We start from the raw sequence: 56,660 nt of genomic DNA on the forward strand, positions 1-56,660 counted from the left end.
GTGCAGATCCAGCGAGGAGGTATCCGACACGCAGCGGACCTGCAGCCCCTGCGGCAAAATGCGTGGTTCAAAATTGATGATGGCCTCGGTGAGCTTGCGCTGAATGTCGTGCCATTCGATGTCCGACATTCTTTTCCCGGCCAGGGGCGCGACGCCGAAGTTAACCACCGAGCGGCTCACGTGCGGTAGCACGCTTAAATCGCCGGAGGCATCGTGGTTGATGGTATTAAACAGCCACTGCAAATCGCGCAGCACATTGCGGCGCAGGGCGGCGTGGGTGATCAGATTGCTGTTGGCCGACTCACGCTTTTTTTCCGGGTCGTTATCAGTGAGGCGATCGAGCAGCGAGGGCTGCATTTTGTCGCGCGCCCCCACCTTCTCCTGCTTGCTGCGGGCTTGCCAGCCGCTGCGCAGCAGATCGCCTTCGCCAGCGGGATTACTCATCGGCTCCATCCGTCGCAAACGTCACGAGGCTTAAGGACAGCAGCGGGCTTTCGCTTTGCTCGCTCAGCCAGGCCTTCTGGCCCTGGCCTTCATAGAGCGTGCCGTCAGTATCGAGCGGGTGCCAGTCGGTGGTCCGCCCGAGTTTAACCGCGTCAGAGGCATCGGCCGCAAACGGGTAACGCGCCGGGATCTGGCACACCTGCTCCGTCCCGTCCGTCAGGCGCACCAGCGCGTGACGCCAGACCAGATCGGTCACGCTGGCAGGCGCCTGGAAACGGATCTCCGCGATAGCGTTAAACGGCAGCCAGAAATAGCGGCCGTTGACGATGGTTTCGCATACCGGGCCGAGACGGGCATCGCCGTCCATCAGCCAGTCAAAGGCCTGCGTCTCCTCGTTTTCGAGGGTAATCTGGCCGGGGGTGGCCTGCGCCTGCTCAAGGGCTTCCAGACGCAGCGCCTGCGCGCGCTCGCCCTCCTCGCTCAGCGCCGCCGCAAGGGTGGTTAGCCACGGCCACTGGGTTTCAGGCATCGCCGGACGCGCCTGTCCCGCCATCACCTGCGCGCGCTGCAGCTCGCCCTGAATGGACTGCTCCAGCAGCGTGACGGTGGGTTTCGCCTGCGGCTTCAGCGCCAGCCAGCTTTTCAGCTGGGTCAGGGCACGCGTCCAGTTGCCGCTAAGGGTTAAAAACTGCACGAACGCGGCGCGGAGGTCGGCATCCGCCGGACGGGCTTTGATTTCTGCTTCCAGACGCGCGAGCGCGTCGTCGAGCGACTCACCCGCCAGGTGTTGATAGAGCGTATTCATCGCCATTCCTTAATTTGCCGCGCGCCATGCGCCAACGGCCGGATCGCGCAGCTGAGGACGCAGGGTGTCAATCAGCACGATATTCAGCGGGGTGCCGGGTGCCACCCAGGCGCTCCAGGTTTTTTTCACCGCCGCGATACGCGCCTGCAGTTTTGCATCGTCGCTGGCGGTTTCACGGGAGATCTCCACCGCGACGGTGCCGTTGCTCTTCCAGCTGTTCAGGGCGCTGTCGTAAGGCAGGATCATCCAGCTCTGGTCGCTGTTTGGGGTGCTGAATACCATGCGCTCTTTGTTGACGGAGGTGATCAGCGCGTTTTCCGGGTCGGCGCTTTGATTCAGCCCGGTGACCGGGAAGCCATGAATGTACGTTACCGCCATCTCTTTCTGCCCGCCGTTGCGGGACTGCGACACAACGGTGTGTCCGCTCAGCCAGCTGCCATTCCCGCAGCGGGTGGTGTCAGAATCCGGAATGAAGAGCGCCGGTGCAGAGGCGCCCCCTTCCCAGAAGGTGCGCAGGTGGCAGCCGTCCTGCAGGGTAAACTCCTGCCACGGCGTACGGTCGGCGGCAACGGTGCGGGAAGCCACGTTCTGATCGGGCGGCAGTAACGCGCCGCTGGCTGGGGTGGCGGTGACGGTCGCAGCAGGCGCGGCCTGCTCCTGTTTCACCACCAGCGCCCAGTCCTGCGCTTTGCCAGCCGTGCCCTGCGCCAGCGTGGTACCCGCCGGATCGTTGAGCGTCCAGCTGAGTTTATTGACTTTACTGCACTGGTGTTCCAGCAGCGCGCCAAGACGCGGCACAAAGTTCTCCAGCACGGAGACGTCTTTCTTGCCGTTCGCCACAATGCGCAGCGCCACCTCAGGCTTACACCAGCTCTGCGGCGTGTTGTCTTTGATGTTGTCGATCCAGATATCCAGCTTCTGCGCAGGAGACTGCACGATGCGGAAATTTTCAGCCTGCGCGGTAGAGGTCGCCGCCAGAAGTGCCAAACCCGATAGCCAAAGTTTCATATCGTTCCTTGTGTGTCTAATCAGTTCCGCAGGGAAGAAATTGTGCTGCGTCAGAGAGGGTGTGCAGCAAAGTGGTGTCCTGAGGGTTGCCCATCCATACCGCCAGGGCAGTATAGTTATCCTGGGCATTCCCCTCCTGTTCGCCATTCTTTTGAATGATTTGGTTCATTAAGGTCAGCCACTCCTGCGGCGTATTCACCATATGCAGCGACTGCTTCATTTGCTCTTCGCTGACGCCGTGCCAGAACCCGTCGGTGCAGAGTAAAAAGGCATCGCCGTCTTCAACCTGCACCACGTCGCTGTAGCTCGCTTCCGGCCCGCCGTTTTCAATTCCCAGCGCCAGATAGAGCAGATTGCTGTTCAGGTTGTCGGTCTGGTGCCCGGCATCTTTCATCTGCTGCACCAGGCTGTGGTCGGTGGTCACATGCCACAGCCATCCCCGGCGGAACAGGTACAGGCGGCTGTCTCCGGCATGGGCCCAGTAGGCCAGCCCGTAATCACGGTCAATGAACAGGCTAACCAGCGTCGTGCCCATCCGGCGATAGTCCTGAACGGCCTGCTGTTCGCTGAGAATAGTGCGATTCGCCGTCTGCACGTAGTCGCGAATATGCTGCGCATTAAGATGTTTGTCGCCATCAAAGCGGGAGATAATGCTGTTGCGGGCCAGCGCGGCGGCCACTTCGCCGCCCGGCAGCCCCGCGATGCCGTCGCAGACGACAAAGCAGGCTGAACGTTCCCCAATGGTTTCTCCCGTCTGATCCTGGTTGCTGGCGCGCGTCCCCTGGCGGGAGAGAGAAGCCGTTGCGATATTCATTTGTCTTCCGATCCGCTCTGTGAGTCTTTGTACTGATTGACCTCCATGTCATACGCATGAAGGAAGGCCTCGCCGAACAGGGTGTGGAAGTCGTCCTCAATCTCGCCCGCCGTCTCGCCGTAGCTGCGAACAAAGTAGTCCCACAGGGCGGCTTTGCGGCTGCCCGGCAGCGCCAGACGCGAGGTCATGCCGTTCTGCTTCGCCTGCTCTTCCAGCTGTTCCGGGTTAAAGGACTGCAGCATCGCGGCAATGATGGCGCGGATGCCGGAGATCATGCCCAGCTGGTGCGCCTGCAGGTCGATCAGCGCGTCGCGCACGGATTTGGTCGGCGGCATAAAGCCCGGCATCGGGGTGCCGAACATCTGGATTAACACGGTTTTGCCGGTCGGCAAAAGCTTGAACGGGTTGTTGGCATCGTCCAGCACCATGGTCATGTCGGCTTTTACGCCGCGCTTGAGAATGGAGCGCGAGGAGAGCAGCGCCACGGTCCCCTGGGAGAACATGCCGAGGATCTGCCCCAGCTGACGCATATTTTCACGGTCAAACTGCGGAACGGGCTGCATTTCGCTCAGCCCCATCCCCTCCAGCAGCGCCTCCAGCAGCTCGCCCTGCAGCACTTCGCCCTTCTCACCGCTGTTTGCCGTGGCGGTTGGGGCGGCGGCGTTATTCACCGGATCGATGCGCAGGCGGCCCTTCGGTGCCTGAGCGCTGCTGCGCGCAACGGCCTGTGGCGTCGGCATGGTGAAGCCAGCGTAATCCGGTCGCGCGGGTTCCTCTTCAGCACGCGGTTCTTCCTGCGGCTCAGGGGCGAACAGCGGAGAATCGGCCAGCGCGTCCTCTTCCTGCTCAGGTTCCGGCACGGGGGCTGGCTTCTCGTTAATCACGTCATCCGGATGGGTTAACGGCGCGCCGCCCATCAGCCCGAGCGGGTCGTCATTACGCGCGGCTGGCGCGCTGGACTTACCGCCAAACAGGGCCAGCGGATCGAGCTCATCCGTCCCCTCTTCGTTCGGAGCTGGCTGGGCCTCAACCGGTGGCACCAGCGTGGAAGGCGTAACGTCGTCAAAAATGCTCTCTTTTTTAAACAGCGCTTCGTCGCTGAACAGCGAGTCCGGATCGACATGCTTACGTTCGAGCGTGGGATCGCTGTCGTTGAACATCGCCAGCGGATCTTCGGCGTTACGCTCCGGGGCTGCAGGCTGGGAGAACGGATCGTGCGATGCCGCAGGCTGCGGTTTTGTACGGTTGCTGGAGATGCTGTCGGAGATGGAAAACTCCTGCATCAGGCTATCCCAGATCTCCGTTGGCACGGCGGTCGGCTCGGCTTTCCCACGGGGTGCGGCACTCGCCGGTTTCGGCTGCTGCGCAGGCGCAGGAGCCACGGTCGGACTCGCCTGCTGGTGCAGGCTGGCCGCCATGCGGCTCACGGGCTGCGTATCGTGGATCAGCTCGGTCACTTCGATACGGTAGTCATCAATACCGAGAATGTCGCCATCCTGCAGCTCAACCTGACGTCCCCGCTCCAGCGGAATGTCATTTAAAACCACGCGGGTGACGCTGCCGCGGTTGGTGACGCGGCATTCGCCCTGAGCGTCAACGTGAACAATGGCCTGCAGACGAGAGATGGTGCGGTCATTGTCCGGCAATACCAGATTGTTATCCGTACCGCGCCCAATGGTGCCGCCCGGGGCGTAAAAATCACAGCTGCTTTGCGGCGGCTGATGACCGGGTTTCGTAGAAATAATCGTGAATCGCATGGCGTATTCCTGCTGGTATGATTAGCGCTCAAACGCTGCCGCTCTCGGGGCGAGAACGGCGGCGTTTGGGGTTAACACATTCTATTCAGTCTGCGTAAGCTTAAACTGGCCTGAGGGACCTTCTTGTAAGGTGAAGCGGGCCGCATAGCGAATAGAATCGTTTTTCCCTGACACCTTCAGAGCAACATCATATTCTCCGGCTTGCCACGCAATCCCCTGCCACTGGTGACACTGTTGGGTCGTTAACGTCACTTCAGGGCTAAACGTTGACGGCGGCGATACCGCTTTCCATTCATTTCCCGCGCGTTTCATTATGGTGGGCGAATGGCTGGTGACAGGCGCGTCTAACCCGGAGTTAGCGGGAATAGCAAAGCAGGGTTCGTTGTTCTTTAGCGTAACCGAAAGCGACTGATATTGTGCAGGATGAGATACGCAGGCACTCACCGTTAATGCGATTGCTACAACACTGAGTAACTGTTTCATAACCATACCCGCCGGTCTTTAGGATTTTGAATAAACAACGATAATACCTGCAGGTATTTATCCTTCAGGTCGGGGCCGATTATTCCCTCAAACCCAGCAATGTTCCGGAAATCACCCAGGCCGTAATTTATCAAATAATAAAAATCTGAAATGATAGAAGCCTGCTGCTCCATACCAAAGTCCGATAGTTTTTTATCGGGGGGCAGAGAATAATTATAACTTGCTGCCCAACTGAATGCACCTCGGGTTCGAACATTCATTCCAATCTGATGCTGCAATACATGCACCATTTCGTGAATAAACCAGTGTTTATATCGCGGAACCTCTATTGAGAAGTCATCCCGATAATGCGGCTCGCGAAAATAGAGCTCACCATTGGGGGTCATCGCGACATCTGTCGACTGCATATTAAACGGCAAATAGCTTTTATTATGGACTTTAACTTCTGAATACTTTATTGCGTCACTAAAAACCGAGCGCGCCAGTGCTATTTCGCCAATGGTGAGAGGACGGGCGCCTCCTTCCTGCAAACTTGCCATGCTATCTTCCTTCCCGGTTGATAATGACCGGGGAAAACTCCCCGGCCACATACGCAATTACGCTTCTTTGTTTTCTTTGATGTTCCAGCCAGCGCTGCTTTCAGCACCCTTACCACCCGACGTGGTCTGCTCCCAGTACTGCTGTTTCACTTTCGCAGCCTGGAATGCATAGGTCACACCAACGGTATCGCCGTTGTCAGCACCGGTATACTGAACAGAGGTCACCAGCACATCTTCCAGCGTGATGCGGGAGTATTCCACCTGCTGGCCGCCCGCTTTACAAACGGACAGCTCAACTTTAGTCAGGTGTTTACCGCTTGCGCAGTGTTTCAGGATAGCGGTGGTGGATTTGTCGATCAGCGCGTTAACGTGCAGGTCGTTAAAGTTAACTTTACCGGCACCGCCGCCACCGCCAACGCTCATATTACCTGGCTGGGAAGCGCCCCAGGAGAAGGAGGTAATATCAGTCCAGCCGGTGTGGTTAGAATCTTTAGATTCGCCCGTAACACCCTCGACCTTCAGAAACATATCAATAGCCATAATATCTACTCTTCGTGGATGAACAATATTGCTTTCGAAAAAGCACTTATATGGCAAACAGGAAAGCATGGGGCTGAATAAAACCGTCCATATTTTACCTCTGCCTCACATCAAATGACCCGTGTCATTTGACAGTCTTACATTCCCCCGGAATAAATGGAAAGAATGTGAAGTCTTTTACTACTGCGGGTTATCCTGAATCCAGGTGCGGTCAGGATTTCCGATGATTAATTGAGGAACAAGTTTATTAAGTTCGTCACTATGATAAAGACGCAGACAATTTAACGTGACACCTTTTACGTCGGGCTTTCGCTCAGCATGAAACCCGTTAATGTGATCTTTATATTTTCCAATGAGCGCATCCATTTTCTCAGTGCCATTTTCAGCATCAAAAGGTATCCACTCAATGAATGCACTCGCAGTGCGAGCGGCGTCAGTAGAAAACTGGCTGCCTTTATCTGCCACCTGCGCAAGGCAGCGCGCAAGGACAAAATCTTTAACTACCTGCCGGTATGTTTGCTGCTGATAAAAATCAACGTATGGGTTATCGCCGCGAGCAGAAAAACATAAGCAAGCGAGCAAAAGAAATGCTGTCTTTAGCTGCCTGGATGAAATTATTTTAATTCCCAAAACCAGATTTCCTGACAGTACGGAAAGCAATCGGAGTTACATATAAACGAATTATTACTCAGAGGCTCGATAAGGTCGATATGACCACCGCCATACCCATCAATTTTATTGAAGAAAACAACGCCTTTTCGGCCCAACATCGATCGCGCACCCGCCTCACGATCGGTAAAGATTTCTGCCTTGCCAAACACATGGGATTTATAAAGTTGATCCGCAAGTAATTTTGCGCCGGGTTCGATTGTTTTTCCTTTATAGGGGCCCGACTTTATGGGTAAACGCCCTGTGAATTCAACATTACATTTTAACAATGCCAGACTCATTCTTACCGCACAGGTATTTTCGTATGCCGGTTGCTGCTTGATAATCGTTGAATAATCATAGCCAATTTCTGAGAAGACCTGTTCACCCGAGGCAAAACCCGCGCGGGTATGATTTGAAGAGTAATGCTGACGTTTTAGTTGTTCGTATAATGGTCTCATTTGTCACTCTCCTTTTTGCACGGGCGTAATTCTTTCATTCCGTCAATGATGATTTTTGAAGCGCGTTCCTCGCCTTGCTGTTTCGATAAGTTCGCAAAACGAGAATAGAGAAACTCATGTAGCGTATTTGGCAAAAAAGGCCTGCCCTTGCACCATGCAGTGCCCTCAGACGCGTCGACTACGCCGAGAAGATACATATTTGCCTTGATGCGTTCACGTTCATTCGTTTTCGACAGCCAGGCTTTAGCGAAACGCTCTGCACTCAAATTTAAATCGTATCCCGTTAACAACGTCGGATCGCGTTGGAAGTTTGATGTGTCATCCTGAGGCAATGCTTCCGCTTGAGGGTATTTATAATTTCCGGCGTCCGCGCTTGCCAGAGTAGAAACTGCCAGCAAACTGGTTGCGATCAAAAGTCTATGTTTCACCGTATATCCTTATTCACTGACAGAAATAAGTTAAGCTTTTACGCACAAATGGCCGGCCCCTGCGGGCCGGCAATTATTATCACGCGTCTTTCGTCTTCAGCGACGGCAGTTTAGAAACCAGGCGCAGGGAAACGGTCAGACCTTCCAGCTGGTAGTGTGGACGCAGGAAGAACTTCGCGGCGTAGTAGCCCGGGTTGTCCTCAATCTCCTGCACCTGCACTTCCGCAGCCGCCAGCGGTTTGCGGGACTTGGTCTCCTGGGAGGAGTTCGCCGGGTCACCGTCGACGTAGTTCATGACCCAGTCGTTCAGCCAGCGCTCCATCTCTTCGCGCTCGCGGAAGGAGCCGATTTTGTCGCGCACGATGCACTTCAGGTAGTGGGCAAAACGGCAGCAGGCGAACAGGTACGGCAGGCGAGAAGCCAGACGCGCGTTGGCGGTGGCATCCGGGTCGTGGTACTCGGCCGGTTTTTGCAGGGACTGCGCGCCGATGAAGGCAGCAAAGTCGGAGTTTTTGCGGTGAACCAGCGGCATAAAGCCGTTTTTCGCCAGCTCGGCTTCACGACGATCGCTGATAGCGATCTCGGTCGGGCACTTCATGTCCACGCCGCCGTCATCGCTCGGGAAGGTGTGGCACGGCAGGTTTTCCACCGCCCCGCCGGACTCCACGCCGCGAATCGAGGTGCACCAGCCGTACTCTTTAAAGGAGCGGTTGATGTTGGCTGCCATCGCATAGGCCGCGTTCGCCCAAGAGTAGCTGTTGTGGTTCGCGCCGTCGGTCTGCTCTTCAAAGTCAAAGCTGTCCACCGGGTTGGTGCGAATGCCGTACGGCAGGCGCGACAGGAAGCGCGGCATCACCAGCCCCAGATAGCGGGCATCTTCGGATTCACGCAGTGAACGCCAGGCGGCGTATTCGGTGTTCTGGAAGATCTTGGTCAGGTCGCGCGGGTTGGCCAGCTCCTGCCAGGACTCCATCTGCATCACGCCCGGTGCGGTACCGGTAATGAACGGACAGTGCGCCGCAGAGCCGATGCGCGCCATTTCGCCCAGCAGCTCAACGTCCTGCGGGCTGTGGTCGAAGTAGTAGTCGCCGACGATGCAGCCAAACGGCTCGCCGCCGAACTGACCGTACTCCTGCTCGTAAATTTTCTTGAAGATCGGGCTCTGGTCCCAGCCCACGCCCTTGTAGCGCTTCAGGGTGCGGCCCAGCTCCTGCTTGGAGATGCTCATAAAGCGAATCTTCAGCATCTCGTCCGTTTCAGTGTTGTTCACCAGGTAGCTCAGACCGCGCCAGGCGCTCTCCAGCTTCTGAAACTCTTCGTGGTGAATGATCTGGTTCACCTGCTGTGACAGCTGTTCGTCGATACCGGCAATCAGGTTCTGAATGGTGCGGTAGGTATCGTTCGAGAAGGTGACGGTATTTTCCAGCGCCTGCTGCGCCAGGGTTTTGACCGCGCTTTCGACGGCGGAACGCGCCTGGTCGGTTTTCGGGCGGAACTCTTTGTTCAGCAGCGCGCTGAATTCATCCTGGCTGAACGCCTGACCCGCCTGCTGCTCGTGTTGTTGAGTCTGGTTGCTCATCGATTATTCCTCGCTACCTTTCGCGCTTTCGTCATTTTTCGGCAACTGGCTCAGGGATTTGAGCAGCGTCGGATCCTGCAGAATTTTTGCGATCAGCTCTTCCGCACCGTTTTTACCGTCCATATAGGTCAGCAGGTTGGAGAGCTGGGTGCGCGCTTCCAGCAGCTTGTTCAGCGGCTCAACCTTGCGGGCCACCGCGTCCGGCAGGAAGTCGTCCATGCTGTCGAAGGTCAGATCGACGTTGAGCTTACCTTCGCCGGTCAGGGTGTTGTCCACCTGGAACGCCACGCGCGGCTTCAGCGCCTTCATGCGTTCGTCAAAGTTGTCGATGTCAATTTCGAGGAATTTACGCTCGTCGACGGCCGGCAGGTTTTCCACCGGTTTGCCGACCAGATCGGCCATAACGCCCATCACAAACGGCAGCTGAATTTTACGTTCTGCACCGTAGATCTCTACGTCATACTCGATCTGCACGCGGGGGGCACGGTTACGTGCGATGAATTTCTGCCCACTGTTACTCATTGCCATGATGTTCTCCATCAAAGATGCGCGGTGAAGTTGAAACGCCAGGCTCCATGCCTGACGTCATAATGCCTGGACGCGCTATTCGCGGCGCCCAAAGATGTTTTCCAGTTGGTTAACGCCGTCTGGCGCCAGGTCGCGAATAATGTCCATAAAGTTAAGTTCTGACAGCCGCTGCACCCGTTCAATCATCAGCGGTGCGGGGTGGCTCGGTTCGTACTGCGCAAAATACTGCTTCGCTTTTTCCAGCATCAGCTGGGCGTCGGCGCGGCTGGTGACCTGCACGCTGCGCCAGTCGGTCACCGGCTGAACGGGCTGCGTTGCCGTCGGCTGCTGTTCAGCCAGTGTCTCTGCCTGCGCTTCACGGTTCGGCAGCAGCTTGCTGATGTCGGTCACCTGACAGGCGCTGGCGACCAGCCCCACGGTTTTCAGCAGTTGCTCCATCTCAGGTACGCCGCTTTCACCGAGATGCCCGATGAGCAGCTCGCGAATGGCCAGCAGACGTTCGTTAATGACGATGACCGCGGCGGTCCCCGGCTGGTCGCCGCGAGCCAGCTCGTCAATCAGCCGCGGGCGCCCGCCGGGATAGTCCGGGCATTCGGTTTTACTGCCGTCCAGCAGCGCCTGGGCATCCCGCAGCGAAATTTCATCGCCGTTTGAACGCAGCAGCGAGGCGTTGCGTACCGCGACCGTCAGGTCGGATTTATCACTCAGCCCGGCGAGAGCGTTGATGCGGTAGAACGGGTCGGTTTCGCCATACTCTTCGAGCAGCGGATAGAGCGGCTCCCAGTAGCGGGCGATCGCCTCCTGCACCAGCAGTAATCCGTCCGCGTAGCCCGCCAGCCCGCGACGGCGGGTCCAGGCATGGGTTAACGCCAGCAGGACGCGAAGATCTTTGGTGCGGGTCAGCAGGCTGGTGGCGTATTTTTCGACCGTGTTCCAGTCAGCAGGCTCCGCCGGGATGATGGTGTCGCCAAACTGCTGTTCCGCTTTCCCAAGGCTTGCCTGGTTCATCGCCTGGAAGTCAGCGTCGTACTCCAGGTTTTCGCCGCAGGGGTTGTCAGGGCTTATGGGCGCGAGAAATTCTTCGATATTCATGAGATCCCTGCTTATTCAAACATAGGCGGATAGAGACCGTGACGGCCCGGACGGGCGCCCCCTGCCGGATCGAACAGCAGGGTGAAAAGCTGCCCGGTAAAGTTACCGCTGTGCACGTGGGTGTAGAGCGGGTATCCGTCGCAGCGGTTGGTCCACCAGTAGCTGGTCTGACGCAGCGGGTCAAAGCACTCTGCCGCCTGAGGCCAGCCCAGCGTGCTCTGGCCGTCCTCGTCGTAGCCAATCACATCCAGGATGTCGGAGCGCTTTTGCGGCTCGACCGGCTGCGGCGCCGGAATGGACATCAGCATCTCGTCGAGCTGCGAGGCGGAAAAACTGTTGCGCACCGCGTGCAGCCCCAGGCGTCCAATCTGCTGATACCAGCTTTCGGCCTGGCTGAGCAGGCTGGTCGACCACTCTGACGGGGCGAAGCTCAGCTGAATGCAAACCGGGTATTGTCGGCCGACGCTGTCGCGCCCGGGCAGCAGACAGCCCATCTGGATCATCTGGCTGCCCAGCATGGGCGGTACCACAAAATTCCAGACGGGTGCTTTCTGAAACGGGCGCTCGCCGCTGCGCTGCTCTTCCTGCTGCCAGGCCAGCAGACCGACCTGGAACCAGTGCGACCACTGGCGCTGTAAGGTGTCAGGAAAGCGGCGCTGCAAAAAATCTCCGGCGCTGGGTAACTTGCCATACCAGCTGTAGCGGTTCATCGCAGGGGTATTCGTCATACGGCTGTCCTTGCGGTTATGGGCATGAGAAACGGGGAAGCTGGAACGGGTTGCGAATGCTGTTTGGCGCAAACTCCAGCGTGACCTGATGTCCGTCGACGTTGAAGGTGGCCTGACGGCTGAGGCTACCCGCCCCCGGGCTGGTGCTCGCTTTATCAAAGAAGCGGTTCAGCGCCCAGGAACCGTTGGTCACCAGCGTCGCCGTGCTGCCGTTCGCCAGACCCAGCTGCATGCGGACCTGGTTGGTGCCGCCCGGCCCCGGCCAGTTCATGATCTGCACCGCCTGCGGCCCGTGGCTGTAGCGCAGCAGCTGACCGTCCACGTCCAGGGTGAGGTTCAGAATGGTGTTATCCATTCGCACGGTGCGAACCGTCACCTTGAAGGACGGCGTGGTTGCGCCGTTAGCAAAGAAGGCGTCGCGAATCGACTGGGCCTGCTGGAACGGTCTCAGCAGCCCTTCGCTTCCCGGCAGCGTTTTCCCGCCGATGCCCGGCATAAAGCGCCAGTTGGCCTGGGTGGTGTCCACTTTGCTGGTCAGGTTATCGCGAAAGAAGGTATCCATCAGTCCGGTCCCCGGCGCAAACATGCGCGCGAGATCGTCAGGGGTGACCTCGGTGCTGGCGCTGCGCACCAGCGGGTAGCGACCGGCAATCGCCTGACGGCAGAACCCGCCCACCTCAACGTTAATGCGCTTACGCACGTTTTCCAGATCGCGACGCTGGGTATCGCTGCTGGCACCCACCGCCATGTTGCTGAACATGGTTTGCAGCCCGCCTGGCAGACGACCGGCGCTGGCCTGCAGACGGCTGATCGCCTCCCCGCCCGGCGCAGGCATGCCGCTGTTGGCCGCATCCTGCACGGCGGTCAGGTAGCGATAGAGTTCATCCAACTGCTTGAGAAAATCATCAAACACGATGGTCTTCCCGCCCTTCTCCAGCGGCTGGGCCAGCTCAATCATCGGCGCGTAATGGTCGGTCACCAGCTGCTCCGGCGCCTGGGTAACCGCGGCGGCCTGCGTTGGCGCGTTGTCATTATTGCTGAACAGCGCTTCCAGCGTGCGGGTGGCGCGGCTGCTTTGCGCCTGCGCTTTACCCGCATCTTCCGGCGCTGGCGTATCGCGGGAGAGCGTCAGGACCTGGCTCAGGTTCTGCACCAGGCGGCGCAGCGGCGAGTTGGCGCCGGAAAGCAGGCGCGCGGTATTGATGCGCTGGGAAAGGTCGGCGCTGTTATTCAGCTGAATGTCAGCGAGAAAGCGATCCCAGTTAGCGATAAAGTCGCGCATATAGAGCTGGCGCACGGCGTTATCGATCTGCTGTTTATCTTCCTGCGCCGTGGCGGCCCCCAGCACCCAGGCGTCGTCCTCGTGCAGGGCGGTGGTAACGCTGTCAATCTGGCCGTTAAAGCTTTTCCAGTAGCCGTCCGGCGTATACAGACCCGGAACGCCTTCGCTCACCGGCTTGCCGCTTTTGCGGGAAAATACCAGCTCGCTCTGCGGTCCGCCCAGGTCGGAAAGGGAGACCGGCTTCAGGTTGTCGTCATGCTCCAGCAGGCGCTTCAGGCGGCCGTAGACGCGGGTTGAAAGCGGCTGCTGGCCGATCATCGCTCTTTCGCGCGCCACCAGGGACTCGTCCTGCGCGTACGGCGAGGCCTGAATTTTCGGCTCCAGCAGCTGCGTCAGGTGCCATTCAAGCTGCTGCAGCTGTGCCTTCGTGACGTTCTGCGGCAGGTTACGCTGCAGGTTGAGCATTACCCACGAATGCAGGAATTTGCCGTCGTAGTGCTTCGGCTGATAGAGCATCTGATAGGCTTTCAGCGCCTCGTAGCTGTATTCCACATCGCTGCCGTTGTCGTTGCGAAGCCAGGTGGTGATGTGCATGGCGACGGCAGGGAGCAGCATCTGATCCAGCGCTTTCTGATACAGGGACTGAGAGGCATCGCTGACGTCATCCCCGCGATAAAGCCCCATACGGCGGGAGACCGGCGGATCGTTCACGTCAAACGCGTCGCTTTTCGGCAGATCCACCAGGCTATTCAGAAGCGGCAGCAGTTCGAACAGATCACGCTGGGTCTGGTTCTGTAAGGCCTTGCTCTGCTGGTCGAGCAGCGGAACCTTCGCATCCACTTCTTCCAGGTAGGCCTTGTTTTTGGCATAGCTGGTGAGCCACAGTCCACCCAGGATCACCAGCAGGGCCAGCAGCGCCGCATAGCCAGACCAGATCACGGCCCGGTTGCGCAGCTCCCACCAGCGGTTTTCTCCGGCGATCCCGGCTTCCTGGAAGATGACGTTTTGCAGCAGGTTCTTGATGAAGAAACTCTGGCCTTTTGCGCCCGGGATTGGCGATTCTTTGCTGACCGAATCCCAGTTATCGCTCTCTGCCCCTTCCGGCAGCGACAGCGCGCGGTTCAGTTCGCCCATCACGCGGTCGAACGGCATGCCTTCCTGCGTCCCGCTGGCGAAGTAGATCCCGCGCGGAGAGAACTCGGTTTCGAAGTTCGAGCGGGCGAAGACCGTGCTCAGGTAATCCGCCAGCAGCGGACGCAGCGCGGCGAACTCCTGCGGGAAGAGATACGCTTCGGCGCGGGTCTTCGCGTCATGCTCTTTGAGCATGGTTTCCGGCAGCCCGGCGTCGAGGCGCTGCTGCAGCAGAGAAAACTCCTGCTGGAAGTTGCCCATCAGGTCGTAATCGGCGTGTTTGGTTTGTTCCCACGGCAGCGTGAAGCCCCAAATCTGGTCGCGCTGCGCTTTATCGTAGTCGGCAAACCAGGCGCGGAAGCCTTTGAGCAGGTCGGCCTTGGTCACCATCACGTAGACCGGGAAGCGAATCCCCAGCTGTTCATGCAGCTCGGACAGACGCTGACGCAGGTTCACCGCCTGCTGGCGGGACGCCTCGGCTGACTGGGTGAGCAGGTCAGAAATGCTGATGGTGACGATCACACCGTTGATCGGCTGGCGGCGGCGATACTTGCGCAGTAACCCCATGAACTGCAGCCATTCCCCGGCGTCCTGCACCTGCTCGCTCTCCTGGGTGGTATAGCGACCCGCGGTGTCCAGCAGCACGGCCTCGTTGGTAAACCACCAGTCGCAGTTACGCGTGCCGCCAATGCCGCGCAGGGCGGTCTTACCGAAGCGGCCGGCCAGCGGGAACTGCAGCCCGGAGTTGACCAGCGCCGTGGTTTTACCGGAACCCGGCGCGCCGATAATGACGTACCACGGCAGCTGATAGAGATATTGCGTGCTGAAGCGCTGCGTCCACTGAGCGCCCTGCCCCGCCTTGCTGAAGTGCGCTTTTTTCAGCATCTGCGCGGCTTCATCAAAACGGCTGGCGAGGATCTGCTCCTCGTTGTTCAGTCGCTTCTGCGGATCCGCCGCTTCCGGGCTGGTGGTGTTCTCATTGAGCTTGTCCATCAGCTTGCGGTTCAGCCAGGCGTTATAAAGACGCGGCAGAATGTGGCCCTGCGCCCACAGCAGATAGACCACGGCGATACTGATGATGCGGTTCTGTTCAGATTCAAGCGGCCGGGTGTCCACGATGGACAACAGCGGGCCAATCATCCAGATCACCGCCGCCAGCGCCGTGACGCCGAGGAAGCTCCACAGAATGCGGTTAGTCAGTATGGAAAGAAGAGTCGTCAGCATTCCTTAGTTTCCTTGCGGCAATCCGTTCAGCTCGGCCTGGGTATTTTCAGGCGACACCAGCAGAGTAATTTCCACACGGCGGTTACGGGCGCGGTTTTCAGGCGTCGTGTTCGGCGCCACCGGGTTAATCTCGCCCCGCCCTTCCGCTTTCACGCGGCCAGGCTGAGAGAGGCTTCCCTGCAGCATTTTCTGTACCGAGCGGGCGCGTTCCAGAGAGAGTTCATAGTTAGAGGCAAAGCGCGCGCTGCGGATCGGCACGTTGTCGCTGTAGCCCACCACCAGAATTTTGCCGCTCACGTTATTCATTGCCTGCGCGATGCGGTGGATGACCGGTTCATAGCGGTCGCGCACGACGGTCGAGGCAGAGGCAAACAGCCCGTCGCCTTTCAGGATAACCACGCTGCGATCCGCTTCGTCTTTCACCGCGACGAGGCCAGCCTCGATCTCCGGTTTCAGGAAGCCTCGCAGGTTCAGCACTGCCGGAAGCTGACGCGCCGGTTGCTGAATAGTGGTTTCCGGCAGCTGGGACTGGTAAATCTTCGCCAGCACCGGGTTGGTGCTGTCGCCAAGACGCCAGTTGAGCACGATATAAAACAGACAGGCGATAAACCCGGCCAGCGCCACGCAGGCCCAGAGAGGAACCATCGGCCGCCAGAGCTTGCGCAGCACCGGGCGATCTTCCGGATGGGGAGAAAGCGGCGCCGGATAGCTGCCGCGCACGCCGCGGATCATCTGCCACAGCCGCTGCTTGATGGTCTCAAGCTGGGTGCGGCCATTGTCCAGCACCCGATAGCGTCCTTCGAAACCGAGCAGCAGACAGTAGTTGATCATCTCCAGCAGCAGAATGTGCTCGCGCGGGTTTTGCGACAGGCGCGCCAGCAGCTGAAAGAACTTCTCGCCGCCCCAGGTTTCGTTATGGAACGTCACCAGCAGGCCATTGCTTGACCAGACCCCGCTGCTGCCCCAGGGGGTGAGCGCGGCAGCCTCATCGAGCGCCGTACACAGGCAGTAGCGTGCCCCGACGATCACTTCGTAGGGCAGCCCCGCCTGCTGACAGCGGACTTCGAAACGGCGAATTTCATCGATCAGGCGCTGGCGTAACGCCACCTGATCGTCGTGCGATACCGAATGACGGATCTGCGGAATCGCATTGAGCAGCGGATTGGCGGCCGCCACCAGCTGATTGTTGCTACTGGCCCCGGTGAACGCGGCATCGCTGCCGGTATCCTGTCGTTCCTGCATATTAAGCGCTCGCTTTATTATTCTGTCGGGCTACGGATGGCCCAAAACTCCATATCCAGCCCCGGGAACTCCCCCGCAAGGTGCAGGGCGAATGCGCCGGACTTATCCATCTCGTGCCACAGCTCGCTGCCCTTCTCGAGCTCAAAGTAGCTGTAGCCGGCATGCCACGGGATCTGCGGCGGTGCAACCGGCATGGCGCGCAGCATAATGCCCGGCAGCTGAAGCTGAACCAGATCGCGGATTTTCGACACCGGTGCGACCTTCATCTGCGCCGGGAAATGGGTTTGCAGGTGTTCGCCCGGCACGTTGGCTTTGACCGCCAGCACGAAGCCGAACTCTCGCACCATGCTGGTTTCAGGCACCGTGGCGATGTTGAGGCCGTGAGAGCGCTCGTTAAGCGGCAGCTGGATAGCGTGGTCTTCCATCACCAGCGACAGCCCCTGACGCAGCATCAGCATCAGCTTGCTGAAGCAGTTCGCCAGATCGTCATGATCGTAAATCGGCAGCACGCTTTCGGCGGTCCGCTGCGACGTCCAGGTGGCGAGCTCGGTGGCAAACGGCAGCCAGCTGCGCCAGAGGGTTTCCGGGTGCAACAGCGGGAGGGTTTTTAAATGAGACACCTCGCCCAGATGACGATTAACCAGCGACAGCAGCGTAAACTCGATCATTTCAGAGGTGTTAAAGCGGCCGGGCTGGCGCAAACGGCCGCCAATCTGCTGGCTGCGCTGCACCAGTAAGCCGTGCAGATCGTTGATCATGCTGTAGATCTGCGGGCTGTTATTGGCATTGAGCATCGGCGGGATGTAGCTGTTGTCGAGCCGCACGTGGTTGTCGTTACGCTTCTCGGTCACAAACGCCACGCCGATGGCGGTCCACTCCGCCGTGAGGTCTTTTTCGAGCATCAGGGTCAGACGCAGGCGGCCAAACTGGACGGTAGCATCCCCCACCGACATGGCGTTATCGTCCTCCACCTCCTGCTCGAACGCGATAAAGCGCGCCAGCGAGGATGGCTCTTCGCTGAAAATCACCTCTTCTCTCTCGCCACGACGAACCGGCAGTGCGAGCACCACCTTTTCGTTGGTGAGATTGTCAGGAATTTTCAGCGGTACAGGACCGTTGCGCCCGTTGCGCACCTGGAAAAAGGTGCCGTCCGGCAGCAGCCCACTGCAGTAGCTCAGGGCAATGCATCCCTGACGAAGCATCGCTTCATCCAGTTCAACGTCGAGAAAGCCCCAGAGATACGATCGCTGCAGCGCGCCCCATTCACGAACATGGTTGAGCAGATAGCTTTCAGTCCGCTGAAAATGGTGTGGACGCAGGAACATGCCTTCGGTCCAGACGACCTTTTCTGCTTTCGTCATGATGATGTGTTTCCTGTTTAGAAGCGCGTTACTGGCTGATGACCCGAATGCCGTTCACGTCGAGAAAAACGTTGGCCTGAAGTTCATCGGCGGACCATTTCCAGAACTGGTAGATATGATTTTCGCCAGGCACGGGCAGAGGGAGTGAAACGCGCCATTTTTTGCCATCCAGCACCTGGTACTCCGCCATCACGCCGATGTAGCGAGCCTCCGGCGAGCTTTGCCCGCTGAGAGTTTTTGACAGCTGTCCCGGCATCAGGAAGAACACATCGCTGTTCAGCAGATTCGCGCCAAGCGTGGCTGACGCGTTGTTCTGCAGGGAGTAGAAGTCGCTGGACATGAAATCCGCATCGGATTTCAGCAACAGCACCCGAACCTTAAGCGGCGCAGATTCATTGATTTGTGGATGAGCCTGAAACTGCAGATTGTAGCGGGAGGGGTCGCTGTGTGAAGACGACGAACAACCACCGATCAGCGAGAAAATCATCGCGTAAAAGAATAACCACAGCCTATGAAAATTTTTATTATTCATAAAAATGCGCTCATGAAAGCCGTTTAGTTCAGGATCCAGGTACCGTTAGCGCTGTCTTTGCAGGCTTTGCTGTTGCCGTCGACATCGACACAGGTCGCTTTTTTACGCGTCTTATGGCGAATGGCCTGTTTACGCACGGCGGCGTCGTACTGGTCGGCCTTGATAACGGCGCGCATCGGAACGTAACCAATCAGCTGCTCGTTACCTTCATCGGCAAGCGCCATCCAGTAGTGTTCAACCTGACCCAGCACCACGTACGTTTTTCCGGTATCAAGAGTGCGGATAACTTTACCGCCGAAGTCAGGACGGCTCATCAGAGAGGCCGGATACATGGCACGATACGGCTCGTTAACCGGCGTGAACTCCGTCGGCGCCGTCACGGCGTGACGGTGGGTTAAGGTGACGCCGTTGACCTGGCTGGTCTCGATCGTATCGTCGTTAATCACAGGTTTCTGCGGTGCTTTACAGCCCGCCACCGCCATTACAAACAGAAGTGAAAACAGTACGCGCATTTTCATATGCTTTTCCGTAGCGATATTTCGATGATGGAGATAAGGGGATGAAGTTTGACTTAAGTGCTATTGTTAAGATAGCCAGGATATTTTCGGGGCGTTACTACTTTAAGGGCATAGCTACCGCACGAGCCTTTCAGAATAAGGCCCAGTGTCTTCCTGACATATTTTGACAAACGGTAAACAAGTTTACATGAGCTTCGTATCAATTCAATATTTACCGCCGCGTAACTGTTGGTAAATGAAGCAGTCGGAAAATTATAGGATTAATCCTATGATAAAAAACGTTATGGCCCACCCTTTCTTATTTCTTCGCCACAAAACGACATAACTTTATGTTTTATATATTAAAAAACACAAAGGAGAACCACTTTCATTAACGCAATCACGTTATTATCGCCACTACCATAATTAGTAGAATTCGCGTTTTTTTGATGTCAAAGGAATACATCTCTGATGAATTATTTGTTGCACTAACAGGGTATCTTTAATATTGAAGACGCTTCATCGCCTGGGTGAGAATATTTCACTTATGCAGCAAGATGTTAATTTCATGCCGCAAAAAAAGCGTATATTTTCGGCCGTAATAATTCCACTGTCAGGTATACCTTATATCTATTATTCATTAAGCCTGAGTAAACCTTCCTGCCATTCTCTCAATTGAAAAATGCCTCCAGCAGCCCACCAGCCGCGAATCGCGGCGATATCTCCAGCACATCAGCTTCATTCGAAGTTTTACTGCCGCTACATACTTTCCTGCTCACCGCCATCTATCTCACCTACCGGACGATAGATAAGATTTATTATTAAAATGATAAAAATTCGTTATAATTTCTTTAAATATTTAAACGCCAGACCAAATAAATTACTGTAATAAAAAGAGTTTGCGTTAAGGCATTCTTCCGTTCCGTATGTGCGTTGCCATCCGGCCGTCATTGCTTTCACCTATTGCTCTCGTCAGTGATTTTTTGAGCTCAGGCGTTGTGTGATCGAACAAATCAGGAGTGGGTATGAACAAGAAAAGACGCTCGGTGCCAGGCATCAGACACTATGACGGCCCTGCTGGCGGCTGGGGCGCATTGAAAGCAACGGCCATTGCGGTACGCACCCAAATGGATACCCTTGACGCCCCCGCGACGCTGCTGCGCACTAACCAACCTGACGGCTTCGACTGCCCGGGCTGCGCGTGGCCTGATAAAGAACACAAATCGACGTTCCAGTTCTGCGAAAACGGTGCCAAAGCGGTGACCTGGGAAGCAACGAGCAAACGCGTCACCCCCGCGTTTCTGGCTGAAAACAGCGTCTCCTCGCTGCTGGCAAAATCGGACTTTGAGCTGGAAGGCTACGGTCGACTCACGCACCCCCTGCGCTATGATCGGGCGAGTGACACCTTCCGCCCCGTCGACTGGGACGCGGCGTTTCAACGCATCGGCGAAGTATTGCGCGGGCTCGAGCCGGACCAGGTCGAGTTCTATACCTCCGGACGCGCCTCTAACGAAGCGGCGTATCTGTTCCAGCTGTTTGCCCGTGAATACGGCACCAACAACTTCCCCGACTGCTCGAATATGTGTCACGAGGCCACCAGCGTCGGTTTGCCCCGTTCGATCGGGATTGGGAAAGGGACCGTCTCGCTGGATGACTTTGATAAGACTGAACTGGTGATCTCTATCGGCCATAACCCCGGCACTAACCATCCGCGCATGATGGGAACCCTCCACGAGCTGGCCCGCCGCAACGTGCCGATTATCGTCTTTAACCCGCTGCGCGAGCGCGCCCTGGAACGTTTTGCCGACCCACAGAGCGTGATTGAAATGGCGACCTACAGCTCCACGGATATCGCCTCGACCTATTTCCAGGTGAAGGCCGGAGGCGATGCCGCCGCGCTGAAAGGGATTGCCAAACACCTGCTGGAAATGGAGGCCGAACGCGGGGACGTGCTCGATCGCGCGTTTATTGCCGAACACACCCAGGGCTTTGAGGACTTTGCCGACGATATCGCACAAACCCGCTGGGACGACATTGAGCGCGAGTCGGGTCTGAGCCAGGGGGCACTCAAACAGGTGGCTGAGGCCTATGCGAAATCGAATGCCACCATTATTACCTACGGGATGGGCATTACCCAGCACAATAAAGGGACGGCCAACGTCCGCCTGATTGCGGACCTGCTGCTGATGCGCGGGAATATCGGTAAACCCGGCGCGGGAATATGCCCGCTGCGCGGTCACTCCAACGTGCAGGGGAACCGTACCGTCGGGATTAGCGAGAAACCCACGCCAGCCTTCCTGAACAGTCTGAAGGATGTATTCGGCTTTGAGCCACCCTCTCACCACGGCCATGACGCGGTGCAGGCCACGCAGGCGATGATCGACGGCCGCGCGAAGGCGCTCATCTGCCTCGGCGGTAATTTTGCGGTGGCGATGCCCGACCATGAACGCGGGTTCCCGGCCATGGGATCCCTGGATTTGAGCGTCCACATCGGCACCAAGCTCAACCGTACCCATCTGCTGGTGGGCAAAGAGACCTTTATTCTCCCGTGTCTTGGCCGTACCGAGCTGGATGTTCAGGCCACCGGCCGCCAGTCCATTACCGTTGAAGACTCGATGTCGATGGTGCATGCCTCATCCGGCAAGCTCAAACCCGCCTCTCCGTTGCTTTGGTCAGAACCCGCTATCGTCGCGGGCATGGCGAAAGCCACCCTGCCGGATACCCGCGTGGACTGGATGACGCTGGTTGAGGATTACGACCGCATCCGCGATCTGATCGAGCAGACCATTCCGGGGTTTGAGAACTATAACGCGCGGATCCGCGTTCCCGGCGGCTTCCGTATGCCGCTGCCGCCAACGCAACGTCTCTGGCCAACGGCGACGGGAAAAGCGATGTTCTCGGTCTTCGACGGTGTTCACGAGAACGCCAGCGGTGAAGGTGAGCACGTCCTGCGCCTGATCACGCTGCGCAGCCACGACCAGTACAACACCACCATTTACGCGCTGGATGACCGTTACCGCGGCGTGTTTGGCCGCCGCGACGTGCTGTTTATGAACGAAGACGATATGGCGCAGTCAGGGCTGGAACACGGCGACCGCGTGGATATCGAAACCGCCCTGCCCGGCAACGGACAGCGTCTGGAAGACATTACCGTGGTGGCGTACAACATCGCGCCGGGGACCGTCGGGGCCTATTATCCGGAGGCCAACGTGCTGGTCCCGCTTGATTATCTGGATAAGGACAGCGGCACGCCGTCGTATAAATCCGTTCCGGTTCGCATCACCCTGCGCTCAAAAGAGATCCGCATGCTGTAAGCCGATCGCGCAGAGAAAACGATGGATATTAAACAGTTAAAATATTTAATCGCGCTCGACGAGACCCGCCATTTTGGCAAGGCGGCCTCGCAGTGCAACATCACTCAGCCGACCCTTTCCATGCGCATCCGCAGCCTGGAAGAGGAGCTCGGGCTGGTACTGATTGTGCGCGGGCAGCGCTTTGAAGGGTTTACGCCGGAGGGTGAACGCATCCTCGCGTGGGCCCGCGCGCTGCTGGCTGCACATGACGGGCTACAGGCAGAAGCCGCGCTGTGCAAAGGTCAGGTGGTGGGCGAACTCCGTCTGGGGATGGTGCCGCTGGCGAGCGTGGATCCGATGATCTTTATTCGCCTGCTGACGGAAAAATACCCGGAGCTGACCTACAGCCTCTATTCCATGTCTTCCGCGCAGATTGCCGACGGCGTCAGCCGCAATCAGCTTGAGCTGGGGATTTGCTATCTCAACAGCATCGATACCAGCCTGTTCGATATTATCCAGCTTCCCAAAACGAAGATGGGCCTGCTGCACGACGTCCGCCATTTCCAGCTCGGCCAGGAGACATTGACCTGGCGCGATCTGACGGATTTTCCTCTGGGGTTCCTGACCAAAGGGATGCATTATCGGGCGCATATGGAGGCCAGCTTTAAGTCTGCTGGCATTGAACCGAGGTCCGTTTTCGAGAGCGACTCCACGTTCCAGATCATCCAGGCGGTGCAAAGCGGCGTGTGCTGTGCCGTGATGCCGCTGAACAACGGGCTGGAAGAGTTGAACAGCCATTTCAGGATTGTCCCCATCGCCGACGCGGATATCGAGGCCCCTGTCGGCCTGATTATGCGCCGGCAGAAACCCGTCTCCTCGCTGGCGCTGCGCTGTTTTACCGACGCGCAGGAGATCTATCACGCCAGCAATGAGGCGTAGGCCTGACGCGTCACCACGCTAAAACCGCGGATCAGCACCGCGTCGCAAACGGCCCGGTGCTCCGGCGAACTCACCAGCGCGTGGAGCGCATCGCGAAGGGCGTTCAGGGTCTCAGGCGAGGTGCGGGGCGAGGTAATGAGCGGCAGCCCTGGCGTCAGAGGGGTATGGTCAATGACCGCCAGACCCGTCAGGCTTTCCGGTTCGTGACGCTGCAGCAGTGCCCAGGTGACACAGTCGATGGCCGCGATATCCCCTGCCCCGCGTTTGACATCAATCAGCGACTGGCGATGGCTGCCGCTAAAGGACGTTTGCGCGAAAAACGGCTCCTGAGCCACCAGAGGCGCCACTTTTTTTCGCAGCGCATTGTAGCCGGACTGCGAGTCCGCAGAGTTACAGACCGCCCGTCGGCCGCGAAAATCCGCCAGCGTGAGGTGCCGATCCTCCTCGCGCACCGCCAGAACGCTGCGGTAGTGGATCCCTTCGCAGCCCGGCGCCGTGTAGTGAAAACAGCCGACGACCTGCACGTCCGGAAGCTGCGTGACGAGCGGATAACCGCAGGCCTGGCTGAGGATAAGCCCGGGCTGTTGCCAGTGGGTGAGCAGATCGGACTCCGGCCCGTCGGGGACATCTTCGACGGGCACACCGCGAGCGGCCAGCAGCCCCTTGACCGCCAGCCAGAGCGCGCGGGTGTCGGCGCGATCCACCGCATACATGGGAAACGCCAGCAGGTTACTCATATCCCTCCTCCTGTTGTTTTCCGGGGTGAACGGTGACGTCGACGGGCCTGGCCCAGAACTGGCGCAGCCATTCACCGTAGCCCCTGACGAGAAAACCGCGGTTTCGCTCCCGGTACGCCTCCCGGTTTTGCTGGTAGATCGCCTTCAGCCCGTACCACGGCACGCCCGGTAAATCATGGTGTACTGAATGGTAGTTGAGATTTAAAAACAGTATCCGCCAGAACAGCCCGGCCTCGTTAATGACGGAGCGTGCCAGCGGATCGTCCGCTGCGCGATGTTCGAGAAACGATCGCACCTTGGTCAGCGCCAGCGCCGGATAGCTGACCGCCAGCACGAACCAGACGGGGGAAAAACCGACGTGCGTCATCCAGGCGAAAAGCGCCACCAGCAGCGTGATGTGAACCAGCCACATCGTCATCGCCCGCAGGTGAAGATGACGAAACGCCGCCCCGGCGCTGCCCAGAGTCTGGACGATATCCAGCAGCGGCGCCAGCAGAAGCCGCCCGGCAAAGGTATTTCGGGCCCGGATCAGGCGCTTCTGCCAGGGGGAAAAGCGCGCCCAGCTCGCCTCGGTAAAATAGTACGACTCCGGGTCATCCACCGGATGGGTCAGGCTATCGTACCGATGGTGGGCCAGATGGGAATCCCGGTAGAGGCCATACGGATACCAGACCGCCAGCGGGAGCGTGCCGAACAGCTGGTTAAGCCAGGCAAAACGGGTGGGATGCCCGTGGATAAGCTCATGCTGTAGGGACATGTACCAGGCGGTAAACCCGATCAGCAGCAGCGTGGCGGGCAGCAGGCCGAGCGTTTGGCAGAACGCCAGCGTGGCAAACCAGCCCGCATAAATCGTGAACATTAACAGCCAGGTGGGCAGTTCGCTTCGCCATAAGAAACCCGACGCGAGGCGGTGAATTTGATTGCGTTGTTGCGGATGTAAATAGAGGGAGCTTCGTTTACCCATTCCTTCAGACGCCGTTTCGCCAGAGACAGAGCCCTGACGATCGGGGATTACGCCTGAAATCACAAACAACTTAAATCGCTTTGCTTTGCCAGAAACGTGAAGTACGGGCACGCTTGACTTATTCTGTATTAAAGGTACTTTTCAGGACATGAAGAAGATCCTGATTATCGTTCCCGACGGCGGCATGCTGTTTGAAGCCGCCGGTATCGCCGACATTCTGATGCAGGCCAATCGGCTGCATCCGGAAGGGCTTGCGCAACCCCGCTACCGGATTATCATCGCCACCACGCAGCCTCACCAGGTGATCCACGGCCAGTCCGGTCTGAACCTGCTGGCGGACTATCGTCTGCCGGAGCTGGATCCGCGCGAACCGCTGGACACCATTATCATCACCGGACGCGGCATGAACGAGCAGGAGAGCATAGCCGTTGTGGACTGGCTGCACCTCGCTGCGCCGCACGCCCGGCGAATCGCCTCTGTCTGCGGCGGCGCGATGCTGCTGGCCCAGACCGGCTTGCTGGACGGTCGCCGCGCCACCACCCACTGGCGGCTGCTGGAGACCCTGCAAGCCCAGTACCCGTCAATCCAGGTCGAAGGCGGCCCGCTGTACATTCAGGACGGCCCCATCTGGACCTCCGGCGGCGTGAGTTCCGGGTTTGATCTGACCCTGGCGCTGGTGGAAGACGATTACGGATTTACCCTCGCCCGCGACGTGGCGCAGGATATGGTGATGTACCTGCGACGTCCCGGCGGACAGCTGCAGTTCAGCCGCTACAGCCTGCAGCAGCCGGGCACAGCAGGGCCGATAGGCGAAGTGCAAAGCTGGATCCTACAGAACCTCACCGCCGATCTGTGCGTGGAGAACCTGGCCGAGAAAGCGGCGATGAGCCCGCGTAACTTCACCCGCGTGTTTACCCGCGAGGCCGGGGTCTCGCCTGCCCGCTACGTGACCGAAGCGCGTCTGGCCGCCGCCCGCCAGCTGCTTGAGCAAACCCGCGATCCCCTTGAGCGCGTTGCAGAGCAAAGCGGCTTTGGCACCAGCATTAATTTACGCCGCATCTTTGAGAAACAGCTTCACCTCACGCCCGGCGAATACCGCCAGCGCTTTCACTGCCGCAAGATGGCGTAATCTGATCCTTTTTTGTCGTTTACGCCAAACGGCCCGACGCCTACAGTGACTCCAGACAACAGAGATAAGGAGTGCACCATGGTTAAGGTCGGTATTAACGGTTTCGGCCGTATCGGACGTAATGTCCTGCGCGCGGCGCTGGGCAACCCGGATCTGCAGATTGTGGCCATTAACGATCTGACGGACAGTAAAACCCTCGCCCATCTGCTGAAGCATGATTCCCTTCTGGGCAAACTGCCCGCGCCCGTTGAAGCGGGTGACGGTGCGTTGCAGGTAGACGGCCAGCGGATCGTGGTATTTAGCGAACGCGACCCGGCGAATATCCCGTGGCGTGATGCCGGGGTAGACGTGGTGATTGAGGCCACCGGCTTCTTCACCGAGCGGGAGAAAGCGGCGGTGCATATCACCCACGGCGGCGCTAAGCGCGTCATCATTTCCGCCCCCGGGAAGAACGACGACCTGACGATTGTGATGGGCGTCAACCATGACCAGTACGATCCCGCCCGGCACGCGGTGGTGAGCAACGGGAGCTGCACCACCAACGGTCTGGCACCGGCCGCTCAGGTGCTGCATCAGCAGTTCGGAATTGAGCATGGCCTGATGAACACGACGCACGCCTACACCAACAGCCAGGCGCTGCACGATCAGCCGGAGAAAGATCTGCGCGGCGCCCGCGCGGCGGCGCTGTCGATTGTGCCCTACTCCAGCGGCGCGGCGAAAGCGCTGGGGAAAGTGATCCCCTCCCTGGACGGCAAGCTGACCGGGTACTCCCTGCGCGTGCCGGTGCCGGTGGTGTCGATTGTCGATTTAACCGTGACGCTGAGCCGCAACGTGACCGCCGAAGAGGTGAATGACGCGTTCCGCAACGCGGCCGCCAGCGGGCCTCTGAAAGGCATTCTGGGCTATAGCGATGAACCGCTGGTCTCCAGCGATTACCAGGGTGACCCGCGCTCCTCGATTATCGACGGGCTTTCCACGCTGGTGATTGGCGGGAATATGGTGAAGATCCTGGCGTGGTATGACAACGAATGGGGCTTCTCTAACCGCCTGGTGGATCTGGCGGTATTGATGGATAAGAAAGGGCTGTAAACCTGAGGCCGGGTGGCGCGAACGCTCACCCGGCTAAAAAATCACTCCGCTTTCACTTTCACACCCATAAACACAATCACCATCGCCGTCACCAGCAGCAAACCGCTGCCCGCGAACACGCCGCTGGCACCGTTAAGATCAAATACCGCCCCACCTCCGGCCGCACCGGCGCTTATCGCCAGCTGGATTGAGGCCACCAGCAGCCCCCCTGCACTTTCGGCTTCATCCGGAACGGTGGTCGCAAGCCAGGTTGACCAGCCCACCGGAACCAGACCAAATGCAAAGCCCCACAGCGCGACCAGCAGCCCGTCCAGCATCGCCAGATGACCAAAGGCGACCATCATGAGCGCGAGAACGCCCATCGCAAACGGCACCAGCGCCAGCGTCAGGCGCAGATTACGTGCCAGCAGATGTCCGGCCACGGAGGTGCCCACAAAGTTGGCGATGCCAAAGCCCAGCAGGATCAATGAAATGGTTTCCACGCTCGCCTGCCCCACCGTCTCCAGGAACGGACGCAGGTAGGTAAAGAAGGCGAAATGGCCGCTGAAGATCAGAATGGTCGCCAGCATGCCGCCGATCATCCCTGGACGACGCAGCACGCGGAACAGCGTACTCAGGCTACCGCTGCTCTCCGGCTTCATGGACGGCAGCCCCCAGAGCTGCCACAGCAGCGCCAGCATGCTCGGCAGAATGCAGAGTACAAAGACGTTGCGCCAGCCGATCAGGCTGCCCAGATAGCTGCCCAGCGGGGCCGCGACCACCGTGGCAATTGATACGCTGGAGAAGATTACCGCCAGCGCTATCGGCACTTTATCCGCCGGAACCAGACGCATCGTTGTCGCCGTCGACATGGCCCAGAATCCCCCGATGGCTATCCCCAGCAGCAGACGCCCCATGAGCAGGACGTGCAGGTTGGGCGCAAAGGCCACCAGCAGGCTGGAGATAATTTGCAGCACCGAGAAAAACATCAGTACCCAGCGGCGGTCGATACGCCTGGTCGCCGGGGTGATCAACAACCCGGTGACCAGCGCCACCAGCGCGGTGGCGGTGACAGCCTGTCCGGCCATCCCCTCGGTCACGCCCAGGCTCGCGGCCATGGGTGTTAACAGGCTGGCGGGCAGAAATTCTGCCGTAATCAAACCAAATACCCCCAGCCCCAGTGAATAGACGGCCCGCCAGGCGGGTTTTGCAGGCGCTACCACCTCGCTCGCCGCGACACATGAACTCATCTGTTGATCTCCCGTTATAAAAATGTGACTACTGTCGCAAAAGAATAGAAGGTTCACCCTGGACGATCTATGACATATAATCTCCACTTATTGATTATTCGTCCGGAGTTGCGCCATGACCGTACAGTCACCCGATTTGATCAGCGAACTTTTACGGGGCATGCGCCTGTCAGGCGTGAAATACCGGCGGATTGAAGCCAGTGCGCCCTTTGGCGTCGCGTTTCATCAGGCTCCCGGCCGGGCACAGTTCCATTTTGTGAGCCACGGTAGCGCCCTGCTGCGCATGGAGAGTGGCGCAACGTTCGAACTGAGCGGTGGCGACGCCCTCTTTATTCCCGGCGGGAATTCCCACGCTTTGCTCTCTGACGAGCAGGCCACCCTTACCCCGGTCAACGCCTTCCCGAGCGAGCCTATCTGCAGCTCGGTCTGCGCCATTACCTGCGAGCCCTGCCCTGAGAGCGAGAACACCCTTATTTTTAGCGGGTGCATGGATTTTGAGCTGGGCGGGATGCAGCCGCTGATCAAGGCGATGCCGGAAGTGATGATGGTTAGCCGGCTGATGTCCACCTGGCCGGAAATTCATCCGCTGCTGGCGGCGATGGAGCGGGAATCCGCGGCGCGTCAGGCCGGGTATGCCGGGATCCTTGCGCGGCTGGCCGACGTGGTGGCGGCGTTAATTGTGCGGGGCTGGGTTGAAGGCGGCTGTGGCAAAGCCACCGGCTGGGTGCAGGTGCTGCGCGACCCGCGCCTGAGCCGGGCCATTTACGCCATGCACCAGCAGCCAGGGCTGAACTGGAGCGTGGCGGATCTGGCAAAAGAAGCAGGCACGTCCCGCTCCGTTTTCGCGGAACGGTTTCTCGCGGCGACGGGAACCACCCCGGCAAAATATCTCAGCGAGCTGAGAATGCGGCTGGCCATTCAGTATATTCGTCATGAAAACCAGCCCATTGAAACGGTCGCGCTGCGGCTGGGATATGGCTCTCTGGCGGCATTTAGCCGGGCGTTTAAGCGCATCATTGGCCATGCGCCGGGCACGCTGCGGGAAGCCAGCCAGACCGCGGAAGAGGTCTGAAAGCGCGGCAATATTTAACGCGAAGCGGGCAATATTCGTCTAAGGTTTTCAGGTGATTGACAACAGCGGTCACGCTGTTTAGTGAAGACAGGAGACGAACTGATGATAAGACCTCGTACACTACGCCCCGCGTTTTTGCCCCTTGCGTTAGGCGGCGCGCTGCTCGGCGTAACGACACTGGGCTATGCCGACGATAACCCCGCAACCCAGACAACCTCACCCGATATTTTACTTGGCCCTCTGTTTAACGATGTGCAGAGCGCCAAACTGTTTCCCGATCAGAAAACCTTTGCGGATGCCGTCCCCAAAAGCGACCCGCTGATGATTCTGGCGGACTACCGGATGCAGCATACGCAGTCCAGCTTTGACTTACGCCACTTTGTCGAGATGAACTTTACGCTCCCTGCGGAAGGGGAAAAATACGTTCCGCCTGCTGGACAAAGTTTACGTGAGCACATTGACGATCTCTGGCCCGTACTGACGCGCACTACCGATAAAGCCAGCAACAAATGGGATTCCCTTCTCCCGTTACCGAAGCCCTACGTTGTGCCCGGCGGACGTTTCCGCGAGGTCTACTACTGGGACAGCTATTTCACCATGCTGGGACTGGCAGAGAGCGATCATTGGGACAAAATCAGCGACATGGTGGATAACTTTGCGTATGAGATCGACACCTTCGGCCACATTCCCAACGGCAACCGCAGCTATTACCTGAGCCGCTCCCAGCCGCCGTTTTTCTCACTGATGGTTGAACTGCTGGCGACCCATGACAGCGACGCGCTGAAGAAATATCGTCCGCAGATGGAGAAAGAGTATGCCTACTGGATGGACGGCGTCGATGCCCTGCAGCCGGGCCAGGCCAACAAACGCGTGGTGAAACTGGATGACGGCGCTGTCCTCAACCGCTACTGGGACGACCGCGATACGCCGCGCCCGGAGTCCTGGCTTGACGATGTGAATACCGCGAAAAGTAACCCTAACCGACCGGCAACCGAGATCTACCGTGATTTACGGTCCGCCGCGGCTTCGGGCTGGGACTTTAGCTCCCGCTGGATGGACGATCCGCAAAAACTCGGCACCATCCGGACCACCAGCATTGTGCCCGTGGACCTGAACGCCCTGATGTTCAAGATGGAAAAACTGCTGGCCCGGGCAAGCCAGGAGAGCGGCGATGCCGCCAGCGCAAGCAAGTATGAGACGCTGGCCACCGCGCGCCAGAAAGCCATCGAGAGCCACCTGTGGAATGATAAAGAGGGCTGGTACGCCGATTACGACCTGAAGAGCAAGAAGGTACGCAATCAGCTCACGGCGGCGGCCCTGTTCCCGCTTTACGTCAAGGCGGCGGCGCAGGATCGTGCCGAAAAAGTCGCCGCGGCAACGTCCTCTCGTCTGTTGAAGCCGGGCGGGATAGCGACCACCACCGTCAACAGCGGCCAGCAGTGGGATGCGCCAAACGGCTGGGCTCCGCTGCAATGGGTGGCGGCGGAAGGGTTGCAGAATTACGGGCAAGAGAAGGTCTCGATGGACGTGACCTGGCGCTTCCTGAAAAACGTTCAGCATACCTATGACCGGGAAAAGAAACTGGTCGAGAAGTATGACGTGTCGACCACCGGTACGGGCGGCGGCGGCGAATATCCGCTGCAGGACGGCTTCGGCTGGAGCAACGGCGTGACCCTGAAGATGCTGGACCGGGTCTGCCCGAAAGAGAAACCGTGCGACAGCGTGCCGGAGAATCGGCCTGCGGCGAATGACGAGGTGGCGCCGGTGAAAGCATCGGCGCAGTAAGGGAGTATTGCCGGGTGGCGGCTACGCCTTACCCGGCCTACTTTTTGCCCTCACAGGGCCTTGTTCAGAAACTGTAACTTGCCCCAAGCTGATACGTTCTGTCCCGCCCAATCCAGCAGTTGGTCGCGTCGTAGCAGGTCAGCGTCTCTTTGTTGGTGATGTTCTGCGCGCTGGCTTTAAGCGTTAGCCCTGCCAGCGAAGGCAGAATTTCACCCATCCGGTAGGATGCCGACAAATCGTACTGCGTGCTGCCCCCCAGTTTACCCGCATCGTTAGCCGGTGAGATTTCCATTGGCCCGGTGTAGCGTGCGCCCGCGCCCAGCATCAGCCCTTTCAGCGGCGTGTTTTCAAAGGTGTAATCCCCCCAAAGGTTGAAGGCATTCTCCGGCACCTGCGTTGGACGTTTACCTTTGTACTTGTCATCTTCCGTGTTGATCGCGTGGGTGTAGGCATAGTTCGCAATCAGCGTCAGGTTGTCCGTCGGGCGACTGATGGCTGACAGTTCCGCCCCTTTGGATTCCACTTCCCCGGTCTGACGATAGTTCAGGAAGCCCGGATCGGAGGTAACGACATTTTTCTGGCGGATGTTAAACACCGAGGCGGTAAAGGTGGTGGCGTAATCCGCCAGCAGATATTTTACCCCACCTTCCACCTGCTTGCTGGTGGTCGGTTTGACGTCTTTCGCCACGAGCGTGCCCTGCGGCGACACCGGCGCAAAACCTTCGGAATAGCTGATAAACGGCGAAATCCCGTTATCAAAGGCGTAAAGCGCGCCCAGACGTTTGGTGACGCGATCCTGCGATACCCAGGCCTTATCACCGTTTTGCAGATAATTGGTGGTGACGGAGCGATAATCATCGTAACGCAGGCTGGCCAGCAGATTTAACCCGCCAAACTCCACCTGATCCTGCAGGTAATAGCCGTTCTGCTGATAGCTCAGACGGTTTTTCTGGGCGGTATACAGCCCTAATGCGCTTTCGCTGATTTGCGAATAGTCAGGATGACGCATATCCATGCCCGGCGTGGTCGACGCGTAACGGTAGTGGAAATGGGAGTTCAGCTTCTGATAGTCAAACCCGGCCAGCAGATGGTGTTGCCAGTCGCCCAGCGCCACGGTTTTAGTGACCTGGTTATCGATGTTGAAGCTCTGCAGATCTTCATCGGTGGTGTAGGCAAAACGGTTGAGCTGATAAACCTCGCTTCCCGTGCCCGTTGCATAGACGCTGCGCTGGTGCGTGTCGACGTCGAAATAGCGCGCCTTCTGGTTAAAGCCCCAGCCGCTGTCAAACTCATGCTCAAAGCTGTAGCCCAGCATCCACTGACGCTGCTTAAACCCGCTCCACTCATCACTGGCGTAATCGCGCTTGCCCGCGTATGTCGAGCGCAGGTAGGCGATCGGAAGCGGGTTAGACGGCGTCAGGCTCGGGGAGTTCTGCGCCAGCGCATCCAGGGTGAGGCGGGTTTTGCTGTCGGGTTGCCAGGTGACGGACGGGGCAACCAGGTAGTTTTCATACCGGGTGGTGTGCGGCTGATCGTCATTTTCCGTCGCTTTACCCAGCAGGCGGTAGTTCCAGTCGCTGTTGGCAATCTGCCCGGTTGAGTCGAGATAGCCCTCTTTCAGGTTGCGGTTGCCGGTGTTAAAACCGAATTCGGTTCGCGCTTCCCGCTGCGGCTTTTTACTCTGGATATTCACCAGCCCGCCCGGCGAGCCGCCGCCGTAGAGAACCGATGAGGGGCCTTTCAGGATATCAACGCTGTCAATCAACAGCGGATCGATGCGCGCTTTGGTATTGCCGGTGACGTTATAGGGTAACTGCAGCCCGTTGTAGAACTCCTGGTCGACGGTAAAGCCACGGATTTTATATTCGCTCATGTAGGAGGTGTTTCCCCGCACTTCGGTTGAAACGCCCGGCGCATAGCGGAGGATTTCATTCACGGAATTCGCATGGCGCTTGTCAATTTCCGGCGCAGAGAGGGTCGTGATGACCTGCGGCGTTTTACTTTCAGCTACGGCCGATTTCGTGGCGCTGTTCGTCCAGGCCGGCAGCGCGCTGCCCTGCTCTGCGCCCGTGACGACGATAGTGGATTCTTCGGCGAATGCCGGAGCGTGCAGTGCGAGCGTGATGGCGCCTGCCAGAGCGCAAAGCGTAAAACGAGAGGGAGTCATAATGTCGTCTTGTTGTTAGATGCAATACGGAACGACAATTATTATCATTTACATTAACAAATCAATACTCAGGTAAAAAAACGGCCCTCCGCAGAGAGCCGTTTACGTTATCTTATGCTCGTCGCAGTAACCTGAATACGCCCAGCACCACAATGGCGCCCACGACAGCGACCAGAAAACTGTGCAGGTCAAAACCACTTATGTTGCCTCCGAAGCCAAACATCGTCGCCAGCCAGCCGCCCACAACCGCACCAACGACCCCGAGTACGCAGGTCAAAATAAAGCCGCCGCCATCGTTTCCCGGCATGATCAATTTCGCGATAGCGCCAGCAATAAGACCAAAGATAATCCAGGCGATGATACCCATAGCGATGCCCTCTTGCAGGTTTAACGCATGTGCAGAAAACCTTCTGCACAGCTAACTTAAGTATAGGTCATCGCCGGAAAATCATTTTCTTGTCACCGACTTATCTTTGCCTGAACAGGCAAAAAAAACTCACCGGTTTGTATTAAGTTTCATTGCAGATTGCCGATAACGCTAAGACAGTCTGTCATCTATCAAGGAGCCATCCGGCGTGAGTCATTACAGTGAGCAGTTCCTCAAGCAAAATCCGCTGGCTGTATTAGGGGTATTACGCGACCTGCAAAAAGGTGAAGTGCCGCTGCGCATCAGCTGGTCGAATAATCAGTTCATCAGTAAGATCCTTGACGCTTCGCAGGAGCGGCTGGTGATTGATTTAGGCAGTCAGGAGTATGAAAACCGCGCGGCGCTGAAGGCGGAGAATATCGCGGTGATGGCCGAAACGCAGGGCGCCAAAGTGGAGTTTGTCCTGTCGCGACTGGAACTGAGCGAATACCAGGGGCTGCCGGCCTTTGTGACCCCGCTTCCCACTAATCTTTGGTTTGTCCAGCGCCGTGAATATTTCCGCATCAGCGCCCCGCTTCACCCTGCCTACTTCTGCAAGGCCAAAATGCCGGACAAAAAAGAGATTCGCTTCCGTCTCTTCGATCTGTCGCTGGGCGGTATGGGCGCGCTGATGGATACGCCGAAGCCTGACGGACTGGTAGAGGGCATGCGGTTCACGCAAATCGAGCTGGATATGGGGGGCTGGGGGCGCTTTTATTTCGATGCACAGCTGATTGCCATCAGCGAACGCACCGTCGTGGACAGCAAAAATGAAACGATCACCACGCCGCGTCTGAGCTTCCGTTTCCTCAACGTCGGACCTGGCGCTGAGCGCGAACTGCAGCGCATTATCTACTCCCTGGAGCGGGAGGCGCGCGAACGCGCAAATAAAGTTCTGTAAAAAAACATCGGGCAGCGTGACCGCCGCCCGTCTGCGGCATTACATGGCATCCATCGCTTTCTGCACTTTCCAGATATAACGAGGCGCCTGTGGTGCCGGGTGATTTTTCACCACATGCTCAAAGAATTCGTCTTTGTCCATGCCGTTAATCTCTTCTATCGCCTCTTTGCGGTCAGAGGAGAAGGTTCTCAGCAACGCGCCGGCGCCGTTAACGTAAGACACCACCAGCGCGTACTGCATGACCTCCGGATCCTGAATCCCCTTCAGCACGCCATGCTCCATGATGCTCAGATAGGCCGTGCCCATTGAAATGTTGCGCTCCGGGTTCTTCAGCTCGCTGGTCGACGGCTGGCCGCTCCAGCCCATGTAGCGGTATACCTCTCTCCCCGCCGTTGACGCTTTAAGCTGCATCAGCCCCACCGCGTTCGACTTGCTGACAAGCGTGGGGTTACCGCCGGACTCCACCGCAATGATCGCCGTGATGAGGCGCGGACTGACGCCCCAGGCTTTCCCGGCTTGTTCACTGATCGGCATCCACTGCATCGCCCGCTTCACCGGCACTTCCGGGTTCCAGGGCGGGTTTTGATAATCATGTTTTGAACTACAGCCAGCGAGCAACACAATCAAAAAAGCAAACCATCTCAATTTCACGTCATCTATCCTTATAGCCGGTCATCGCGGTGCGCCGCCCCTTGAAGCAGGCGGCGTATACGCGGCATGATATAGACAATTAGTTTCTCATTCAGCAAGGAATTGCCATGTCTCAGATTCATCTCATCGCGCCGTCGGGCTACTGCATTAACCAGGACGCGGCGCAGCGGGGCGTTCAGCGTTTGCTGGAATCGGGCCACCAGGTAGAAAATCAGACGATTATCCCCCGCCGCCAGCAGCGTTTTGCCGGTACCGAAGCGCAGCGGCTGAATGATATCAACAGTCTGGTGAACCTGAAGGGTGAAAACCGGATAGTGCTGGCGGTGCGCGGCGGATATGGCGCGAGCCGGCTGCTGGAGAGCATTGACTGGCAGGGCCTGGCGCAGCGTCAGCAGCAGGATCCGCTGCTGATATGCGGCCACAGCGATTTCACCGTCATCCAGCTTGGGCTGCTGGCGCTGCATAACGTCATCACCTTCAGCGGCCCGATGCTGGCCGGTAACTTCGGCGCGCCGGAGCTGGAAGCGTTCACCGTGGAACATTTCTGGCGCGCGCTGCGTAATCCCACCTACAGCGTGGAGTGGCAGGGGAATGGACCGCACTGGGAATGCGAAGGTCAGCTCTGGGGCGGTAACCTGGCGATGCTGGTTTCGCTCATCGGCACCCCGTGGATGCCGAACATTGAAAACGGCATTCTGGTGCTGGAAGATATCAACGAACATCCGTTCCGCGTCGAACGCATGCTGTTGCAGCTCTATCATGCCGGTATTCTTGAGCGCCAGTCCGCGATTGTGCTGGGCAGCTTCAGCGGCTCTGAGCCGAATGACTATGACGCGGGTTACTCCCTGGAAACCATGGTTGAGTTCATTCGCTCGCGGCTGGATATTCCGGTGATCGCCGGTCTGGACTTCGGTCATGAGCAGCGCACCGTGACCCTGGCGCTGGGGGCGCACGCCTCCCTGCTCCATAATGATTCCGGCTCCCGGCTGACCATCAGCGGCCATCCTGTCATAAAGGCATAAAAAAGCCGTTATACCCCCTTAATAAAACGCTGTTGCCGTCGTTAATATGTTAGGGTTTTAGTAACAGCGTTAACATTGAGGTGGGAGTAAGAGAACATTGGATGCCGCAGCGATAATCAGCCTTTTCATTCTGGGTTCGGTCCTTGTAACCAGCAGTATTTTATTAAGTTCATTTTCATCGCGTCTCGGCATACCTATTCTTGTTATTTTCCTCGCCATCGGCATGCTGGCCGGCATTGATGGCATTGGCGGTATCCCTTTCGATAACTACCCTTTCGCCTACATGGTGAGTAACCTGGCGCTGGCGGTGATCCTGCTGGACGGCGGCATGCGCACCCAGGCGAGCTCCTTCCGCGTGGCCTTAGGCCCCGCGCTGTCGCTCGCGACGGTCGGCGTGTTGATTACCTCCGGCCTCACCGGAATGATGGCCGCGTGGCTTTTCCATCTCAATATCATGGAAGGGTTGCTGATAGGCGCCATCGTGGGCTCAACCGATGCGGCTGCGGTGTTTTCCCTGCTCGGCGGAAAAGGGCTTAACGAACGCGTTGGCTCCACGCTTGAGATTGAATCCGGCAGCAACGACCCGATGGCGGTGTTTCTCACCATCACGCTGATTGAGATGATCCAGCAGCACGAGACGGGGCTCAGCTGGATGTTTGCGTGGCATATCCTGCAGCAGTTCGGGCTGGGGATTGTTATTGGCCTGGCGGGGGGATACCTCTTGCAGCAGATGATCAACCGCATCTCGCTGCCCGCGGGGCTTTACCCGCTGCTGGCCTTGAGCGGCGGCATTCTCATTTTTGCCGTTACCACGGCGCTGGACGGCAGCGGCATTCTCGCCGTCTACCTCTGCGGGTTCCTGATGGGCAACCGCCCTATTCGCAACCGCCATGCCATTTTGCAGAACTTCGACGGCCTGGCATGGCTGGCGCAGATCGGCATGTTCCTGGTGCTCGGTCTTCTGGTTACCCCATCGGACCTGCTGCCCATCGCCGTTCCGGCGCTGCTGCTGTCTGCGTGGATGATCTTCTTCGCCCGTCCGCTGTCGGTATTTGCTGGCCTGCTGCCGTTTCGCGGCTTCAACCTGCGCGAGCGCGTCTTTATCAGCTGGGTGGGTCTGCGCGGCGCGGTTCCGATTATTCTTGCGGTCTTTCCGATGATGGCCGGTCTGGATAACGCCCGGCTGTTCTTTAACGTGGCTTTCTTCGTGGTGCTGATTTCGCTGCTGTTCCAGGGAACGTCCCTCGGGTGGGCGGCGAAAAAAGCCAAAGTCGTGGTCCCTCCCGTGGGCTGGCCGGTTTCCCGCGTTGGGCTCGACATTCATCCGGAAAACCCGTGGGAGCAGTTCGTCTATCAGCTGAGCGCCGACAAATGGTGCGTGGGCGCTTCGCTGCGCGATTTGCACATGCCGGCCGAAACGCGCATTGCCGCCCTGTTCCGCGACAATGTCCTGTTGCACCCTACCGGCAGCACCCGCCTGCGCGAAGGGGATATTCTGTGCGTGATTGGCCGCGAACGCGACCTGCCCGCGCTGGGCAAGCTCTTCAGCCAGTCGCCGCCGGTGGCGCTGGACCAGCGTTTCTTCGGCGATTTTATTCTGGAAGCCAGCGCCAGGTTTGCCGATGTGGCGCTGATTTACGGCCTGGATGAAGGTGCTGAAGACGGAGATAGCCAGCAAACGCTGGGCGAAATCATCCAGCAGCGGCTTGGCGCAGCCCCAGTCGTGGGCGATCAGGTAGAGTTTGCCGGGATGATCTGGACGGTAGCAGAGAAAGAAGATAACGCGGTAAGGAAAGTCGGTTTGAGGCCGATGGAAGAGGAAGCGGAGTAGCGGTTTTTTTGCCGGGTGGGGGCTTAGCCTTACCCGGCCTACAAAACCCTCGAACGTAGGCCGGGTAAGCGTTAGCGCCACCCGGCGAACATACGTTACACCGTCACAACCGGCACCCTCGGTGCCAGGGCACACATCAGTTCATACCCTACCGTGCCCGCCGCGGCCGCCACGTCATCAATTTTGATTTCGTTACCCCACAGCTCGACCGGCGAACCGATACCCGCCTGCGGGCATGGCGTCAGGTCAACGGCCAGCATATCCATTGATACGGTGCCTACCGTTCCCGTGCGGACTCCATCTACCCACACAGGCGTACCGGTCGGCGCAATGCGCGGGTAGCCGTCGGCATAGCCGCCCGCCACGATACCAATCCGCTGCTCGCCCTTTGCCCGATAGCGGCTACCGTAGCCCACCGTGTCGCCAGCTTTCAGGGTCTGCACACCAATGATTTCGCTGCGCAGGGTCATAACCGGCTTCAGGCCGCTGTTGGCGATATCCTGCCACTGGCCCGAGGGCGACGCGCCGTACAGAACGATCCCCGGACGCACCCAGTTGTAATGCGCCTCGGGATGCCACAGCGTGGCCGCCGAGTTGGACAGCGAGCGCGGGCAGTCCAGCCCTTCTGCCGCCTGCTCAATGCGGACCATGGCATCGGCGATACCGTCCGGTTTTTCCGCGTCGGCAAAGTGTGCCATCAGCGTCATTTCACCCACGTTCTTCAGGCCGCGCAGCTGCTGCCAGACCGTATGCACCCGCTCAGGCTGGAAGCCCAGGCGGTTCATGCCGCTGTTGACCTTGAGATAGATATCCAGCGGCGCGTGGAGCTTCGCATCCTGAATCGCTTTGATCTGCCAGTTGCTATGAACGCTGGTGGTCAGCCGGTACTTATCCAGCAGCGGCAGATCGTCGGCGTGGAAGAAGCCCTCCAGCAGCAGTATGGGCCCTTTCCAGCCGCGCTCGCGCAGCAGAATGGCCTCTTCCAGATTGAGTAACGCAAAGCCATCGGTGGCGCTCAGCGCGCTCCAGATACGGTCAATGCCGTGGCCGTAGGCATTCGCTTTCACCACCGACCACACGCGTGCGCCAGGTGCCGCCCGGCGAACAATCTGCAGGTTATCCTTCAGGGCCTGCAGGTTCAGCTGAGCCAGAACAGGACGGGACATGACAACTCCTTAGTTATGTGCGCCGTGCAGGTGCTGTGGACGCGACGGCGTAAACCCCGATTGATAGCGCGCGACACTGAGATCGTCAAACGGAATGGCCGGCGTGCGTCCGGAAATCAGGTCGCTCAGCAGCTGCCCGGAGCCGCAGGCCATCGTCCAGCCAAGCGTACCGTGTCCGGTATTGGTCCACAGGTTTTTGAACGGCGTGCGCCCGACAATCGGCGTGCCGTCCGGCGTCATCGGACGCAGGCCGGTCCAGAAGGTCGCCTGCTCGACAAAGCCACCGCGCGGGAAGAGGTCCCCTACCACCATCTCCAGCGTTTCACGACGCGGTTTCAGCAGTTCGGTGTTGAAGCCGACAATCTCCGCCATGCCGCCTACGCGGATGCGGTTATCGAAGCGGGTAATGGCGATTTTGTAGGTTTCATCCAGAATGGTAGAAACCGGTGCGCCGCTCTCCTCTTTTACCGGAATGGTCAGCGAGTAGCCTTTTAGCGGGTAGACCGGAATATCGAGAATGCCTTTCAGCATGGCGGTGGAGTACGAACCAAACGCCATGACGTAGGCATCCGCTTTGATCACCTCTTCGCCACACTTCACGCCGTAAATTTTTTCCCCTTCCGACAGCAGCTTGTCGACAGAGGTGTTGTACCGGAATTTCACCCCTGCCTGCTCGCACATCTGCGCCAGACGCTGCGTAAAGAGCTGGCAGTCGCCGGTTTCGTCATTCGGCAGGCGCAGGCCGCCCGTCAGCTTATGCGCCACTTCCGCCAGCGCAGGTTCAACCTGACCAAGCTGGCTGGCTTCCAGCAGCTGGTACGGTACGCCAGCATCTTCCAGCACGGCGATATCGCGGGTAGCGTTTTCATACTGTTGTTCAGTGCGGAACAGTTGGAGCGTTCCGCCCTGACGGCCTTCGTACTCAATCCCGGTTGAGGCGCGCAACGCTTTCAGACAGTCGCGGCTGTATTCCGCCAGCCGCACCATGCGCCCTTTATTCTCCATGTAGTGGCGTGTGTCGCAGTTGCGCAGCATCTGCCACATCCACTTCAGCTGGAACTGCGTGCCGTCAAGGCTGATGGCCAGCGGCGCGTGGCGCTGGAACATCCATTTAATCGCTTTCAGCGGAACGCCCGGTGCTGCCCACGGTGCCGCATAGCCCGGAGAGATTTGCCCGGCGTTCGCCGCGCTGGTTTCCAGCGCGGGGCCTGACTCACGATCGATAACGGTGACGTCATGTCCCGCCTGACTTAAATACCAGGCGCTGGTTACCCCAACGACACCACTTCCCAGTATGACAACACGCATAGCCACTCCATTATGTGCAAAAGAACAATCTTCTAATTACAGATTGATAACCTAGTTGAAAATATTATTCAACATACGACTTTTTTATGGTGACTTACCTCACACATCCCCCAGCATCAGGGGATAGTGCTAATTTGGGATCTCCTGCTGCGCGTTATTTTTAACCAGCATAAAATGCTGAGAGACACCGTTTTTTTGCCGTATCAAAAACGCGAAATCGCAAAGAAAAAATTTCTGCCCCAGCACGCTTTTTAACACGTTGATCTATGCTTGAAAGGAGGCTCTCCAGACAGAGAGAGCACCCACAACGAGGGCGCGCTAATGGCTACTATTGATTCCCTGAACAAGGACAACACACGTCTGAGCGATGGACCCGACTGGACCTTCGAGCTGCTGGATGTTTACCTCGCCGAAATCGACCGGGTTGCAAAACTGTATCGCCTGGATACCTATCCCCATCAGATTGAAGTCATTACGTCCGAACAGATGATGGACGCCTACTCCAGCGTCGGGATGCCGATTAACTATCCGCACTGGTCGTTTGGTAAGAAATTTATCGAAACGGAGCGGCTGTATAAGCACGGGCAGCAGGGTCTGGCGTATGAGATCGTCATCAACTCCAATCCGTGTATCGCCTATTTAATGGAAGAGAACACCATTACCATGCAGGCGCTGGTGATGGCGCACGCCTGCTACGGGCATAACTCCTTTTTCAAGAATAACTATCTGTTCCGCAGCTGGACGGATGCCAGCTCCATCGTCGATTACCTGATCTTCGCCCGTAAATACATTACCGACTGCGAAGAACGCTACGGCGTGGACGAAGTGGAAAAACTGCTCGACTCCTGTCACGCGCTGATGAACTACGGCGTTGACCGCTACAAACGCCCGCAGAAAATCTCCCTGCAGGAGGAGAAGGCCCGGCAGAAAAGCCGCGAAGAGTATCTGCAAAGCCAGGTGAACATGCTGTGGCGCACCCTGCCGAAGCGTGAGGAAGAAAAAACGATCGCCGAAGCGCGGCGTTATCCGTCCGAGCCACAGGAAAACCTGCTCTATTTTATGGAGAAGAACGCCCCGCTGCTGGAGCCGTGGCAGCGTGAGATCCTGCGCATCGTGCGCAAGGTGAGCCAGTATTTCTACCCGCAAAAACAGACGCAGGTGATGAACGAAGGCTGGGCGACCTTCTGGCACTACACCATCCTCAACCACCTGTACGACGAGGGGAAAGTCACCGAGCGGTTTATGATGGAGTTCCTCCACAGCCATACCAACGTGGTGTTCCAGCCGCCCTATAACAGCCCGTGGTACAGCGGGATTAACCCGTATGCCCTTGGCTTCGCCATGTTCCAGGACATTAAGCGTATCTGTCAGTCGCCGACGGAAGAAGACAAATACTGGTTCCCGGATATCGCCGGATCTGACTGGCTGGAAACGCTGCACTTTGCGATGCGCGACTTTAAGGATGAGAGCTTCATCAGCCAGTTTATGTCGCCGAAGATCATGCGTGACTTCCGCTTCTTCACCGTGCTGGACGACGACCGCAACAACTATCTGGAGATCTCCGCAATCCACAACGAGGAGGGTTACCGTGAGATCCGCTCTCGCCTCTCTTCCCAGTACAACCTGAGCAACCTTGAACCAAATATCCAGGTCTGGAACGTGGATTTACGCGGTGACCGCTCCCTGACGCTGCGCTATATCCCGCACAATCGCGCGCCGCTGGATAAAGGGCGTAAAGAGGTGCTGAAGCACGTGCATCGCCTGTGGGGCTTTGACGTGCAGCTGGAGCAGCAGAATGAAGACGGGAGCGTCGAGCTGCTTGAACGCTGCCCGGCGCGGTTGAATACGCTTTAGTCCAGCCTTTTTTGCCCGGTGGCGCTACGCTTACCGGGCCTACAAGACCCGTAGGTCGGGTAAGGCGCAGCCGCCACCCGACGAAAAAAAACCTCTCACACGAGAGGTTTTTTATTTCAGCGGCTCTGAATCGCCAAATCACCCGGCAGCGTTTTCTGCATACGGTGCCAGATTTCACCGGAATCGTGACCGTAGCGGCGCACCGTCTCATACACCTGATCGTGCAGACCTTCGGAGCACAGCTTGCTCAGCTTATGGTAAAAGCCCAGCGCCAGGCTGCGGGCTTCGGGATTGGCAAAGTAGTGGCGGCCAATGCGGGTGTAGAGTCCCTTCATACCGTTGAGGATCAGACCGTACACCGGGTTGCCGGAGGCAAACGCCAGGCCACGGAAGACGTTGTAATCGAGGGTGGCGAACGCGTCGGCGTGATCTTCCACCTCGTTGGCACTGGCCAGCACCGCAAGCGCATCTTCCGGATGCTGGCGGAAAGCCGTACGAATAAAGATCGTCGCGATGTTGGTGCGAACGGAGAGCAGATTATCAATGAGCTGCGGCACGCTTTCATGATCGAGACGCGCCAGCGTTTCAAGAATGTTCAGCCCGGAGGTTTCCCAGAAGTTGTTCACTTTTGTTGGCTTGCCGTGCTGGATCGTCAACCAGCCATCGCGCGCCAGTCGCTGAAGCACTTCACGCAGCGTGGTGCGAGTGACGCCAATCAGTTCAGAGAGTTCGCGTTCAGCCGGAAGAATGGACCCCGCAGGGAAACGATTATTCCAGATGCTTTCAATGATGTACTCTTCCGCGAAACCCGCCGGGCTCTGCGCCTTAATGACCATAGTGAGATTTCCATTACACAGCTTTAGCAAATTGGACTCATCATACCAGAGGCGTGCAGTGGCAGGTAGCGCGGCAAAGAGAGAAAAGAGGGATCGCCGTTTCATTTTTATGAAATTTACAATGCGGTCTTATCCGCGTCTGGACCGTGAATTTTGCGTATACTGATGTTTTGTCTTACTTGACGGGGAAGGACGTCTGTCGTGGAAATTTCTTTTGGGCGCGCTCTGTGGCGCAATTTTTTAGGCCAGTCTCCTGACTGGTACAAACTGATACTGCTGGTGTTCCTGGTCGTTAACCCTCTCCTCTTTTACGTGAACCCGTTCGTTGCCGGGTGGCTGCTGGTCGCGGAGTTTATCTTCACCCTGGCGATGGCGCTGAAATGCTATCCCCTGTTGCCGGGCGGATTGCTGGCGTTTGAAGCGGTAGTGATTGGCATGACCTCTGCCGAGCATGTCAAAGCAGAGCTGGCATCCAATCTTGAAGTGCTTCTGCTGCTGATGTTTATGGTGGCGGGCATCTACTTTATGAAACAGCTGCTGCTGTTTATCTTTACGCGCCTGCTGCTCAGCATTCCGTCGAAAATGGTTCTCTCGCTGGCGTTTTGCCTTGCGGCGGCCTTCCTGTCAGCCTTCCTGGACGCGCTGACGGTCGTCGCGGTGGTGATAAGCGTCGCGGTGGGGTTTTACGGTATTTATCACCGCGTGGCCTCCTCTCGTCCGGGTGAGGATCTGCAGGATGACAGCCATGTCGATGCGCATAACCGTGAGGTACTTGAGCAGTTTCGCGCCTTCCTGCGCAGCCTGATGATGCATGCCGGCGTCGGTACCGCACTGGGGGGCGTGATGACGATGGTGGGCGAGCCGCAAAACCTGATCATTGCGAAAGCGGCGGGCTGGCACTTCGGTGATTTCTTCCTGAGAATGGCCCCGGTGAGCGTGCCGGTGCTGATCTGCGGTCTGGCGACCTGTTTGCTGGTGGAGAAGTTTCGCCTCTTTGGTTACGGGGCACAACTCCCGGAGCCGGTACGTCAGGAGCTGCATAAATTCGATCTGCAGAGCCGACGCCAGCGGACGCGCCAGGAGACGCTGCGCCTGATTGCACAGGGGATCATCGGCGTCTGGCTTATCGCCGCGCTGGCGTTCCATCTTGCTGAAGTGGGGCTGATTGGTCTGTCCGTGATTATTCTCGCCACGACCTTTACCGGCGTGACGGATGAGCATGCCATCGGCAAAGCCTTCACCGAAGCGCTGCCGTTTACCGCCCTGCTGGCGGTGTTCTTTGCGGTCGTGGCGGTGATAATCGACCAGCACCTGTTCGCGCCGATTATTGCCTTTGTCTTACGGGCATCACCGGATGCTCAGCTGTCGCTGTTTTACCTGTTTAACGGCCTGCTCTCGTCAATCTCAGATAACGTCTTTGTCGGGACGGTTTACATTAACGAGGCTAAGACCGCGATGGAGCAAGGCGTGATCAGCGCCGGACAGTTTGAACTGCTGGCCGTGGCGATCAACACCGGTACCAACCTGCCGTCGGTGGCGACACCCAATGGCCAGGCCGCCTTCCTGTTCCTGCTGACCTCCGCCCTTGCGCCACTCATACGTCTTTCTTATGGAAGAATGGTCTGGATGGCCCTGCCCTATACGCTGGTGCTTACGATCGTGGGATTGCTTTGCGTCAAAATTACCCTTATTCCCTGTACGCAATGGTTGATACAAGCGGGTATACTTGCGGCGCAGTAAACTCTGCAACTCGGGCAGTTCGCTGCCCGTTTGCCTTTTCGCACGATAAACATCCAATTACGTTTTATTTCGCCAGGTACAGGTGGCGCGAAAAACGAATTCGTTTACACTGCGCTTTCTAAGCATGTTCCAGGGAAATGATTATGTTGAGATTTTTAAACCAGTGCTCCCGCGGTCGCGGAGCGTGGTTGTTAATGGCCCTGACCGCCTTTGCGCTGGAAATGGTCGCGCTGTGGTTCCAGCACGTAATGGGACTCAAACCATGCGTGCTCTGTATTTACGAACGCTGCGCGCTGTTCGGCATTATGGGGGCTGGCCTGGTCGGCGCGATTGCGCCGAAGTCGCCGCTTCGCTATGCCGGGATCGCAATCTGGCTCTACAGCGCCTGGAAAGGCATTGAACTCTCCTGGCAGCACACGATGATGCAGCTGCATCCGTCACCGTTTATGACCTGCGATTTTGCCGCCCGCTTCCCGAGCTGGCTGCCGCTGGACAAATGGCTGCCGCAGGTGTTCGTTGCCTCCGGTGACTGCTCCGTTCGCCAGTGGGAATTCCTGACGCTGGAGATGCCGCAGTGGCTGGTGGGCATTTTTGCCGCCTACTTCGTCGTGGCGCTGTTGGTGTTGATCGCTCAGCCGTTCAAACCGAAGAAGCGCGATTTGTTCGGGCGCTAATTCGCCCGGCGGCGCTTCGCTTGCGCGGGCCTACGGTGTTGTAGGTCGGGTAAGCGCAGCGCCACCAGACACAACAGCGCACAATAAAAAACCCGCTTTGGCGGGTTTTTTAATCTCAACGGGTCGGGTGGTTCATGATGTGATCTTCCCAGTCCCGCACCTCGGACTCTTTTACCGCAATGTGGCGCACGGAGATACGTTCGCCGTGCATCGCCGCTTTTGAACCGGTCAGCAGGGGGTGCCAGTCAGGCAGACCTTTCCCCTCCGCCAGCAGGCGATACGCGCAGGTATGCGGCAGCCATTCAAAGGTGGGCAGATTCTCACGGGTTAATTTAATGCAGTCTGGCTCGAACTCGAAGCGGCGCTCGTAGTTGCGGCACTGGCAGGTTTTGATGTTCAGCTGCTTGCAGGCCACGTTGGTGAAGTAGATTTCGTCCGTGTCTTCATCCATCAGCTTGTGCAGGCAGCACTGACCACAGCCGTCGCATAAGGATTCCCATTCCGCGTCGGTCATGTCGTCGAGAGTTTTGCTTTGCCAGAAAGGGATGTCGTTCATCAGGATGTCCACACGTCAAAAGAAAGCGCACCTTATAACGAGTCTGGCACGTCGTTGCAAGTTTTGCCGCCCTTTTCAGGCGGCAAGAGGAGGTTACAGCACGCGGGTTTTCAGCGACAGGCCGTTAAAACCAACTTCAAGTTCATCACCGCTCGCGAGCGGACCAACGCCTTCCGGCGTGCCGGTCAGGATCACATCACCCGGCTTGAGGGTAAAGAAGCGGCTCATGTAGGCGATCAGCGGCACAATCTTATGGATCATGTCTGCCGTGGTGCCCTGCTGGCGGATTTCACCGTTAACCTTCAGGCTGAGCGGCGTATCCTGCGGATCGCCGGTAAATTCGCTCACCGGCACAAACGCCGAAATCGGGCAGGAATTATCAAACCCTTTGGCTTTTTCCCACGGCTGCCCCGCTTTCTTCATTTTGCCCTGCACGTCGCGTAGCGTCAGATCCAGCGCCACGCCGTATCCGGCAATCGCTTTCTGCACATGCTCTTCGGAGGCCTGACGCAGCGTTGCGCCGATCAGCACGGCGAGTTCCACTTCGTGGTGCACCGAGCCGAGCCCCTGCGGCAGGGCCAGCGGCTGGCGAATATCGCAAAGCGCCGTTTCAGGCTTAATGAACAGAACCGGCTCTTCTGGCGTCGCACTGCCCATCTCCTGAATATGTTTTGCATAGTTGCTGCCCACGCAAACCACTTTGCTGACGGGATAATCCAGTAATGCACCTTGCCAGTTATGATGTTGATACATGGTCGACCCCTAAACGGTTGATGTGTTGTGCTCAAAAACAGTTGAGACTATTTTTTACCGTTCGCCTCAAGATGTTGTTTTAATAAATTCTCGGGTGGCGGCGGAAGCTGTAAATAATAGCCCTGCTCGGCTAATGCCGTTTTCACTTTCTCCAGATCGGCATTCACCAGTTTCTTGCGACCATCAAGCGGCAGCAGCATCGCCATCTGCGGTCGGCCAAAGCTCTTCATTAATTCTTCAGGCACGCGTGAAAAATCGTCTTTCTTTTCGACATAAAGATAGGTCTGGTCACGGGTTGTACTTCTGTAGATCACACAAAACATGTTTTTACTCTGAATTAATGGGTGGTTGCTTGCCTCAATATACTCCTGACTATAACATGCCTGATACTCTTCGGAATATCGCAGCGAGTGGTTGCGGTTAATAGCAAATTGAGTAAGGCCAGGATGTCAAACACGCCCATCGAGCTTAAAGGCAGTAGCTTCACCTTATCAGTGGTACATTTGCATGATGCAAAACCCGAGGTTATTCGTCAGGCGTTAGAAGACAAAATCGCCCAGGCTCCCGCCTTCCTGAAGCACGCCCCTGTTGTGATCAACGTCAGCGGTCTTGAAGCGCCGATTAACTGGAAACGTCTCCAGCAGGCCGTCTCCTCGACCGGACTGCGTATTGTCGGCATCAGCGGCTGCAAAGATACTGAACTGAAAGCGGAAATTGACCGTGCGGGGCTGCCGCTTCTGAATGAAGGCAAAGAAAAAGCCCCGCGTGCGGCACCCGTTGCCGTCGAAACGCCCCCTCCTGCGGCGCAAAACGTTACAAACATCACAAAAACGCGAATGATTGATGTCCCGGTTCGTTCCGGTCAGCGCATTTATGCACCAAACTGTGATCTGATTGTTACAAGCCACGTCAGTGCTGGCGCTGAGCTGATTGCAGATGGCAATATTCACGTTTACGGTATGATGCGTGGACGTGCGCTCGCAGGTGCAAGTGGCGATCGGGACGCGCAAATATTTTGTACTCACCTGACGGCGGAACTGGTGTCCATCGCAGGTGAATATTGGCTGAGCGACAAGATCCCAGCCGAATTTTATGGCAAAGCGGCTCGCCTGCTTCTGGCAGACGACGCGTTGACCGTTCAACCGTTGAATTGATCCCTTTTTAACAAGGAATTTCTATGGCACGCATTATTGTTGTTACTTCGGGTAAAGGAGGCGTTGGCAAGACCACCTCCAGCGCGGCCATCGCTACTGGTTTGGCCCAGAAGGGAAAGAAAACCGTCGTTATCGACTTCGATATCGGCCTGCGTAACCTCGACCTCATCATGGGATGTGAGCGTCGCGTCGTGTATGACTTTGTGAACGTCATTCAGGGCGATGCCACGCTGAACCAGGCGCTGATTAAAGACAAGCGCACCGAGAACCTCTACATTCTCCCGGCTTCTCAGACGCGTGACAAAGACGCCCTGACCCGTGAAGGGGTGGAAAAGGTGCTCGACGAGCTGAAAAAAATGGAGTTCGACTTCATCGTCTGTGACTCCCCTGCCGGCATCGAAACCGGTGCCCTAATGGCGCTCTACTTCGCTGATGAAGCAATCATCACCACCAACCCTGAAGTTTCATCCGTGCGTGACTCAGACCGCATTCTCGGGATCCTCGCCTCTAAATCCCGTCGTGCGGAAAATGGCGAAGACCCGATTAAAGAACACCTGCTGCTCACCCGCTACAACCCGGGCCGCGTGAACAAAGGTGACATGCTGAGCATGGAAGACGTGCTGGAGATCCTGCGCATTAAGCTGGTGGGCGTTATCCCGGAAGATCAGTCCGTGTTACGCGCCTCTAACCAGGGCGAGCCAGTGATCCTTGATACAATGGCAGATGCAGGTAAAGCTTACGCCGATACCGTTGACCGTCTGCTGGGAGAAGAACGTCCTTTCCGCTTCATTGAAGAAGAGAAGAAAGGTTTCCTCAAACGCCTGTTCGGAGGATAAGTTATGGCATTACTGGACTTTTTTCTCTCGCGGAAAAAGAACACCGCCAACATCGCAAAAGAACGTCTGCAAATTATCGTTGCGGAGCGTCGTCGTAGCGACGCCGAGCCTCACTACCTGCCGCAGCTGCGCAAGGACATCCTGGAAGTGATCTGTAAGTACGTGCAGATTGACCCGGAGATGGTGACGGTGCAGCTGGAACAAAAAGACGGGGATATTTCGATTCTGGAGCTGAACGTGACGCTCCCGGAAGCGGAAGAGTCGCGTCCGTAGGTTTGTGATTTCGTCGCCCCGGTAAGCGCAGCGCCACCGGGGAAATATGCCGGGTTTATCACCCGGCATATTTTTTATCGCGGATAACCTTCCAGCAGCGTATTCAGGCGATCGGCCATCAATTCCCCGCGCCATCCCGCCATCATTTCCGGCAAGCCATTCTGCGGCTTCAGCTTCCAGTGCCAGTTAAGCAGCTGATTAATCTGACGGCGTGAAGCGAGCAGTTCCGCGCTCAGCTTGCTTTCCGTAGCCACCGCCTGCACCAGCGCTTTGATGTCCTTAAACGCTTTGCGATAGCCTGGCATATCCATCAGGTTCAGCAGCGGTTCCGGCAGCGCCTCTTCCGGTAACGCCTGCGCTTTTGCGACCAGCGCCAGCAGGGTTTTGCCGTGGAAACGGATTTCACTGCCCGAAAGCCCAATGCTGTCCAGCTCGCCGAGGCTGCCCGGCATATAGCGCGCAACCGCCCAGAGATGCTCTTCGCGAACCACAAAGTTAACGGCCAGATCGCGCTCGCGCGCTTTACGCAAGCGCCAGTCTGCCAGCAGCTGCAGGCACGCCAGCTGACGCGTACGCAGCTGCCAGGCGTTGCTGATGTCGCGCCAGGCCTCTTTCGGATCCACCACTTCCTGACGACGCAGCTGGGTCATACGGCACTCGTCCAGCGCGGCGGACAGCCAGCCGGATGCCTCGGCTTCTTTCATCAGCTGTCCGGCGATCGGCAGCAGGTAAAACACGTCAGCCGCCGCATACTCCAGCTGGCGCGCGGTAAGCGGACGCGCCAGCCAGTCGGTACGGGATTCGCTTTTATCCAGCGTCAGGCCCGTATACTCCTCCACCATGGCGGCAAAGCCCCAGGAGAGCGGTCGCCCGCTGAACGCCGCAAGGATCTGCGTATCAATCAGCGGCTGAGGCATGATGCCAAAGGTGTTCAGAAAGACTTCCAGATCTTCACTGCCTGCGTGCAGGTATTTCGTGACGGCGGTATCGAGCAGCAGATCGCGCATCGGCGTCCAGTCGGTAATGCCGAGAGGGTCGATCAGCGACACGTGTTTACCGTCGTACATCTGAATCAACCCCAGCTGCGGGTAGTACGTCCGGGTACGGACAAACTCGGTATCCAGGGCAATGGCAGGAAAGTCGCGCGTCACTTCGCACAGCGAAGCCAGCTCGTCGTTGGTCGTGATCATCTGGTAATTCAAATCGGATTCTCTTTTGTTTGCGCCCATAAAAAACGCCGGCTTAACCGGCGTCTGGACGATTAACGTGAAGCTCAGGCCTTATTGTCTACTTTGGCACGGGCTTCGTCACGTAATTCTCGTCGTAATATCTTCCCGACGTTGGATTTCGGCAGCTCGTCGCGGAATTCCACCAGCTTCGGCACTTTATAGCCCGTCAGCTGACGACGACAAAACGTTATCAGCGCTTCCTCGGTGAGAGAAGGATCTTTCTTGACCACAAATATCTTCACCGCTTCACCGCTGCTGCCGGAAGGCACGCCGACCGCTGCCACTTCGAGTACGCCGCTGTGCTGCATGACCACGTCTTCGATCTCATTCGGATAGACGTTGAAGCCGGAGACCAGGATCATATCTTTCTTGCGATCGACAATGCGCAGGAAGCCCTCGTCATCCATCACCGCGATGTCACCGGTATGTAGCCAGCCGTCTTTGATGATTTCGTCGGTCGCGTCGGGACGCTGCCAGTAACCCAGCATGACCTGTGGACCTTTGACGCACAGCTCCCCCGGCTCACCCGGCGCGACTTCGTTATCGTTATCATCGACCAGTTTCGCTTCAGTAGAAGGAACGGGCAGTCCAATGCTTCCGCTGTGGTAGTCGATGTCATGCGGGTTAACGCTGACCAGCGGCGCGCACTCCGTCAGGCCATAGCCCTCCAGCAGATACTGGCCGGTAAGCTTCACCCAGCGCTCGGCCACCGCCTGCTGAACCGGCATGCCGCCGCCCGCAGAGAGATGGAGCGTGGAGAAGTCCAGCTGCTGGAACTCTTTGTTATTAAGCAGCGCGTTAAACAGGGTATTTACCCCGGTCATGGCGGTGAACGGGTATTTTGCCAGCTCTTTCACCAGCCCCGGGATATCACGCGGGTTAGTAATCAGCACGTTTTGCCCGCCGAGCTCAATAAACAGCAGGCAGTTCATGGTCAGTGCGAAAATGTGGTACAGCGGCAGCGCCGTAATGACCAGCTCTTTGCCGGGATGCAGCAGCGGCCCGTAGGTTGCATTGACCTGCTCAAGGTTCGCCAGCATGTTGCGGTGGGTCAGCATTGCGCCTTTCGCCACGCCGGTGGTACCGCCGGTATACTGCAGGAACGCGAGATCTTCTGAGACCACTTCCGGCTTAACGTACTGCATACGATAGCCCGCATGCAGCGCACGGCGGAAGGAGATAGCGTCCGGCAGATGGTATTTTGGCACCAGACGTTTGACGTATTTGACGACAAAGTTAACCAGCGTGCCTTTGGCGGTGGAGAGTTGATCCCCCATGCGCGTCAGGATGACGTGTTTCACCTGGGTTTTGTCGACCACTTTTTCCAGCGTATGGGCAAAGTTGGACACAATGACAATCGCAACCGCGCCGCTGTCGTTAAGCTGATGCTCCAGCTCGCGCGGGGTGTACAGCGGGTTGACGTTAACGACGATCATCCCGGCACGCAGGATACCGAACAGCGCCACCGGGTATTGCAGCAGGTTCGGCATCATTAGCGCGACGCGATCCCCTTTTTGCAGCCCCAGCCCTTCCTGCAGGTACGCCGCAAACGCCCGGCTGCGCTCCTCCAGCTTACGGAACGTCATCACCTCGCCCATATTCACAAATGCGGGCTGGTCCGCGTAGCGCCTTACCGAGTGTTCAAATAATTCCACCAGGGATTGATAACGGTCAGGATTGATCTCAGCAGGAACGTCTGCGGGATAACGGTTAAGCCAAACCTTCTTCAATGCATCACCTCTGAAATGAGTGTTCGTCGTCATCACAACCCCGATAATAAACAGTTTGTTAACATTATATTAACTCAGCGTACCAGTTTATTAATTGTTCAGATTTAAGGTTGCGAAGCGCGTCACTCTTTTTTTTCGTTTTATCCGTAAAAAAACAGAGACAGCGGCTGAGCCGCTGTCTCTTTTCTAACAATAACAGTAAGTTACTCAGTAACGATCGTCTGTACCTGTGCAGGTCCCGGGTTATACCAGCCCCAGCCCGGGTAGCCGTAACGATAAGGATGTGGACCCCACATCCACGGATCGATCGGCTGAGGCGGCATGATCACCTGCTGTGCCAGCCGCCAGCGCTTATAGCCGTTCACCTGCATGGTCATAAATTTGTACGGCGTGCTGCCGATTTTGCCCTGCACGGCGCCGGTAATCGGCCCGACGACGGTCACCAGCTGTCCGCGGAAATCGACCGGGTCCAGGAACCCGCTGACGTCCGCATAGATGCGCCCGCGGGAGGCCTCGCCCAGTACAGGCCGAGCGCCGCTGTCCAGCGGAACGGTCGCGATCTCCAGACGGGTTTTACCCTGCTGGTTTTGTACGTCTATGACCTTACCGCCAAAGCGGGCTTCCTGGCCGACGTACAGCTCAGGTGCATTCATCACCCGAACCAGATCCTGCTGTGGCGTCGGGCTGCTGCCCTTAATCGCATCAGGAACGGAAACGCATCCGCTCAGTGCTATGGCAACCGCGCCTGCCATAATAAGGCGTACTACTTTAGTCTGAACCGCCATGATGCGACTCCTTTTTCTCAGTTCCTGTTACTGAGAGTCACTCGCGGCCCGGAAGTTTCTTCCACGCGACGGTGTTTCGCAAATAAACCGGTTCCGCGTGTTCAACGGCCACGGTTTTGCCTGCTGCGAGCAGCTGGCTGGCAATCGGAAGCATATCTTCCGCAGCCGGCAGAAGCATGTTGCCGTCCACCAGCGTCAGCCCGGTGTCGTTCGCCATCTCAGGCCACGCTGGCCAGCCCGTACCGACGGTCGCCCACTCGCCGGACAGCTGCTTCAGCCGTTCCGTCACCGCTTCCGGCTTAAGCACGGCTTCCGTCTCTTCACCGTGCCACACGCCCTGCTCGTCGCGGGTGTATTCGGCCCAGTAGACTTCGCCCATGCGGGCATCAATCGCTGCCAGGACGCGCGTTGCCCCGGTCATACGCCATGCGCCCTGTGCCATGGTGGCGAGGGTAGAGACGCCGATCATCGGCAGTTCGGCGCCCAGCGCTAGCCCCTGCGCAATGCCAATCCCGATGCGTACGCCCGTAAAGCTGCCGGGGCCGCGGCCAAAGGCCAGCGCGTCGAGGTCGGTTAAGGAGGTGTTGCCCTGGGTTAAAATGGCTTTTACCAGGGGGAGAATGCGTTGGGTGTGTTCCCGTGGGCACTCTTCGAAATGGGCAGAAACAGCACCGTCGTTCAACAGAGCAACAGAGCAAGCCTCTGTCGCGGTATCAATAGCCAGAATTCGCATCAGTCGTCGCGCTCTCGCAAGGGTCAGTCACAAAATGGCGCGCATCTTAGCACACTCCGGGGTAAATTACTCCGCCGTTGGGTTTGCCAGGAAACGCACCGCGCGTTTTATGTCCCGCGTCCGCGGTGCGGGCGGCAGGCTTGCAAGGAAGGTTGCCCCGTAAGGACGCATCACCAGCCGGTTATCGCAGATGACCAGCACGCCGCGATCGGTGACGTCACGGATTAAGCGCCCTACCCCTTGCTTAAGCGTAATGACCGCATCCGGCAGCTGAACCTCGTCAAACGGATCGCCGCCGCGCAGGCGGCAGTCTTCCATGCGCGCCTTCAGCAGCGGATCGTCCGGGGAGGTAAACGGCAGCTTATCAATGATCACCAGCGAGAGCGTATCGCCCCGCACGTCGACCCCTTCCCAGAAGCTGCTGGTTGCGACCAGCAGGGCATTACCGGCGCTAACGAACTGCTGCAGCAGCTGGCCTTTGCTGGTTTCGCCCTGCAGCAGCACCGGTAGCGTCATGGTGGCGCGGAACTGCTCGGCGAGGTCGCGCATCATGGCGTGGGAGGTGCAGAGCATAAAGCAGCGGCCGTTATTGGCCTCGATCATCGGCTTCAGCATCGCCGCGAGATGCCGCGCCGCCCCCGGCTGGTTCGGCAGCGGCAGATTGCGCGGCACGCAGAGCAGCGCCTGCTTTTCGTAATCGAACGGGCTGGGCAGAAGCAGCGATTCCGCCTGCTCGATGCCGAGGCGCTCGGTGAAGTGGTGCAGGTCGTCATTCACCGACAGGGTTGCCGACGTGAAGATCCAGCTGCCCGGCTTTTGCGCCATCACCTCTTTAAATTTATCCGCCACCGTCAGCGGCGTGAGCGCCAGGGTAAAGTGGCGCGAAGTGCACTCGTACCAGTAGCTGTAACCCGGCTGGTTAATCTCTTTCAGCCGCTTCAGCCGCCCGCGATAGAGCGTGGCGCGTTCGAAGGCCGCATCCAGCAGCGCGGAGCGGCCGAGCGACAGTTTCGCTACGTCGTAGCAGAGCTCAAGCGCATCATCGAGCAGCAGCAGCGCGCGCTGGATGTTTTTGTCCGCCAGCAGCTCGCGCAGGTTACCGCGATAGCCCGGCTCGCCGAGCTGTAAACGGAAATCCTGCGCGCTCTGCGCCAGACGGTCGGCGCACTTCTGCAGCTGCTGGGTATCTTTGAGTTCGGTCCGGTAAGCAATGGTGAAATCTTTCGCCAGATCCTGCAGCTGGCGGCTGGAGAGCGACTGCCCAAAATACTGGCTGGCGATGTCCGGAAGCTGGTGGGCTTCGTCGAAGATCATCACGTCCGCCTCCGGGATCAGCTCACCAAAGCCGCTGTCCTTGACGACCATATCCGCCAGAAACAGATGATGGTTCACCACAACAACATCAGCATCCATCGCCGTTTTGCGCGCTTTCACCACGAAGCAGTCTTTATACAGCGGGCAGTCGCTGCCGAGGCAGTTGTCGTTGGTGCTGGTCACCAGCGGCCAGGCGGGAGAGTCTTCCGGCACGCTCGCGCAGGTGCTGATGTCGCCCTCTTCCGTCTGGTTCGCCCAGGCGCGAAGGATAATGACGTCGCTCAGGGTTTGCACCGGCAGGTCACCGCCCGCCAGCGCCTGCTGCTCAAGGCGTTCCAGGCAGAGATAGTTGGAGCGCCCCTTCAGCAGGGCCAGACGGCCTTTGTATTTCAGCGCCTTTGCCACCGTGGGCAAATCGCGGCTGTAGAGCTGGTCCTGCAGGGCTTTCGAACCGGTCGAGATAATCACCTTTTTTTTCGCCCGCAGCGCCGGCGCAAGATAAGCATAGGTTTTACCCGTGCCGGTACCCGCTTCGACCACCAGCGGCTGAGCCTTATCGATGGCGCGTGCAACGGCGTGCGCCATCTGTCGCTGAGGCTCACGGGGTTTGAAGCCGGGGATAGCCTGCGCTAATTGACCTTCAGGGGAAAAATCGTCTGCCACGGTGCTCTCTCACTGTATTTTTGCACAGGGATTATGTCAGCCCATCCTCTCCTGTGCCACCCCAAATAGTGACGACACGAGAACAATATGGCAGTCTTGCCGCCTGACGACGAAAAATAACGAGGAAACGTTTATGACAATTGTGCGCATTGATGCCGAAGCCCGCTGGTCTGATGTGGTGATCCACAACCAGACGCTCTACTACACCGGCGTCCCGGCGAACCTTGACGCGGATGCGTTTGAGCAGACGGCCAATACCCTGGCGCAGATTGACGCGGTGCTGGAAAAACAGGGCAGCGACAAATCCCGCATTCTGGATGCGACGATTTTCCTGGCGAACAAAGACGACTTCGCGGCAATGAACAAAGCCTGGGATGCGTGGGTGGTGGCGGGTCACGCGCCTGTACGCTGCACCGTACAGGCCACGCTGATGAAGCCGGAATACAAGGTTGAGATTAAGATTATCGCGGCGGTTTAAGCCCGATCACTCTTCATCTTCATCCTCGAAACGCGCCACGATCCGCTCGCCGGTATGCGTGGCGCGCAGTTCTTCCGCCACCTGGGAAATCGCCTGTCCGCTGCTCATCCCCTGGGACATCAGTTCCTGAATTCGCTCAACCGCTTTCTGCTGCTGTTCATGGCTCAGAGAAGGTAAATCTGCAAACATCGTCAACTCCTGCTAAATTATTCGCGCTAATTATTTCACGCTGCCCGGTAG

The 56,660-nt window shown here is 57.8% G+C and carries 54 protein-coding genes (1 of these 54 only partly in view); 16 read left to right on the top strand and 38 right to left on the bottom strand.

The window, feature by feature from the left end; genetic code table 11:
* From tssE to N6P30_RS06465, 20 genes are all read right to left on the bottom strand, one after another.
* Nucleotides 1-444: the 5' portion of a type VI secretion system baseplate subunit TssE gene (gene tssE, locus N6P30_RS06370; RefSeq protein ID WP_023293794.1), read on the bottom strand. 120 nt of this gene lie to the left of the window's left edge; 444 of the gene's 564 nt are visible here — the first part of the coding sequence; the start codon lies at nucleotides 442-444; its stop codon lies off the left edge, out of view.
* Entirely contained in the window at nucleotides 437-1,249 is an 813-nt protein-coding gene (locus tag N6P30_RS06375) for a type VI secretion system accessory protein TagJ (protein ID WP_023293795.1), read from the bottom strand. The genes tssE and N6P30_RS06375 overlap by 8 nt, the downstream gene beginning before the upstream one ends.
* A 9-nt stretch (nucleotides 1,250-1,258) precedes the next feature.
* A complete protein-coding gene (locus tag N6P30_RS06380) occupies nucleotides 1,259-2,257 on the bottom strand; it encodes a hypothetical protein (protein WP_021240378.1) in 999 nt (332 codons plus the stop codon).
* Nucleotides 2,258-2,273: 16 nt separating this feature from the next.
* Nucleotides 2,274-3,071, bottom strand: coding sequence for a PP2C family protein-serine/threonine phosphatase (locus tag N6P30_RS06385; protein WP_008502637.1), 798 nt, complete (start codon nucleotides 3,069-3,071; stop codon nucleotides 2,274-2,276).
* On the bottom strand, nucleotides 3,068-4,828 hold the full coding sequence (gene tagH, locus N6P30_RS06390; protein WP_023293796.1) for a type VI secretion system-associated FHA domain protein TagH: 1,761 nt from the start codon (nucleotides 4,826-4,828) through the stop codon (nucleotides 3,068-3,070). The genes N6P30_RS06385 and tagH overlap by 4 nt, the downstream gene beginning before the upstream one ends.
* 81 nt (nucleotides 4,829-4,909) lie before the next feature.
* Entirely contained in the window at nucleotides 4,910-5,317 is a 408-nt protein-coding gene (locus N6P30_RS06395; protein ID WP_031274939.1) for a putative T6SS immunity periplasmic lipoprotein, read from the bottom strand.
* Nucleotides 5,308-5,850 (bottom strand): hypothetical protein, encoded by a 543-nt coding sequence (locus N6P30_RS06400; RefSeq protein WP_023293798.1) that lies wholly within the window; start codon nucleotides 5,848-5,850, stop codon nucleotides 5,308-5,310. Before N6P30_RS06400 ends, N6P30_RS06395 begins: the two co-directional genes overlap by 10 nt.
* Before the next feature lie 57 nt (nucleotides 5,851-5,907).
* On the bottom strand, nucleotides 5,908-6,390 hold the full coding sequence (locus tag N6P30_RS06405) for an Hcp family type VI secretion system effector (protein ID WP_008502640.1): 483 nt from the start codon (nucleotides 6,388-6,390) through the stop codon (nucleotides 5,908-5,910).
* A 180-nt stretch (nucleotides 6,391-6,570) separates the two neighbouring features.
* On the bottom strand, nucleotides 6,571-7,020 hold the full coding sequence (locus tag N6P30_RS06410) for a T6SS amidase immunity protein Tai4 family protein (RefSeq protein WP_084831952.1): 450 nt from the start codon (nucleotides 7,018-7,020) through the stop codon (nucleotides 6,571-6,573).
* Nucleotides 7,005-7,499: a T6SS effector amidase Tae4 family protein gene (locus N6P30_RS06415; RefSeq protein WP_021240383.1), complete on the bottom strand. Its 495-nt coding sequence runs from the start codon at nucleotides 7,497-7,499 to the stop codon at nucleotides 7,005-7,007. Before N6P30_RS06415 ends, N6P30_RS06410 begins: the two co-directional genes overlap by 16 nt.
* On the bottom strand, nucleotides 7,496-7,927 hold the full coding sequence (locus tag N6P30_RS06420; protein WP_023293799.1) for a Rap1a/Tai family immunity protein: 432 nt from the start codon (nucleotides 7,925-7,927) through the stop codon (nucleotides 7,496-7,498). Before N6P30_RS06420 ends, N6P30_RS06415 begins: the two co-directional genes overlap by 4 nt.
* Nucleotides 7,928-8,006: 79 nt before the next feature.
* On the bottom strand, nucleotides 8,007-9,506 hold the full coding sequence (tssC, locus tag N6P30_RS06425; RefSeq protein WP_021240385.1) for a type VI secretion system contractile sheath large subunit: 1,500 nt from the start codon (nucleotides 9,504-9,506) through the stop codon (nucleotides 8,007-8,009).
* A 3-nt stretch (nucleotides 9,507-9,509) separates the two neighbouring features.
* Nucleotides 9,510-10,034, bottom strand: a complete 525-nt coding sequence (gene tssB, locus N6P30_RS06430) for a type VI secretion system contractile sheath small subunit (RefSeq protein ID WP_008502644.1) — start codon at nucleotides 10,032-10,034, stop codon at nucleotides 9,510-9,512.
* A gap of 75 nt (nucleotides 10,035-10,109) precedes the next feature.
* Nucleotides 10,110-11,126, bottom strand: a complete 1,017-nt coding sequence (gene tssA / locus N6P30_RS06435; protein ID WP_023293800.1) for a type VI secretion system protein TssA — start codon at nucleotides 11,124-11,126, stop codon at nucleotides 10,110-10,112.
* A gap of 11 nt (nucleotides 11,127-11,137) precedes the next feature.
* Entirely contained in the window at nucleotides 11,138-11,854 is a 717-nt protein-coding gene (tagF, locus tag N6P30_RS06440) for a type VI secretion system-associated protein TagF (protein WP_008502646.1), read from the bottom strand.
* A gap of 16 nt (nucleotides 11,855-11,870) precedes the next feature.
* Nucleotides 11,871-15,491, bottom strand: coding sequence for a type VI secretion system membrane subunit TssM (gene tssM, locus N6P30_RS06445; RefSeq protein ID WP_023293801.1), 3,621 nt, complete (start codon nucleotides 15,489-15,491; stop codon nucleotides 11,871-11,873).
* A gap of 3 nt (nucleotides 15,492-15,494) precedes the next feature.
* A complete protein-coding gene (locus tag N6P30_RS06450) occupies nucleotides 15,495-16,733 on the bottom strand; it encodes a DotU family type VI secretion system protein (RefSeq protein ID WP_008502648.1) in 1,239 nt (412 codons plus the stop codon).
* Nucleotides 16,734-16,750: 17 nt separating this feature from the next.
* The gene (gene tssK / locus N6P30_RS06455; RefSeq protein ID WP_021240388.1) at nucleotides 16,751-18,094 is read right to left on the bottom strand and encodes a type VI secretion system baseplate subunit TssK; all 1,344 of its coding nucleotides are present in this window, start codon (nucleotides 18,092-18,094) and stop codon (nucleotides 16,751-16,753) included.
* A 28-nt stretch (nucleotides 18,095-18,122) separates the two neighbouring features.
* Nucleotides 18,123-18,626: a type VI secretion system lipoprotein TssJ gene (tssJ, locus tag N6P30_RS06460; RefSeq protein WP_023293803.1), complete on the bottom strand. Its 504-nt coding sequence runs from the start codon at nucleotides 18,624-18,626 to the stop codon at nucleotides 18,123-18,125.
* A 23-nt stretch (nucleotides 18,627-18,649) separates the two neighbouring features.
* Nucleotides 18,650-19,144 carry a hypothetical protein gene (locus N6P30_RS06465; protein ID WP_023293804.1) on the bottom strand — a complete coding sequence of 165 codons (495 nt, stop codon included), beginning with the start codon at nucleotides 19,142-19,144 and terminating at the stop codon, nucleotides 18,650-18,652.
* A gap of 1,004 nt (nucleotides 19,145-20,148) precedes the next feature.
* Between N6P30_RS06465 and N6P30_RS06470 the strand changes: the two genes are divergently transcribed.
* Together N6P30_RS06470 and N6P30_RS06475 are read left to right on the top strand one after the other, a co-directional pair.
* Nucleotides 20,149-22,437, top strand: a complete 2,289-nt coding sequence (locus N6P30_RS06470) for an FdhF/YdeP family oxidoreductase (protein ID WP_058673529.1) — start codon at nucleotides 20,149-20,151, stop codon at nucleotides 22,435-22,437.
* Between the two features lie 21 nt (nucleotides 22,438-22,458).
* The gene (locus N6P30_RS06475) at nucleotides 22,459-23,355 is read left to right on the top strand and encodes a LysR family transcriptional regulator (protein ID WP_023294033.1); all 897 of its coding nucleotides are present in this window, start codon (nucleotides 22,459-22,461) and stop codon (nucleotides 23,353-23,355) included.
* Here N6P30_RS06475 and N6P30_RS06480 read toward each other — a convergent pair.
* Nucleotides 23,334-24,092 (bottom strand): phosphate/phosphite/phosphonate ABC transporter substrate-binding protein, encoded by a 759-nt coding sequence (locus N6P30_RS06480; RefSeq protein ID WP_023294034.1) that lies wholly within the window; start codon nucleotides 24,090-24,092, stop codon nucleotides 23,334-23,336. The genes N6P30_RS06475 and N6P30_RS06480 overlap by 22 nt on opposite strands.
* Nucleotides 24,085-25,056 carry a fatty acid desaturase gene (locus N6P30_RS06485; RefSeq protein ID WP_154827295.1) on the bottom strand — a complete coding sequence of 324 codons (972 nt, stop codon included), beginning with the start codon at nucleotides 25,054-25,056 and terminating at the stop codon, nucleotides 24,085-24,087. Before N6P30_RS06485 ends, N6P30_RS06480 begins: the two co-directional genes overlap by 8 nt.
* Before the next feature lie 148 nt (nucleotides 25,057-25,204).
* Between N6P30_RS06485 and N6P30_RS06490 the strand changes: the two genes are divergently transcribed.
* Together N6P30_RS06490 and gap are read left to right on the top strand one after the other, a co-directional pair.
* A complete protein-coding gene (locus N6P30_RS06490) occupies nucleotides 25,205-26,185 on the top strand; it encodes a GlxA family transcriptional regulator (protein ID WP_058673528.1) in 981 nt (326 codons plus the stop codon).
* Between the two features lie 78 nt (nucleotides 26,186-26,263).
* On the top strand, nucleotides 26,264-27,274 hold the full coding sequence (gap, locus tag N6P30_RS06495; protein WP_021240396.1) for a type I glyceraldehyde-3-phosphate dehydrogenase: 1,011 nt from the start codon (nucleotides 26,264-26,266) through the stop codon (nucleotides 27,272-27,274).
* Nucleotides 27,275-27,315: 41 nt separating this feature from the next.
* On the opposite strand, the gene N6P30_RS06500 is transcribed toward gap, so the two are convergent.
* Nucleotides 27,316-28,503: an MFS transporter gene (locus N6P30_RS06500; RefSeq protein ID WP_058673527.1), complete on the bottom strand. Its 1,188-nt coding sequence runs from the start codon at nucleotides 28,501-28,503 to the stop codon at nucleotides 27,316-27,318.
* A 115-nt stretch (nucleotides 28,504-28,618) separates the two neighbouring features.
* On the opposite strand from N6P30_RS06500, the gene N6P30_RS06505 reads away from it, so the two are divergent.
* Nucleotides 28,619-29,575 carry an AraC family transcriptional regulator gene (locus tag N6P30_RS06505; RefSeq protein ID WP_008502659.1) on the top strand — a complete coding sequence of 319 codons (957 nt, stop codon included), beginning with the start codon at nucleotides 28,619-28,621 and terminating at the stop codon, nucleotides 29,573-29,575.
* A 102-nt stretch (nucleotides 29,576-29,677) separates the two neighbouring features.
* Nucleotides 29,678-31,360: an alpha,alpha-trehalase gene (locus N6P30_RS06510; RefSeq protein ID WP_023293924.1), complete on the top strand. Its 1,683-nt coding sequence runs from the start codon at nucleotides 29,678-29,680 to the stop codon at nucleotides 31,358-31,360.
* A gap of 64 nt (nucleotides 31,361-31,424) precedes the next feature.
* Here N6P30_RS06510 and N6P30_RS06515 read toward each other — a convergent pair whose 3' ends face one another.
* Together N6P30_RS06515 and N6P30_RS06520 are read right to left on the bottom strand one after the other, a co-directional pair.
* Entirely contained in the window at nucleotides 31,425-33,527 is a 2,103-nt protein-coding gene (locus N6P30_RS06515) for a TonB-dependent siderophore receptor (RefSeq protein ID WP_023293925.1), read from the bottom strand.
* Nucleotides 33,528-33,639: 112 nt separating this feature from the next.
* Nucleotides 33,640-33,894 carry a GlsB/YeaQ/YmgE family stress response membrane protein gene (locus N6P30_RS06520; RefSeq protein ID WP_023293926.1) on the bottom strand — a complete coding sequence of 85 codons (255 nt, stop codon included), beginning with the start codon at nucleotides 33,892-33,894 and terminating at the stop codon, nucleotides 33,640-33,642.
* A 208-nt stretch (nucleotides 33,895-34,102) separates the two neighbouring features.
* Here N6P30_RS06520 and N6P30_RS06525 point away from each other — a divergent pair, with 208 nt between their 5' ends.
* Nucleotides 34,103-34,834 carry a flagellar brake protein gene (locus N6P30_RS06525; RefSeq protein ID WP_008502663.1) on the top strand — a complete coding sequence of 244 codons (732 nt, stop codon included), beginning with the start codon at nucleotides 34,103-34,105 and terminating at the stop codon, nucleotides 34,832-34,834.
* 39 nt (nucleotides 34,835-34,873) lie between these two features.
* On the opposite strand, the gene emtA is transcribed toward N6P30_RS06525, so the two are convergent.
* Nucleotides 34,874-35,485 (bottom strand): membrane-bound lytic murein transglycosylase EmtA, encoded by a 612-nt coding sequence (gene emtA / locus N6P30_RS06530; RefSeq protein ID WP_008502664.1) that lies wholly within the window; start codon nucleotides 35,483-35,485, stop codon nucleotides 34,874-34,876.
* Between the two features lie 107 nt (nucleotides 35,486-35,592).
* On the opposite strand from emtA, the gene ldcA reads away from it, so the two are divergent.
* Nucleotides 35,593-36,507, top strand: coding sequence for a muramoyltetrapeptide carboxypeptidase (gene ldcA, locus N6P30_RS06535; protein ID WP_023293927.1), 915 nt, complete (start codon nucleotides 35,593-35,595; stop codon nucleotides 36,505-36,507).
* 97 nt (nucleotides 36,508-36,604) lie between these two features.
* On the top strand, nucleotides 36,605-38,338 hold the full coding sequence (locus N6P30_RS06540) for a potassium/proton antiporter (protein WP_021240401.1): 1,734 nt from the start codon (nucleotides 36,605-36,607) through the stop codon (nucleotides 38,336-38,338).
* Between the two features lie 95 nt (nucleotides 38,339-38,433).
* On the opposite strand, the gene dadX is transcribed toward N6P30_RS06540, so the two are convergent.
* Nucleotides 38,434-39,504, bottom strand: a complete 1,071-nt coding sequence (gene dadX / locus N6P30_RS06545; RefSeq protein WP_023293928.1) for a catabolic alanine racemase DadX — start codon at nucleotides 39,502-39,504, stop codon at nucleotides 38,434-38,436.
* A gap of 9 nt (nucleotides 39,505-39,513) precedes the next feature.
* The gene (locus N6P30_RS06550; protein ID WP_008500514.1) at nucleotides 39,514-40,812 is read right to left on the bottom strand and encodes a D-amino acid dehydrogenase; all 1,299 of its coding nucleotides are present in this window, start codon (nucleotides 40,810-40,812) and stop codon (nucleotides 39,514-39,516) included.
* A 321-nt stretch (nucleotides 40,813-41,133) separates the two neighbouring features.
* On the opposite strand from N6P30_RS06550, the gene N6P30_RS06555 reads away from it, so the two are divergent.
* Complete coding sequence (locus N6P30_RS06555) at nucleotides 41,134-42,666, top strand: SpoVR family protein (RefSeq protein ID WP_023293929.1); 1,533 nt, start codon at nucleotides 41,134-41,136, stop codon at nucleotides 42,664-42,666.
* A 116-nt stretch (nucleotides 42,667-42,782) separates the two neighbouring features.
* On the opposite strand, the gene fadR is transcribed toward N6P30_RS06555, so the two are convergent.
* Complete coding sequence (gene fadR, locus N6P30_RS06560) at nucleotides 42,783-43,502, bottom strand: fatty acid metabolism transcriptional regulator FadR (RefSeq protein WP_008500512.1); 720 nt, start codon at nucleotides 43,500-43,502, stop codon at nucleotides 42,783-42,785.
* A gap of 201 nt (nucleotides 43,503-43,703) precedes the next feature.
* On the opposite strand from fadR, the gene nhaB reads away from it, so the two are divergent.
* Nucleotides 43,704-45,242: a Na(+)/H(+) antiporter NhaB gene (gene nhaB / locus N6P30_RS06565; protein ID WP_023293930.1), complete on the top strand. Its 1,539-nt coding sequence runs from the start codon at nucleotides 43,704-43,706 to the stop codon at nucleotides 45,240-45,242.
* A gap of 143 nt (nucleotides 45,243-45,385) precedes the next feature.
* On the top strand, nucleotides 45,386-45,916 hold the full coding sequence (gene dsbB / locus N6P30_RS06570) for a disulfide bond formation protein DsbB (protein ID WP_028015880.1): 531 nt from the start codon (nucleotides 45,386-45,388) through the stop codon (nucleotides 45,914-45,916).
* Between the two features lie 115 nt (nucleotides 45,917-46,031).
* On the opposite strand, the gene N6P30_RS06575 is transcribed toward dsbB, so the two are convergent.
* From N6P30_RS06575 to N6P30_RS06585, 3 genes are all read right to left on the bottom strand, one after another.
* Nucleotides 46,032-46,472, bottom strand: coding sequence for a YcgN family cysteine cluster protein (locus tag N6P30_RS06575; protein ID WP_008500509.1), 441 nt, complete (start codon nucleotides 46,470-46,472; stop codon nucleotides 46,032-46,034).
* Between the two features lie 93 nt (nucleotides 46,473-46,565).
* A complete protein-coding gene (locus N6P30_RS06580) occupies nucleotides 46,566-47,225 on the bottom strand; it encodes a fumarylacetoacetate hydrolase family protein (protein WP_021240407.1) in 660 nt (219 codons plus the stop codon).
* 47 nt (nucleotides 47,226-47,272) lie between these two features.
* Nucleotides 47,273-47,548, bottom strand: coding sequence for a YcgL domain-containing protein (locus N6P30_RS06585; RefSeq protein ID WP_008500507.1), 276 nt, complete (start codon nucleotides 47,546-47,548; stop codon nucleotides 47,273-47,275).
* 123 nt (nucleotides 47,549-47,671) lie between these two features.
* Between N6P30_RS06585 and minC the strand changes: the two genes are divergently transcribed.
* Genes minC through minE form a run of 3 tightly spaced genes read left to right on the top strand, consistent with a single transcriptional unit; the run spans nucleotide 47,672 to nucleotide 49,488 of the window.
* Entirely contained in the window at nucleotides 47,672-48,379 is a 708-nt protein-coding gene (gene minC / locus N6P30_RS06590) for a septum site-determining protein MinC (protein ID WP_023293931.1), read from the top strand.
* A gap of 23 nt (nucleotides 48,380-48,402) precedes the next feature.
* Nucleotides 48,403-49,215, top strand: coding sequence for a septum site-determining protein MinD (gene minD, locus N6P30_RS06595; RefSeq protein ID WP_008500505.1), 813 nt, complete (start codon nucleotides 48,403-48,405; stop codon nucleotides 49,213-49,215).
* 3 nt (nucleotides 49,216-49,218) lie between these two features.
* A complete protein-coding gene (minE, locus tag N6P30_RS06600) occupies nucleotides 49,219-49,488 on the top strand; it encodes a cell division topological specificity factor MinE (RefSeq protein ID WP_008500504.1) in 270 nt (89 codons plus the stop codon).
* A gap of 74 nt (nucleotides 49,489-49,562) precedes the next feature.
* On the opposite strand, the gene rnd is transcribed toward minE, so the two are convergent.
* The 5 genes from rnd to N6P30_RS06625 form a co-directional block, all read right to left on the bottom strand.
* The gene (gene rnd / locus N6P30_RS06605; protein ID WP_123277559.1) at nucleotides 49,563-50,678 is read right to left on the bottom strand and encodes a ribonuclease D; all 1,116 of its coding nucleotides are present in this window, start codon (nucleotides 50,676-50,678) and stop codon (nucleotides 49,563-49,565) included.
* 83 nt (nucleotides 50,679-50,761) lie between these two features.
* Nucleotides 50,762-52,447, bottom strand: coding sequence for a long-chain-fatty-acid--CoA ligase FadD (fadD, locus tag N6P30_RS06610; protein ID WP_014884268.1), 1,686 nt, complete (start codon nucleotides 52,445-52,447; stop codon nucleotides 50,762-50,764).
* A gap of 203 nt (nucleotides 52,448-52,650) precedes the next feature.
* Nucleotides 52,651-53,232 carry a Slp family lipoprotein gene (locus N6P30_RS06615; protein ID WP_023293933.1) on the bottom strand — a complete coding sequence of 194 codons (582 nt, stop codon included), beginning with the start codon at nucleotides 53,230-53,232 and terminating at the stop codon, nucleotides 52,651-52,653.
* Nucleotides 53,233-53,269: 37 nt separating this feature from the next.
* Nucleotides 53,270-53,965 (bottom strand): tRNA (adenosine(37)-N6)-threonylcarbamoyltransferase complex dimerization subunit type 1 TsaB, encoded by a 696-nt coding sequence (gene tsaB / locus N6P30_RS06620; protein WP_023293934.1) that lies wholly within the window; start codon nucleotides 53,963-53,965, stop codon nucleotides 53,270-53,272.
* A gap of 66 nt (nucleotides 53,966-54,031) precedes the next feature.
* A complete protein-coding gene (locus N6P30_RS06625; RefSeq protein WP_023293935.1) occupies nucleotides 54,032-55,942 on the bottom strand; it encodes an ATP-dependent DNA helicase in 1,911 nt (636 codons plus the stop codon).
* A gap of 133 nt (nucleotides 55,943-56,075) precedes the next feature.
* Between N6P30_RS06625 and N6P30_RS06630 the strand changes: the two genes are divergently transcribed.
* Complete coding sequence (locus N6P30_RS06630; protein WP_008500498.1) at nucleotides 56,076-56,420, top strand: RidA family protein; 345 nt, start codon at nucleotides 56,076-56,078, stop codon at nucleotides 56,418-56,420.
* A 6-nt stretch (nucleotides 56,421-56,426) separates the two neighbouring features.
* Here the strand turns inward: N6P30_RS06630 and N6P30_RS06635 are convergent, their stop codons facing one another.
* Nucleotides 56,427-56,609 carry a YoaH family protein gene (locus tag N6P30_RS06635; protein WP_023293936.1) on the bottom strand — a complete coding sequence of 61 codons (183 nt, stop codon included), beginning with the start codon at nucleotides 56,607-56,609 and terminating at the stop codon, nucleotides 56,427-56,429.
* Nucleotides 56,610-56,660 lie beyond the last annotated feature (51 nt).

Origin of the sequence: Enterobacter sp. PL1, from assembly GCF_945957325.1 — a bacterium.
Taxonomy (GTDB): domain Bacteria; phylum Pseudomonadota; class Gammaproteobacteria; order Enterobacterales; family Enterobacteriaceae; genus Enterobacter; species Enterobacter roggenkampii.

Bases quoted from the DNA above. Each gene is read 5' to 3' on its own strand.
- N6P30_RS06375 (WP_023293795.1), bottom strand. From the start codon at position 1,249: ATGAATACGCTCTATCAACACCTGGCGGGTGAGTCGCTCGACGACGCG.
- N6P30_RS06380 (WP_021240378.1), bottom strand. From the start codon at position 2,257: ATGAAACTTTGGCTATCGGGTTTGGCACTTCTGGCGGCGACCTCTACC.
- N6P30_RS06385 (WP_008502637.1), bottom strand. From the start codon at position 3,071: ATGAATATCGCAACGGCTTCTCTCTCCCGCCAGGGGACGCGCGCCAGC.
- tagH (WP_023293796.1), bottom strand. From the start codon at position 4,828: ATGCGATTCACGATTATTTCTACGAAACCCGGTCATCAGCCGCCGCAA.
- N6P30_RS06395 (WP_031274939.1), bottom strand. From the start codon at position 5,317: ATGGTTATGAAACAGTTACTCAGTGTTGTAGCAATCGCATTAACGGTG.
- N6P30_RS06400 (WP_023293798.1), bottom strand. From the start codon at position 5,850: ATGGCAAGTTTGCAGGAAGGAGGCGCCCGTCCTCTCACCATTGGCGAA.
- N6P30_RS06405 (WP_008502640.1), bottom strand. From the start codon at position 6,390: ATGGCTATTGATATGTTTCTGAAGGTCGAGGGTGTTACGGGCGAATCT.
- N6P30_RS06415 (WP_021240383.1), bottom strand. From the start codon at position 7,499: ATGAGACCATTATACGAACAACTAAAACGTCAGCATTACTCTTCAAAT.
- tssC (WP_021240385.1), bottom strand. From the start codon at position 9,506: ATGAGCAACCAGACTCAACAACACGAGCAGCAGGCGGGTCAGGCGTTC.
- tssB (WP_008502644.1), bottom strand. From the start codon at position 10,034: ATGGCAATGAGTAACAGTGGGCAGAAATTCATCGCACGTAACCGTGCC.
- tssA (WP_023293800.1), bottom strand. From the start codon at position 11,126: ATGAATATCGAAGAATTTCTCGCGCCCATAAGCCCTGACAACCCCTGC.
- tagF (WP_008502646.1), bottom strand. From the start codon at position 11,854: ATGACGAATACCCCTGCGATGAACCGCTACAGCTGGTATGGCAAGTTA.
- tssM (WP_023293801.1), bottom strand. From the start codon at position 15,491: ATGCTGACGACTCTTCTTTCCATACTGACTAACCGCATTCTGTGGAGC.
- N6P30_RS06450 (WP_008502648.1), bottom strand. From the start codon at position 16,733: ATGCAGGAACGACAGGATACCGGCAGCGATGCCGCGTTCACCGGGGCC.
- tssK (WP_021240388.1), bottom strand. From the start codon at position 18,094: ATGACGAAAGCAGAAAAGGTCGTCTGGACCGAAGGCATGTTCCTGCGT.
- tssJ (WP_023293803.1), bottom strand. From the start codon at position 18,626: ATGAATAATAAAAATTTTCATAGGCTGTGGTTATTCTTTTACGCGATG.
- N6P30_RS06465 (WP_023293804.1), bottom strand. From the start codon at position 19,144: ATGAAAATGCGCGTACTGTTTTCACTTCTGTTTGTAATGGCGGTGGCG.
- N6P30_RS06470 (WP_058673529.1), top strand. From the start codon at position 20,149: ATGAACAAGAAAAGACGCTCGGTGCCAGGCATCAGACACTATGACGGC.
- N6P30_RS06475 (WP_023294033.1), top strand. From the start codon at position 22,459: ATGGATATTAAACAGTTAAAATATTTAATCGCGCTCGACGAGACCCGC.
- N6P30_RS06480 (WP_023294034.1), bottom strand. From the start codon at position 24,092: ATGAGTAACCTGCTGGCGTTTCCCATGTATGCGGTGGATCGCGCCGAC.
- N6P30_RS06485 (WP_154827295.1), bottom strand. From the start codon at position 25,056: ATGGGTAAACGAAGCTCCCTCTATTTACATCCGCAACAACGCAATCAA.
- N6P30_RS06490 (WP_058673528.1), top strand. From the start codon at position 25,205: ATGAAGAAGATCCTGATTATCGTTCCCGACGGCGGCATGCTGTTTGAA.
- gap (WP_021240396.1), top strand. From the start codon at position 26,264: ATGGTTAAGGTCGGTATTAACGGTTTCGGCCGTATCGGACGTAATGTC.
- N6P30_RS06500 (WP_058673527.1), bottom strand. From the start codon at position 28,503: ATGAGTTCATGTGTCGCGGCGAGCGAGGTGGTAGCGCCTGCAAAACCC.
- N6P30_RS06505 (WP_008502659.1), top strand. From the start codon at position 28,619: ATGACCGTACAGTCACCCGATTTGATCAGCGAACTTTTACGGGGCATG.
- N6P30_RS06510 (WP_023293924.1), top strand. From the start codon at position 29,678: ATGATAAGACCTCGTACACTACGCCCCGCGTTTTTGCCCCTTGCGTTA.
- N6P30_RS06515 (WP_023293925.1), bottom strand. From the start codon at position 33,527: ATGACTCCCTCTCGTTTTACGCTTTGCGCTCTGGCAGGCGCCATCACG.
- N6P30_RS06520 (WP_023293926.1), bottom strand. From the start codon at position 33,894: ATGGGTATCATCGCCTGGATTATCTTTGGTCTTATTGCTGGCGCTATC.
- ldcA (WP_023293927.1), top strand. From the start codon at position 35,593: ATGTCTCAGATTCATCTCATCGCGCCGTCGGGCTACTGCATTAACCAG.
- dadX (WP_023293928.1), bottom strand. From the start codon at position 39,504: ATGTCCCGTCCTGTTCTGGCTCAGCTGAACCTGCAGGCCCTGAAGGAT.
- N6P30_RS06550 (WP_008500514.1), bottom strand. From the start codon at position 40,812: ATGCGTGTTGTCATACTGGGAAGTGGTGTCGTTGGGGTAACCAGCGCC.
- N6P30_RS06555 (WP_023293929.1), top strand. From the start codon at position 41,134: ATGGCTACTATTGATTCCCTGAACAAGGACAACACACGTCTGAGCGAT.
- fadR (WP_008500512.1), bottom strand. From the start codon at position 43,502: ATGGTCATTAAGGCGCAGAGCCCGGCGGGTTTCGCGGAAGAGTACATC.
- dsbB (WP_028015880.1), top strand. From the start codon at position 45,386: ATGTTGAGATTTTTAAACCAGTGCTCCCGCGGTCGCGGAGCGTGGTTG.
- N6P30_RS06575 (WP_008500509.1), bottom strand. From the start codon at position 46,472: ATGAACGACATCCCTTTCTGGCAAAGCAAAACTCTCGACGACATGACC.
- N6P30_RS06580 (WP_021240407.1), bottom strand. From the start codon at position 47,225: ATGTATCAACATCATAACTGGCAAGGTGCATTACTGGATTATCCCGTC.
- N6P30_RS06585 (WP_008500507.1), bottom strand. From the start codon at position 47,548: ATGTTTTGTGTGATCTACAGAAGTACAACCCGTGACCAGACCTATCTT.
- minC (WP_023293931.1), top strand. From the start codon at position 47,672: ATGTCAAACACGCCCATCGAGCTTAAAGGCAGTAGCTTCACCTTATCA.
- minD (WP_008500505.1), top strand. From the start codon at position 48,403: ATGGCACGCATTATTGTTGTTACTTCGGGTAAAGGAGGCGTTGGCAAG.
- minE (WP_008500504.1), top strand. From the start codon at position 49,219: ATGGCATTACTGGACTTTTTTCTCTCGCGGAAAAAGAACACCGCCAAC.
- rnd (WP_123277559.1), bottom strand. From the start codon at position 50,678: ATGATCACGACCAACGACGAGCTGGCTTCGCTGTGCGAAGTGACGCGC.
- N6P30_RS06615 (WP_023293933.1), bottom strand. From the start codon at position 53,232: ATGGCGGTTCAGACTAAAGTAGTACGCCTTATTATGGCAGGCGCGGTT.
- tsaB (WP_023293934.1), bottom strand. From the start codon at position 53,965: ATGCGAATTCTGGCTATTGATACCGCGACAGAGGCTTGCTCTGTTGCT.
- N6P30_RS06630 (WP_008500498.1), top strand. From the start codon at position 56,076: ATGACAATTGTGCGCATTGATGCCGAAGCCCGCTGGTCTGATGTGGTG.
- N6P30_RS06635 (WP_023293936.1), bottom strand. From the start codon at position 56,609: ATGTTTGCAGATTTACCTTCTCTGAGCCATGAACAGCAGCAGAAAGCG.